37 protein-coding genes and 2 tRNA genes (1 of these 39 running past the window's edge) are annotated in these 54454 nt (G+C 58.8%); 1 reads left to right on the top strand and 38 read right to left on the bottom strand.

Annotated elements, in window-relative coordinates; translation table 11 throughout:
- Nucleotides 1-51 precede the first annotated feature (51 nt).
- From ACTNDJ_RS03810 to ACTNDJ_RS03750, 13 genes are all read right to left on the bottom strand, one after another.
- A complete protein-coding gene (locus ACTNDJ_RS03810) occupies nt 52-195 on the bottom strand; it encodes a hypothetical protein (protein WP_441048789.1) in 144 nt (47 codons plus the stop codon).
- Between the two features lie 254 nt (nt 196-449).
- Nucleotides 450-14453, bottom strand: a complete 14004-nt coding sequence (locus ACTNDJ_RS03805; RefSeq protein WP_441083361.1) for a SpaA isopeptide-forming pilin-related protein — start codon at nt 14451-14453, stop codon at nt 450-452.
- A gap of 245 nt (nt 14454-14698) precedes the next feature.
- Nucleotides 14699-16294, bottom strand: a complete 1596-nt coding sequence (locus tag ACTNDJ_RS03800; RefSeq protein WP_441083360.1) for a sensor domain-containing diguanylate cyclase — start codon at nt 16292-16294, stop codon at nt 14699-14701.
- Nucleotides 16295-16325: 31 nt separating this feature from the next.
- A complete protein-coding gene (locus tag ACTNDJ_RS03795) occupies nt 16326-16934 on the bottom strand; it encodes a TetR/AcrR family transcriptional regulator (protein WP_441083359.1) in 609 nt (202 codons plus the stop codon).
- A 136-nt stretch (nt 16935-17070) separates the two neighbouring features.
- Nucleotides 17071-18363 carry a lysylphosphatidylglycerol synthase transmembrane domain-containing protein gene (locus tag ACTNDJ_RS03790; RefSeq protein ID WP_441083358.1) on the bottom strand — a complete coding sequence of 431 codons (1293 nt, stop codon included), beginning with the start codon at nt 18361-18363 and terminating at the stop codon, nt 17071-17073.
- 151 nt (nt 18364-18514) lie between these two features.
- Nucleotides 18515-18591: transfer RNA gene (locus ACTNDJ_RS03785), tRNA-Glu, on the bottom strand.
- A gap of 22 nt (nt 18592-18613) precedes the next feature.
- Nucleotides 18614-18690 (bottom strand) — tRNA-Glu (locus ACTNDJ_RS03780).
- A 226-nt stretch (nt 18691-18916) separates the two neighbouring features.
- Complete coding sequence (locus ACTNDJ_RS03775; RefSeq protein WP_441083357.1) at nt 18917-20311, bottom strand: CCA tRNA nucleotidyltransferase; 1395 nt, start codon at nt 20309-20311, stop codon at nt 18917-18919.
- Between the two features lie 192 nt (nt 20312-20503).
- Complete coding sequence (locus ACTNDJ_RS03770; protein WP_441083356.1) at nt 20504-21436, bottom strand: 1-phosphofructokinase family hexose kinase; 933 nt, start codon at nt 21434-21436, stop codon at nt 20504-20506.
- A 227-nt stretch (nt 21437-21663) separates the two neighbouring features.
- Nucleotides 21664-22596, bottom strand: a complete 933-nt coding sequence (locus ACTNDJ_RS03765; RefSeq protein WP_154515554.1) for a 1-phosphofructokinase family hexose kinase — start codon at nt 22594-22596, stop codon at nt 21664-21666.
- A 74-nt stretch (nt 22597-22670) separates the two neighbouring features.
- Entirely contained in the window at nt 22671-24374 is a 1704-nt protein-coding gene (gene ptsP / locus ACTNDJ_RS03760) for a phosphoenolpyruvate--protein phosphotransferase (protein WP_427793764.1), read from the bottom strand.
- A 133-nt stretch (nt 24375-24507) separates the two neighbouring features.
- Nucleotides 24508-24771, bottom strand: a complete 264-nt coding sequence (locus ACTNDJ_RS03755; RefSeq protein ID WP_022094575.1) for an HPr family phosphocarrier protein — start codon at nt 24769-24771, stop codon at nt 24508-24510.
- A 529-nt stretch (nt 24772-25300) separates the two neighbouring features.
- A complete protein-coding gene (locus ACTNDJ_RS03750) occupies nt 25301-27310 on the bottom strand; it encodes a fructose-specific PTS transporter subunit EIIC (RefSeq protein WP_441083355.1) in 2010 nt (669 codons plus the stop codon).
- A gap of 271 nt (nt 27311-27581) precedes the next feature.
- Between ACTNDJ_RS03750 and ACTNDJ_RS03745 the strand changes: the two genes are divergently transcribed.
- Nucleotides 27582-28439, top strand: a complete 858-nt coding sequence (locus ACTNDJ_RS03745) for a MurR/RpiR family transcriptional regulator (RefSeq protein WP_427795869.1) — start codon at nt 27582-27584, stop codon at nt 28437-28439.
- Nucleotides 28440-28659: 220 nt separating this feature from the next.
- On the opposite strand, the gene ACTNDJ_RS03740 is transcribed toward ACTNDJ_RS03745, so the two are convergent.
- From ACTNDJ_RS03740 to ileS, 25 genes are all read right to left on the bottom strand, one after another.
- Entirely contained in the window at nt 28660-30288 is a 1629-nt protein-coding gene (locus tag ACTNDJ_RS03740) for a DNA repair protein RecN (RefSeq protein ID WP_441083354.1), read from the bottom strand.
- Nucleotides 30278-31138 carry an NAD(+)/NADH kinase gene (locus ACTNDJ_RS03735; RefSeq protein ID WP_441083353.1) on the bottom strand — a complete coding sequence of 287 codons (861 nt, stop codon included), beginning with the start codon at nt 31136-31138 and terminating at the stop codon, nt 30278-30280. The genes ACTNDJ_RS03740 and ACTNDJ_RS03735 overlap by 11 nt, the downstream gene beginning before the upstream one ends.
- Nucleotides 31135-31938, bottom strand: coding sequence for a TlyA family RNA methyltransferase (locus tag ACTNDJ_RS03730; RefSeq protein WP_441083363.1), 804 nt, complete (start codon nt 31936-31938; stop codon nt 31135-31137). The genes ACTNDJ_RS03735 and ACTNDJ_RS03730 overlap by 4 nt, the downstream gene beginning before the upstream one ends.
- Nucleotides 31939-31946: 8 nt before the next feature.
- The gene (locus ACTNDJ_RS03725) at nt 31947-32213 is read right to left on the bottom strand and encodes an exodeoxyribonuclease VII small subunit (protein WP_154515533.1); all 267 of its coding nucleotides are present in this window, start codon (nt 32211-32213) and stop codon (nt 31947-31949) included.
- A gap of 2 nt (nt 32214-32215) precedes the next feature.
- Entirely contained in the window at nt 32216-32800 is a 585-nt protein-coding gene (gene nusB / locus ACTNDJ_RS03720) for a transcription antitermination factor NusB (protein WP_441083352.1), read from the bottom strand.
- 3 nt (nt 32801-32803) lie between these two features.
- On the bottom strand, nt 32804-33166 hold the full coding sequence (locus ACTNDJ_RS03715) for an Asp23/Gls24 family envelope stress response protein (protein WP_154515527.1): 363 nt from the start codon (nt 33164-33166) through the stop codon (nt 32804-32806).
- A 24-nt stretch (nt 33167-33190) separates the two neighbouring features.
- The gene (gene efp / locus ACTNDJ_RS03710) at nt 33191-33754 is read right to left on the bottom strand and encodes an elongation factor P (RefSeq protein WP_154515524.1); all 564 of its coding nucleotides are present in this window, start codon (nt 33752-33754) and stop codon (nt 33191-33193) included.
- Nucleotides 33755-33913: 159 nt separating this feature from the next.
- Nucleotides 33914-35044, bottom strand: a complete 1131-nt coding sequence (locus tag ACTNDJ_RS03705) for a M24 family metallopeptidase (RefSeq protein WP_441083351.1) — start codon at nt 35042-35044, stop codon at nt 33914-33916.
- Between the two features lie 132 nt (nt 35045-35176).
- Nucleotides 35177-36286: a hypothetical protein gene (locus tag ACTNDJ_RS03700; RefSeq protein WP_441083350.1), complete on the bottom strand. Its 1110-nt coding sequence runs from the start codon at nt 36284-36286 to the stop codon at nt 35177-35179.
- On the bottom strand, nt 36283-36816 hold the full coding sequence (locus tag ACTNDJ_RS03695; RefSeq protein ID WP_154515515.1) for a shikimate kinase: 534 nt from the start codon (nt 36814-36816) through the stop codon (nt 36283-36285). The genes ACTNDJ_RS03700 and ACTNDJ_RS03695 overlap by 4 nt, the downstream gene beginning before the upstream one ends.
- Before the next feature lie 8 nt (nt 36817-36824).
- Nucleotides 36825-37322 carry a YqeG family HAD IIIA-type phosphatase gene (locus ACTNDJ_RS03690; protein ID WP_117646451.1) on the bottom strand — a complete coding sequence of 166 codons (498 nt, stop codon included), beginning with the start codon at nt 37320-37322 and terminating at the stop codon, nt 36825-36827.
- 2 nt (nt 37323-37324) lie between these two features.
- The gene (gene mltG, locus ACTNDJ_RS03685; RefSeq protein ID WP_441083349.1) at nt 37325-38758 is read right to left on the bottom strand and encodes an endolytic transglycosylase MltG; all 1434 of its coding nucleotides are present in this window, start codon (nt 38756-38758) and stop codon (nt 37325-37327) included.
- Nucleotides 38751-39179: a Holliday junction resolvase RuvX gene (gene ruvX, locus ACTNDJ_RS03680; protein WP_035138185.1), complete on the bottom strand. Its 429-nt coding sequence runs from the start codon at nt 39177-39179 to the stop codon at nt 38751-38753. The genes mltG and ruvX overlap by 8 nt, the downstream gene beginning before the upstream one ends.
- A gap of 17 nt (nt 39180-39196) precedes the next feature.
- The gene (alaS, locus tag ACTNDJ_RS03675; RefSeq protein WP_441083348.1) at nt 39197-41854 is read right to left on the bottom strand and encodes an alanine--tRNA ligase; all 2658 of its coding nucleotides are present in this window, start codon (nt 41852-41854) and stop codon (nt 39197-39199) included.
- Between the two features lie 148 nt (nt 41855-42002).
- Nucleotides 42003-43412: an AI-2E family transporter gene (locus ACTNDJ_RS03670; protein WP_441083347.1), complete on the bottom strand. Its 1410-nt coding sequence runs from the start codon at nt 43410-43412 to the stop codon at nt 42003-42005.
- Nucleotides 43409-44200: an RNA polymerase sigma factor SigF gene (locus ACTNDJ_RS03665; protein ID WP_427717298.1), complete on the bottom strand. Its 792-nt coding sequence runs from the start codon at nt 44198-44200 to the stop codon at nt 43409-43411. Before ACTNDJ_RS03665 ends, ACTNDJ_RS03670 begins: the two co-directional genes overlap by 4 nt.
- Nucleotide 44201: 1 nt before the next feature.
- Nucleotides 44202-44579: an ATP-binding protein gene (locus ACTNDJ_RS03660; protein WP_154515503.1), complete on the bottom strand. Its 378-nt coding sequence runs from the start codon at nt 44577-44579 to the stop codon at nt 44202-44204.
- The gene (locus tag ACTNDJ_RS03655) at nt 44572-45162 is read right to left on the bottom strand and encodes a hypothetical protein (protein WP_441083346.1); all 591 of its coding nucleotides are present in this window, start codon (nt 45160-45162) and stop codon (nt 44572-44574) included. The genes ACTNDJ_RS03660 and ACTNDJ_RS03655 overlap by 8 nt, the downstream gene beginning before the upstream one ends.
- 100 nt (nt 45163-45262) lie before the next feature.
- Nucleotides 45263-46612, bottom strand: coding sequence for a replication-associated recombination protein A (locus ACTNDJ_RS03650; RefSeq protein WP_441041124.1), 1350 nt, complete (start codon nt 46610-46612; stop codon nt 45263-45265).
- 60 nt (nt 46613-46672) lie between these two features.
- On the bottom strand, nt 46673-47920 hold the full coding sequence (locus ACTNDJ_RS03645) for a deoxyguanosinetriphosphate triphosphohydrolase family protein (protein ID WP_441083345.1): 1248 nt from the start codon (nt 47918-47920) through the stop codon (nt 46673-46675).
- Nucleotides 47921-47951: 31 nt separating this feature from the next.
- Entirely contained in the window at nt 47952-48374 is a 423-nt protein-coding gene (locus tag ACTNDJ_RS03640; protein WP_441041128.1) for a prepilin peptidase, read from the bottom strand.
- Between the two features lie 78 nt (nt 48375-48452).
- Nucleotides 48453-49748, bottom strand: a complete 1296-nt coding sequence (locus ACTNDJ_RS03635) for a glycosyltransferase family 2 protein (RefSeq protein WP_154515488.1) — start codon at nt 49746-49748, stop codon at nt 48453-48455.
- A gap of 82 nt (nt 49749-49830) precedes the next feature.
- Nucleotides 49831-50844: an RluA family pseudouridine synthase gene (locus tag ACTNDJ_RS03630; protein WP_441016312.1), complete on the bottom strand. Its 1014-nt coding sequence runs from the start codon at nt 50842-50844 to the stop codon at nt 49831-49833.
- On the bottom strand, nt 50844-51425 hold the full coding sequence (gene lspA, locus ACTNDJ_RS03625; RefSeq protein WP_427717279.1) for a signal peptidase II: 582 nt from the start codon (nt 51423-51425) through the stop codon (nt 50844-50846). The genes ACTNDJ_RS03630 and lspA overlap by 1 nt, the downstream gene beginning before the upstream one ends.
- Before the next feature lie 430 nt (nt 51426-51855).
- Nucleotides 51856-54454: the 3' portion of an isoleucine--tRNA ligase gene (ileS, locus tag ACTNDJ_RS03620; protein ID WP_441083362.1), read on the bottom strand. It continues 179 nt past the right edge of the window; only the last 2599 of its 2778 coding nucleotides appear in the window; the start codon falls outside the window, past its right edge; its stop codon occupies nt 51856-51858.

Here is a 54454-nt window from a genome sequence, read left to right as displayed (position 1 = left end):
TTGTGGTGATTTCAGATTCTAGGACGAAGGCCGTTCTTCGTTAAACGAGCGCTAGGGTGTCACCCTTACACCAACATTTTCGACGCGATCGACCTGCTCGGCGAGTCTGCGAAGCAGCTCCTGCATATCGATGGCGCCGTCGTCGAAACGGGGCATAGCGAGCATGTCCGGCGTCGGGTCTGATAAGATTTCCATAGCGGTCTTCGTCCTTTCCTAGAACCTGTTGTTGTGGTGATTTCAGATTCTAGGACGAAGGCCGTTCTTCGTTAAACGAGCGCTAGGGTGTCACCCTTACACCAACATTTTCGACGCGATCGGCGGCACCATCATGGGCGAGAGCGATACGAGCGGCGAAGAGCAGCTGCTAACGCGGGATGACGCATCAGACAAGAAAGGCGGGGCATACGGTGATGAACCGTATGCCCCGCCTTGGCGTAATTAATTACCGCCTAGCTGCGTCGACGCGTGCGACGCAAGCCAATGGCAAGCGCCATGAGACCAAGCGTTGCGAGTGCGTCAGAGACAGCAAACAGACTGTCGCCCGTGCCGGGCATGCCGTCCTTGGAACGCGAGACCGTATGGGCCTTATCGGTCACAGCAAGCTCAAGGGAGCCCGTGCCGCCCATGGACCATACGTCGCGGTTGTAGTCGTTCACAGCGGACCAAGATCCGTCTGCGGCAACCGAGAAGGAGAACGATGCGCTCGCGGCGGTACCGTCGCCGATCATGTAACCGGCAGGCGCCGAAGTCTCCGTCACGGTATAGGTCTCCCCGGCCACGAGCTGGGCCGAGCCAAGCGAGGCGATGCCATCGTCGCCGCTGGTAAGTTCAACGACAGATGAGCCGTCGGCAAACCGGCCTTCAACAGTAAAGACCGCACCGGGCAGCGCATCGCCGGACCCATTACGCTTGAGGAGCTTTAGGGCAAAAGCCGTATTGGTCACTGTGCCGCAGTCGAGCGGTAACTCGATGGAACCGGCCACATTATCTGCCGTAACGGTCAGTTCGTTTGTAGCGACTTCCTCGCGATCGAGGTAATAGCCAGCCGCGGGGGCGACTTCGACAAAGCGATAGGTGCCCCACGCGAGACCCGTCACCACGATGGAGCCATCCGTATCGGTTGCGCGGCCATCGCCCACATCGACCCAGTCCGAACCGCTCTTGAGCTGCAGCTTAAACGTTGCGCCGGCAATGGGCTGTCCGCCCTCGTCGACTTTGCGCATCGACACGCTACCCAGCAGCGGCTCGTTGGTAACGACGGGAGCCGAGCCGTCTGCCGTGACGAGCACGTTGCCGACCCCATTGGCAGCATCGAGCACATCGAACGAGCTCACGAGCGAGCTGCCCGGCGCAACCGGCGCATAGCCGGTTGCAGAAACCGTCTCGATAAGCCGATAGCCGCCCTTCTTGAGGCCCGTCACCTTAAGGCAGCCGTCCGCATTTGAGGAATGCGCCGCCACTTGCGTGCCCGTCGCGTCGAGCACATATGAACAGCCGGTCTTAAGCCCGGAGATCGTCACGGAGTCAGTCTTGCCAAGCGGCGTGTAGACGAGCTCGAAGCCCGCACCGTTGACCGGCGATCCGGTCGCGGCATCGCGTTTCTCAATGGCGAGCCCCGCGTTGAACTCGTCGTTCTCGACCTTGACGGCCTTCGTCGTTCCCCTAACGCTGCCATCCAGCGTGAACTCGGTCACCGCGCCGGCCGCGCCCGGCTTCTTGGTGAGCGCGGACTCGCCCGTCTCCACCAGGTAGTATTTGCCCGCGGGCAGGCCGTCAGACTGCCTGACAAAGTAGCCGGCGAGCACGCCAAAGGCGTTCTCGCGGTTCATCCACGGAACGGAGCCATCGGCAGACCACTTGCCGTTGGCGTCAGTCCTAATGTCGGCGATCTTGATGCCGCCGCCGTTGGCAGCGGAGGAATAGTACGCACCGCGATAAAGCTCAAAGCTCATGCCCGCAACCGGCAGCTCGGAGGAACCGTGCCTGTAGACCTTCTCCAGCGAGAAGGCGGAGCGGTAGAGCGGATCGGCCACCGTGATCTTGGCGGCGGAGGCGTCGAGCTCGACGCCCTCGCGCGCGCCCCCGAGCGTCACGACGCCCTCGGCATCGATCTTGACCGTAAAGTCCGCCACGGCGACATGGCCCGCGGGCACCACGGACTCGTGGACCCGGTACGTGCCGGCGGGAAGGCCCACGAGCCAGCCCGCGTCAGCGCCGGAGCCGGACTCGCCATAGCCAGACGCAACGGTCGTGGAGACCACGCCTTCATCGGACCGCGTCCACGTGGCCACCACATCGGAGCCGCTCGAGAGCTCGAAGGCAACACCGTTGAGGGCGGAGCCCGCAACGGCGCCCGTGCCCGAGCCGCCCTCCACCTTATCGAACGTCAGGCGGTTGCGCACGTTGTTGGCGACGATCGCACGACCGTCAGCCACGTCCCAGCCCTCGGGGGCCCGCGAGAGCGCCGCGCCGCGCTCATCGACCACAACAAGGCGCTCGCCGCGCTCGTCGAAGCGCACGTAGAGCGGAGCGTTCAGGCGCCCGTAGCCAGCCGGTGCGGCAGTCTCCTCGACACGGTAGACCTCGCCGTTGATGAGGCCGCGCAGCTCGACGGCGCCGTCCACGGGGCTGACGGTCTTTGAGCCGTCGGCGCTATCGGAGAAGCGCCCAGCGACGGTAAAGGTGGCACCCGTCACAAAATCGCGCGTGGCGGCATCCGCCTTGGAGAGCGAGATGCTGTTGGCCCGATCCTTCATGGCGAGCGATAGCCTGCCCGTGCCGGAGAGCGACCAGATGCCGTGCTTGTAATCGCCAACGGCGGTAAAGGAACCGTCGGAGCCCACCCTGAAGGAGACGGAGGCGCTCGCAGCGGATCCGTCGCCGATCTTGTAGCCCTCGGGCGCCGCGGTCTCCGTCACGGTATAGGTCTCCCCGGCCACGAGCAGGCCATCGGGCAGCGAAGCCGTGCCGTCGGCGGCGGTCACGAGATCGTGCGCGGCCGAGCCGTCGGAGAATGCGCCAGCCACCGTAAAGTGCGCGCCCAAGAGGCGCTCGCCGTCGTCGTTTAACTTGACGAGCCCGAAGCCGAGCCTCTTGTTGGTCACCGTGCCGCAATCGAGGGGCGAAACGATGGAGCCCGCCACGTTATCGGCCCCGACGGTAACGCTCTTGGTGGTGACGCTGCCGCTCATGTAGAAGCCTGCGGCAGGCGCGACCTCGGCAAAGCGATAGGTACCCCAAGCGAGACCCGTCACGGTGATGCGCCCGTCAGCGTCGGTCGTATAGAGGCCGCCCGCAACATCCGTCCAGTCGCCGCCGACAAGTCGCTGCAACTTGAACTGCGCGGACTCGATACCGCTGCCGTCGACATCGACCTTGCGCATCGACACGCTGCCGAGCAACGGCGCGTTGTCGACAACCGGGTCGGAGATAACGTTGGCGAGAGCGTCAGAGCCACCAAGGACCTCAAACTCGCGCACCACCGTGCCATCGGCCCCAAGGGAGCCATAGCCAATCGCAGGCGCGGTCTCGACAAGCTGATAATGGCCCTTCTTGAGGCCCGTCACCCTGAGCGCGCCCGGCGTGGCGGGAACGGGGGCCAGGCAGCCCGTGCCCGCGGCGTTAAGCGCGTACGAATAGCCGGACTTGAGCCCGCCGATAGCCACAGCATCAGTGGAGCCCAGGGGCGTGTAGCGCAGCTCGAACACGGCGCCGTTAACGGGAGCCCGCGTGAGAGCGTCCTGCTTATGGATCTCGAGTTGAGCGTTGAACTCGCCGTTCGTAACCTTGACGGCCTTCACCGCGCCCCTGTCGTTGTCGCCGAGCGTGAACTCGGTCACCGCCCCGGCCCCATCGGGCTTCTTGGTGAGCACGGACTCGCCCGTCTCGACCAGGTAGTACTCGCCCGCGGGCAGGCCGTCGGACTGCCTGACAAAGTAGCCGGCGAGCACGCCAAAGGCGTTCTCGCGGTTCATCCACGGAACGGAGCCATCGGCAGACCACTTGCCGTTGGCGTCCGTCCTAATGTCGGCGATCTTGATGCCGCCGCCGTTGGCAGCGGAGGAATAGTACGCACCGCGATAAAGCTCAAAGCTCATACCCGCAACCGGCAGCTCGGAGGAACCGTGCCTGTAGACCTTCTCCAGCGAGAAGGCGGAGCGGTAGAGCGGGTCGGCCACCGTGACGGTCACACCGTGATCGTCAAGCGAGACGCCCTCGGGAGCGTCCACCAAAGAGACCTTGCCCTCGTCATCGATCTTGACCTTAAAGTCGCTAACGGCAAGGTGCCCAGCAGGCACACGGGACTCGCGCACCGTATAGACACCGGCGGGCAAGCCAAAGATTACACCAGCATCGGCATCGCTGCCGGCCTCGCAATAACCGCTCTTAACGGAAACGCTCACGTTTCCGTTCTCATCACGAGACCAGCTTGCAACAACGCTAGAACCCTTCAACAGCTCAAGCGTAACGCCGTTAAGCGAATTCGAGACACCGGTACCGTTACCCGCGGCGTCAACCTTGTTAAAGCTCAAACGCGTCTTGCTGTCGAGCGCGGCAATCGCCTCGTTTTCGGCGATTTCCCAGCCGCTCGGAACACTCTCGAGCGCGTTGCCTTGGGCGTCCACCACGGAAAGCTTGCTACCGGCAGCATCAAACTTGACGTACAGGCTGGAGCTCAGGCGCCCGTAGCCAGCCGGTGCGACAGACTCTTCGATACGGTAGATCTCGCCGCCAATGAGGCCACTCAGCGTAACCGCACCGCTGGTGGGCTGCACCGTCTTGGCATCCTCACCCGTATCGGAGAACTTACCATACACGGTAAACGTCGCACCCGAAACAAACACGCGCGAGCTCGCGTCGGCCTTGGAGAGCGAGACGACATTGGCCGTGTCCTTCATGGTGAGCTCAAGCGTGCCCCTGCCCGCCGCAGACCACACGGTGTCGGTATAGGTGCCGTCAGCCGCAAAGGTGCCGTCAGCCTTGACGGTAAAGCGGTAGGACGCGCTTGCGGCGGAGCCGTCGCCGATCTTGTAGCCCTCGGGCGCCGCAGTCTCCGTCACGGTATAGGTCTTCCCGGCCACGAGCAGGCCATCGGGGAGCGAAGCCGTGCCGTCAGCGGCGGTCACGAGAACGCGCGCGACCGAGCCGTCGGAGAACTCGCCCGTCACCGTAAAGCGCGCGCCCGAGAGACGCTCGCGGGCGGAGTTGACCTTGATGAGCCCAAAGCCGAGCCTCTCGTTGGTCACCGTGCCGCAGTCGAGGGGCGAAATGATGGAGCCCGCCACGTTATCGGCCCCGACGGTAACGCTCTTGGTGGTGACGCTGCCGCTCATGTAGAAGCCTGCGGCAGGCGCGACCTCGGCAAAGCGATAGGTACCCCAAGCGAGACCCGTCACGGTGATGCGCCCGTCAGCGTCGGTCGTATAGAGGCCGTCTGCCACATCGGTCCAGTCACCGCCAGCCAAACGCTGCAGTTTAAATTGAGCGCCCGCGATCGCATTGCCGTCAGTGTCCACCTTATGCATCGTCACGCTGCCCAGCAGCGGCATGTTGGTGACATCGGGGTCGGGGACAACATTTGCAAGCCCGGCCGAGCCCTCGCCCACGACAAACTCTCGCACAACCGTGCCGGCGGCCCCGACAGAAGCATAGCCAACCGCCGGCGAAGTCTCGACAAGCTGATATTGACCCTTCTTGAGGCCCGTCACCCTGAGCGCGCCCGGCGTAGCGGGAACAGGGGCCAGGCAACTCGTGCCCGCGGCACCGAGCGCGTAAGAATAGCCAGACTTGAGCCCGCCAATAGTCACAACATCGGTAGAGCCCAAGGGCGTGTAGCGCAGCTCAAACGTGGCATTGTTAACCGCAGAATGCGTGAGCGCATCCCGCTTATGAATCTCGAGCCCCGCGTTAAACTCACGGTTCTCGACCTTGAAGGCCTTCGTCGTTCCCCTAACGCTGCCATCCAGCGTGAACTCTTTCACCGCGCCGGGCTTCTTGGTAAGCGCGGACTCGCCCGTCTCCACCAGGTAGTAGTCGCCCGCGGGCAGGCCGTCGGACTGCCTGACAAAGTAGCCGGCGAGCACGCCAAAGGCGTCATCGCGGTTGAGCCACTCGACGGAGCCGTCCGCACTCCACTTGCCATCGGCATCCGTCACGATCGCGGCGATCTTCACACCGCCGCCGTCAACGGAGGAGGCATGGTAGGTGCCGCAGTAGAGGTCGAACGTCATGCCCGCGACCGGCAGCTCGGAATCTCCGTGCCTGTAGACCTTCTCCAGCGAGAAGGCGGAGCGGTAGAGCGGGTCGGCCACCGTGATCTTGGCGGCGGAAGCATCAAGCTCGACGCCCTCGGGCGGCTCCTCGAGCGTCACGACGCCCTCGGGCGGCTCCTCGAGCGTCACGACGCCATCGACGCCGATCTTGACCGTAAAGTCCGCCACGGCGACATGGCCCGCGGGCACCACAGCCTCGTGAACCTTATACTCCCCTGCCGGCAAACCCACGATCCAGCCAGCGCTTTTGCCGGCGCCAGCCTTGCCATAACCGTCCTCCACAGTAACGGAGACAGCGCCATTCTCATCGCGCGACCACGTAGCGAGCTTCTTGCCAGTGCTATCCGAGACCTCCAACTCCACGCCGTTGAGCGCATCGCCGGTCGCGACGCCGGTGCCAGAGCCGCCCTCGACCTTGTCAAACGTCAAGCTCGTCGCAGCGTTGGTAAGCGAGCCATTATTATTTTGAGCGTTATACCAACCGGCAACGGACCCGTCGACCTCTTTCACGCTGTAGGAATACACCTTGCCGTTCTGGTTGGTCTGGGGCAAACCCGTAAACTCGTAGGTCCAGGTGCCATCTTCATTCTTGCTCCACGTGGGCGCAGCGTCACGCAGGTCGCCAGTGTCATCGGCAACCCTGACTAGCTCCTCGTTGAGCATGTCCTCGTCCTTTCGATACAATTTGAGCTCAATAGGGCAGGTAGAAGGATCAAGCGTCGAAGCAAGCCCCGAGCCCCAGTCATTCCAAGCCTTAGTACCGGTAACTGTGGTCGTCACCAGCGTGTTCACATAGCGCTGAACCCCTTCTTCTGAGGCCGGCACCAGCTCAAGACGCATCGACCCGTCGCCGCTCGTGGCAAGAACATCACTCGGGGCGGTCGTAGCCAGATAGCTACCCTTAACCAGCTCCACAGCGCGGTATTGGTACTCAACGGCCTCAACGGCCTCAACGGCCTCAGGATTCACAACAACGCCTTGCGCAGGCAACCCATTAAACGAAAAATCTTTATCTGCGACACTGACATTTCGGGTAAGCAGGTTATCGTTAAGAATCCAACCGTTAGAAACTTTAATGAATGGCTTGTCGACAACGGACCCGTACTTGGTAAACCACTTCCACGTATCCCCGCCATCAGAGGAACGCTGCAGAACAAACGTCGTAGCCCAGGAGTCATTTGGAGAAGACGTGCCCGGACGTGTTACCCAAGCGTTGTCGCCATCATCCCAAGTCTTGCGAACCTTTATCGAAGTCGTTGTACCCTTCAACTCGTTGGTAATGTTCGATTTCCAGGTTGAGCTTCCAGATGCATGCTCTTCAGTCTGAGAAGGCAGGTAGATGCGCGCCCCGCTATGCCTTACTGAGTAGTTTCCGTTCTTATCGCAGTCAAGATAGACCTTGACGGTATTGGAGCTGCCTGCCTTCTTGTCATAGATAAGCAGGCTCTCAACCACGCGGTACTCAACCTTAACCCCACCACTCGATGTCTTGACTTCCAAGGGAAGATTCGTCCAAGTAGTGTTTGAGTCATACGTGGTGGGACGTGTATCGTCCTTGGTGAGCTTATCGACCGTATATCGATTGCTGCCCGGAAGCTTATAGGCGATCAGGCCCGTATTGTCATAATTGGTATCTTTCTCGAGATCGACCTCGACAATCCCACACGAGACAAAGAACGAGCCGGCCTCTTGCCATTCATCGCTGGAGCCAAGCTCGCGAGCCTGAAGCGTGTAGTACTGAGCAGGACGCTGTGCCCAAGCGTCACCCTGATCCCAGCTCTTTTTAAACCCAACTTGGCCCATCAACTCATTCTGGATCAACGGGAACTGAACGCCCTCGGAATTAGAACCATCGGTCGAAAGGCACGATCCGCCTTTATTCTTGGCATTGATTTTGTATTGGTATGGCATGTCAGCAGGCGATTCCGAGACCTCATACTTCCAAGCGGTACCGTCGGGCGCCCACTTCTCAAGGTTTTTGATGGTATAGGTCCAGATGTCTCCAGAGGATTTATCCCATTCGATGTAGTTAGCTCTAGAAGGATCGCTGCTTTGCAGCGTGACGCCGCCAGGGTTCTCTTCATCGGGGCCACCGCTCTGGTACCAGCGCTTAAGCGTCAGCTTGATAGATTCCGGACGCGTGCCAAAGATATTATTGCTGTCGACCCACTTCTTCTGGCCTTTTAGGTCAACCGAATCGACCACGTAGGCATTCTTAAACGTCTCGCTCACTGCGGAAGGGTTCTCATCAAGCTCAACGGTGGGACCCATGGAGAGGGTGCCTTTTACGTCCGTGGGAAGAACGACGTCATATTTATTCGCCCACTCATCCGAAGACTTAAAACCAGAAGCATCGGCGGCAAGCTCGCCCTTGCCGCTCGTGGCGGTATAGCCATTGGGCACGACCTCGATGGCAACGTATCGCCACTTGGCACCTGAGGGCGCGTAGATGTCGAGGTTGTCAAACGTGACAGCACCGGACTCGGTGCCATGATTGACGTCCTCGCCCTTGAGCGTCTGCTCAGCCACAAAGGTCAGAGCGCTCTTGGAGTCATCATCCTTGACGTAGTAGCGGTACAGTCTAAACGTCGAGTCGGGATACTTGGTGTCAACGTCGGCACGCCCCGTAAAGACCTTGTACAGCGTGAGCTTGCTCTGTTTAGACTTATAGGTATTCCTGATCGAGAAGGCCGTATATCTAATATCGTAGACCTTGTCAAAGGCCTTCTCGAGTTCGCTTTCGGACGTGAGGTGCCAACCGTCCTTACCAACAATGCCATCGATGACCTCGCGCACACGGTACTCAATGCGACGTCCCTCGGCATCGTAGGCCGCGAGCTTATTATCGCTCGGCAGAGCGTTGCTATTGGAATTGTCCCCGTACTGGCCGATGCTGAACGTCCACTTGTTGCCGTCCTTCTCAAGGCTGTCCGTCCAGGCGACAGCAGTCTTGCCGTCAAGGATCTCCTGACCAGAGTCGGTCTTACCCGTATTAGAGCTGGCGACGGTATAGTCCTTTGCCTGCGTAGCATCCACAGTCAGTGCAAGGCCAGACCAAGGCAAAGCAGCGCCATCGGTCCAGTTGCCGTTAGCTCCGTACGAACCCGCAAGCAGGCGGCGCTGCACGTAGATAGAAATCGCCGGCAGGTCGTCTTTGGAGTAACCGACAGGGACGTTCTCCCACAGCTTCTCACCCGAGACCGTTACCGAGCCGTGGATATGGAAATTAAACGTCGAGTCCTCACGGTAAACGAGCTGCTGGTCGTTGTCTGCAAAGAGGCAATCGGCAAACGACGCAACCTCGTCATCTGCCTTATCCCACGAGCCGGGGTCCTTTGTATAGGAATCCTGCGAAACCGTATCGTCATCATAGTAGTCGAGCGCGCCCTTGGTGTCATCCAGGACATTCATATCCACACGCGCGTAATAGACGTACTGTCCACCGTTGCCGTCGTACTTGGGAAGGTTCTTGAACGTGGCGTATTGGGTAAAGTCACCCTTGGTGTCGTTGCGCAGGCGATCGGCTGGGTCGGACGACACCCACTCAAAGTGGCCGTCGTACTCGGAAGGAGAAACCGACGAGAGCGTGATTACGGGATTTCCTTTGCCATCTATAATGATTTTGCCGTTATCGTCATACGTATAAGCCGCACGATACAGCACCAGCTTAACGTCAGGGCGCTGGTTGAGGACGTCCTTGACGTAGTGGTCGAACCACTTGGTATGGAACGTCACGTCCTTGGTGCCCGTACGCTTGTTTGTAAACGAATAGTTGAGCTGGTCTTCCTGGTGCCAGGGCGAACCGAAGTCTGTGCTCGAAAGTCCGCCGACGGATCGATAGTCACCGGCATTGACGATATTCTCCTCGACCTTCCAATCAACGATGGCGCCGGAAAGATCGTACTTAGGAAGTCCCACGACGGAGAAGAAGGATGAGGCCTTGTACACATCGACCGTAAAGGTAATGGACTTTAAATCCTCTGAAACAATCACATCGGTGTTTTCGGAGGCGTCAGCAGACCCAGTTAGCTGGCTAAAGTTGCCCTCCGAATCTTTTTTCTTTAGAGGCTGGTCTTTTTTACCGGCAACCCTAACGGACAGCTCCCGACTCTTGTCATAGACAAACCTAAACTCGGAGCTCGATGCGGGCGCAGAGATTGTTATCTGAGCTTTGGGGCGCTTGCTCGCAGCAGATCCAGCGTCAGCCCAGGTCTTATCGATAGAGATATCCACCGAACCAACGCGGCGATTCGTGACCTCGAGAGAATTTATATCGCGATTTTCCCCATACGAAACCTCATACGAAAAGCCCTGTGAAAGGTTCTTGGAGATCATGCGAGTAGAGGTATCCGTCTCAGGCCAATTTCTAAGCAGCGAACGATAGGCCGCAATCTCCTCGGAAGAGCCGTATGTAGCCCTGTGAACAGCAGTATCGCGATCGATGACCTCATATTTTAGGTCGTCTGGTGTATCGCTGCTATTAAGCGTAGACAGCTCTCTGATAGAGACGTCATCCTTGGAAAGCCCGCCAACTGGGACATTTAATTCGTCGTACCAAGAATTCTCTTCGTTAAGAGTGACCTTATTAATCAGTTGACCCTCTTCATAGGCCAACTGTCCATCCCTTTGAGAAACGATATCGTGCTTCGCATACAGGCCAATCTCAACAGGCACGCGGGAGGCAGCGTTGCCGCTATCAAGCCATTTCTTGGAGACCGCAAATTTCGAACTGGAGGCCCCACCTTCATTCACGGGCCGGTTATAAAACTTGGTATAGATTTTACGAGACACGGGGTCGATACCGCGAACCGTATGGTCTAGGTTAAAGCCATCCACCGATTCCTCAAGAAAGAGGTAGTCGTACTTAGATCCGTTCTCGTCATATTTGGGTAGACGGACAAACTCAACATGCCAAGGACTCGTCTCCCACCAGCCAAGCTCCCAGGAAGAGCCAGGAATCGTCTGAAGATTGGGCGTGGGATCAACGCGACCGTCCAGCTCAATCGTTGTAAGCAGCGAATCGTTGCGGATTACCTTGACCGTTACCTTTGGAGCAACGCCATTACCACATTGTTTGGCATCCTGTGTCCAAATAGGATTGCCATCGGCATCAAGGGCCTGCCAATACTTATCAACGGTCGCATCAACTGTATCCACGTAGCTGTTGACAAAGCATTTCTCCTTAGCATCATATTTGCCATTAAAGGAAAGGAGATTCTGGTTGCCGTTAGCATCAGTAAACGTGCCAAAAAACTCAAACGGGCCGTCCGGTGTGGTAGGCAAGGCAGAGAACCGGTCAGGATCCTGCGTGTCCAGCACCTCAACCTCTTGCCAGCGGTAAACGTACTCGTTGCCCTGCTCGTCATATCGAGGCAGACCGCTCTTCGAGAAGGACTGCTCAGAATTCTCGGCGCTCCAGCCGTTAAGCGTGACGAGACCGTCAGCGACGTCGTTCCAGGTATAGGTGCCGATAAGCGAGCCATCAGCTCCATACATGGGATCTTCCTTAGAGAACCACTGTCCGTTGTTGTATGTAGCATGCTCTTTAAGGATGCGCTGGAGCTGAAAGCTTACCTCGACGGTACCGAGCTGATCTTGATAGGCGCCGATATCCCAGCGCTTCTTGGCGCTAACGGTTTCGGTCTCAGCACGACGATTGGTGAGCGTACCGCCGTTGTAGACGCCAAAGTTGTCGGAATCGGAGCGCATCCATCCATCAAGCAAATACTCGGTGTTTGCATCGCTTGCACTGAAATAGTTGGGACCGAGATCGCCCGTCGTGTTGCCCTCGTTGTCGACCGTGCCGAACACATGCTCATAACCCGCGAGGTTCGACTCGCGGAGCTGGTAGATATAGGGGTAGCCCTCGGGATCGTACTTGGCAAACTGCGTGAAGCCATCGGTGCCGTACTTATCGAGCAGCATCTTCCCAAGGTCCATCTTAGCGTTGTTGATGGAACCGTCTTCACTGTTGTAGCTCGCGCCCAGCTTATTATTCTGCTCGGCCGTGACCTCGAGCTTTACGAACTCGCCTTTGCGATCACCCGTCATCACGACCACCTGCGCCGCGCTCCGCGCATCGTTGCCGGGCCTTGCGGAATAGCGCCACAGAGTATAGGTGGCCGCAGGGCGCGAAATATCGTTGCCATTGGAATCGGTCGAACCGGGCGCGTAGTCGTCGAGCCAGACCTTGGTAGCCTCAAACCGCGTGGTGCCCGTATGGCGCACCGTCATAGTACCGCCGCTGTAGCACGCGGAGATATCGCTCGCATAGTCGGGAACGGCCTTGTTGTCGTAGGAGACCTCGTAGGCATCGCGATAGCCGGAGGTGCCGGAGTTATCTATTGTCTGCTGGATCAGGCGGTACTTCATCGACACGCCGGATGGATGGTAGGCCGGCATGCGACCGCTTATAACATAGTTGTTGGAAGCATTGTCATTCCAGGTAACACTAAAGAGCTGGTGTTCGATGAGCTGCAGAAGACCGTCCCCGTTGATATTGCTTACATCCTTGTCGTCAGACGCACCCATATGCCGCGCAGCCGTAAGGGTCAGGTACTTACCCCATCTCGAATACCAGCCATTATCGCCGGAAAGGTTGTGATCCACCATATCGTTGCCGATGTGGACATCGACGTTAAAGCTAACGTTTTTGAGCATCATCAGACATTCTTTGGCATAGGGCTCCACATAGTCCGTACGGCCACTCAGCATGGAGGAGTCGGGCACGATGTAGTCGCCAGACTCAGAGCTCTGCGAAGGGTCGGCGTTGGAGTTAGGATAGAGCGTCGAGCCAGTTTTGACTTCCACGTCCCCATCGCCCGCCGTCACGTGGGAAATTGCATACGTGATGGGCTGTCCTTGCGCCGTGCCGTCGTCCGTTCGCGTCACGACCTTGGCGGGAAGCTTGCCTGCGAGCACCACAGACGCCTCGTATTCGGAGACCGTGGACGCTGCAACGCTTACCAAGTGGCCATCGGTCTTGGCGGCATCGAGGATCTCCTGGGTAAATCCGAGCTGCGTGGCCGCCTCATCGGACAGGTTATCTCCGTCCTTGGTGAGCGCCACATAGGTCTTACCGCCATCAAGAGAATAGAACACACGGTATTCGTTTCGATTCTGGAGAGCCTCCGCGGACGGGCGGTTGACGTTGTTGTTATCGGCCCAAAACGTGGTGAACGTGATCTTGCTGCCGTAAGAATCCACAGGGGTCACCGCAGAAACCGGATCCTGGAAGGTGCCCGCCACAGTGACGGCAACCGTTGAGGAAGCATCGGCCCTATCAATCCCAAGAAGCCCCTCAACATGGGAGCGCGCGGGAATAGTGAGCTCGCAAGTACGCACGCCCTCGGTCTGCGTCTGTTGTATCGCCCAGTCAAGCGTTGACTCCTCGTCTTTAAGGAGCGCGGAATCGAGCAGTACATCGGCATCGACGGCAAAGGACTCTTTAGCCTCAAAGGAAAGGTCGGCATCGGTCTGCTCGTCATGCGGAGTAGCGAAAGCCACAGTAAGCTTAGATGCAGTGAGCTGTGCATACCCAAGGCGGATGCGCGTGGGATTGCCCTCAGCGTCCAAGCGGTAGAGGGCAATGCGCTTGATGCCATCATGGTCCTGGAGCTTGGCCGAATCGAGGTCGAATGTGAGCCCGGCGGGAAGATCGACGGTAAAGGTGTCGCCTTCAAGCAGCGCCGTGTTGAGAACACACTTGATGTTGAGCGAGGCAGGCAGCTGCACAGGAATTTCCTCGACGGGGCCTGCTCCAGCAAGCTCTCCCAAGCGCTTGTCAAAGGCAAGGCCCTCGGAGGATACCGTGAGCGCGCTGGCATCGTGCGACCAGTCGCACGGGACCACGTCAACGGCATCCTGGTTGTCAGAAGTGTCTTCGTTGGAGGCGGTGGTGTTGTTGGAAGTGTTTGAGTCAGACTTGTCGTCGTTCGAAGCACTCGCGCTAGCCTCACCCGAGCTATCGCTCGACGAGACGCCCGATGCGGCGTCCGAGCCGGTCTTGTCATCCGACTCCCCCGCCGCATCGGTCTCGGCAAACGGCTGGACAATGTCCTGCCACGACTGGGCGTCCTCAAGCGTAAGGGCAACCGCGCTGGCAACGCCGTTACCCAAAAGGGCCTCGACGCACATGATAAAGGTGAGGGCAAAAGCCACAGCACGCTTAATCTGCCTCATCCCAACCTACTTTCGGTAATAGTGTCCTAGAACTCATATTCTATCGAAACAACAACCGGAGAAAAATAGGATTAAAGAAAGGCGGAGCACTACTTGCCCAGGCGAAATGCTCGTCTGGGCATTTTCAGACTGATTAAATGCAACATCCATCTGCTTGAAAGCGACATCACGAACCGTGCTGCCCTGTGCGGTCAAAGTCGTGAAATACCGTCCAGTTTTACGTTTATATGCGCAGCTTTTCCCTCTCACAAGCTGTGCTTTCTCCGATCATTCCCTGTCACGATGTAGTATTGCTTCTTGTTTTCATACATTTGCGCATCTGCGGCTTTCAGAAGCGACTCAAAATCCGTGTCCTTTGTGCCGCTTATCGTCGTACCGAGGGACGCGGTAGCCCCCAGTTGGCTTTTTGCCGTTTCCAGTAGTTTCTGAAACGCCGGATGTGTGATGTTTGGCAGAACCGCAATGAACTCATCTCCGCCAAGCCGATACACATGACGCTTTCCGAACACAGATTTCAGCGTCTGTGCGGTCTGCACAATGGCTTTATCACCGGCGTCATGTCCCTTTTGGTCATTTATTTCCTTTAGGCCATTTAGGTCGCACATGACAACCGCCAGGGGAAAGTACTTCCCCAGCTTTTCTGTGTACGCCCAATCCAGTGCTTTTCTGTTTTTACAATCTGTGAGCTGGTCATATAACGCACTGTGCTCCAGTGCATTCGCATTATCGCGCAGTCTTATCATAAAAGAGACCATAAACTCGATCATATCCATCTCATTCGAGATCTCGTGCAGTTTCTCTTTGGGAGGATTGTCCACACCGTAGAATCCGACCATCTTGCCGTTGATTTTGATTGGCCCTGTCACAAGGGTATTGACACCCTGAGGTTTCAGCCGTTCATAGATGGCTTCGTTTGTTTTTTTGCATTCTTCAATGTCAAGGATGATGGCATTGTTAGATTCTTGATATTGTGCAAACCATGTTTCAATGATGCCTTCATACGGCACATCCTGCAGGTTATCTTTTTCTTTGGGTACGCCCGCTTTGCACCACTCGTAGGTGTTGTCAAACGTTCCGCGGTCATTCTGTTCAAAGATGTACGCTCGATCGGCGGTCACACGCTGTCCGATATACTCCACCAGTTGATTCAGTACTTTGTCCGGAGTTGCTTCTGAAGCGGCATACCGAACCATGTCCGTGAGGAATCTCTCGTAATTCAGGAGTCGTTCCTGCGATTCGCGCTTGCTGACTTCCAACGCTTCCATTTCCTTATGGTACAGGATTATCTGGAGCTTGCTTCGCATCATCGTGGCAGTCAGAAACATGCTCAGCACCCCGTACAAAATAACATTCACGAGGTTTTTGGATAGAATTGGGTTGTGCTGCGCAAAGAATGCAAGTCCGATATAGAGCAGCATACTGCTCAGGATCAGCCCGTTCATGACCGCCGCTCTAGCGGTAAACAGCAGCGGCGCTACCATCATGAACACAATGTAGTTGACCGTGAGCTCCTCCGGCGTAATTACCGTTCCCGTAATAATGCCGAACAGCAGCAGCGCGGCAAAAAAGCTGTATATAACCAGCTCTTTCCCCAAGAAGCTTCTAAGTTGACAACGAGAAATGCAAAAATAGAGCAAAGAAAGGAACGTATAGGCCAGATACACCCATTTATAATTTCCGATACTCAGGGAAACCGCACTCAGCAGCGTTATGACTCCAAAGGCAACAAGCGCCACAACAGAATACAGCCGCATGGCTTTCCAGTTTTCTTCCCATGCATTCTGTTTTACTTTCTCATAATCACAACGACTAAACATAAACAAGGAAACGATATTATTCATACGTATTTTTTCAATCTCTGTTTTATTGCTACTACAAACGGGTCTCTAGGCTCGAAAGGCCGTTCAGGGTCAGGTCGTTGGCGACCGCCGAGACGCGCTCGATGGGAACCGAGCCGTCGGATAATGCCCACGTGCGATAGATACCGATAATACCGGACAGCAGAAACGCCAGGTAGTAATCGAACATCTCGTCCTTAAGACCTTGGGGCAGCAGACCGCGCTCGGCAATCTCATGTTCGAGCGGCGCACGAAGACGAGCCATAAAGTCGTCGAGCGGAATGTTTTCAATCAGCTGGCGATTGAGCACCAAATTGTTGCACAGCGCCTCGTTAACGGTTTTGAAGAAGGTCGCCGCCGCTCCGAGTGCTCGCTCGTTGGTGTTACCGCCCATAGAGGAAAGCGTCTTCTCGACTGAGTCGACAATCATCTCGACCACATCCACGGCAATGGCATCGAGCAAGCCGTCCACCGTGCCAAAGTGCACGTAGAAGGTCTTACGGTCGACATTTGCCTCGCGCGCGATGGCGCTCACCGTAATATCGGCGAGGGGCTTTTCCATCAGCAGTCGCTCGAATGCCGAAAGAATCGCATTGCGACTGCGAACGATGCGGCGGTCAAGGCGCGGTTTAGTGGTGGCCATAGACGTGTCCCCTTCATGTCAACTGCCCACCTATAGCTCCTGTACAAGTGGGAGATAATCAACGTAAGAGGATTATCCTATATCTAGCATCGCGATGACGAGCATCATTAAGAACGCACGACTCACCAACTGGGCTCTAGGGCCGCTTCTTTTTATTGAGCGCCGCAGGGGAAACGCGGATACCGTCGCCAGTCTGACGAACATAGGTCTTCCGTGCCGGTTTAGAGGCCACAGCAGTCTTTTGAGCATGCTGATTGGGGTCCACGGTAACCTGAGAGGTTGGATGTGCCTTAGCGGACGTAGAAGGCTTCTGAGGAGTGCGCCCGAGCTTGCACATCATACGGTCCCAGCGCGCATGGATACTCTCGTTATGAGCGCTCTTAAGGCCCAAAAGAGGGGCGGCCAAAATGGTCGGCGCGATAAAGGTAATCAAACGCCAAAGCAGATAGCCGGCAGTCGCTGCCGTGCCAAAAAAGTGACCCAGGAACAGCGCGAAGCCGCCCTCGGCACCACCGGTGCCGCCAGGCAGCGGGACGGCGGAACTCAACAGCTGTACAAAAGCACTCGCCGCCATGACCGAGAAAAAGTCAACGTCGTACTGACCAAAGGCAAGCATCAAAAAATACGGAACCAGGTAGAAAAACGCCAGCTGCAACATGGTGATGACGACCGTGAGCAGCATGGACGAAAAATGGCCGGCAGAGAGTTTGAATTTCTCGGAGAACGAGTAGATCTCGCCATCGACAAAGGTACGCCAGCCCTCGATCTTAGTAGCGGAAACACCCATGCGCTCGAGCCAATTGATAATACAATGTGCGACGCGCGTGACGGTCTTGGGCATCAACGCCACGGCAAAGATTCCGAGAAGAATGCAGCAGTGGCCGCCAAAACTAAAGACGCAAAGCAGCGTCATGTCGCCATAGCGCTCGGCGAAAAACGGCATGCGGGCGAGCAGCAGAATGGCACCCCATGCCACCAAACCAAACTGGTACACGATAAAGCGGGTGAATTGCGTGGCACCCGCTTCGCCCACATTTTGGCCGGCTTTGGTCAGGCGATAAATCTGGGCAGGCGTGGAGCCCATCATCATGGGCGTCAGGTTGCCAAAGAAGATGCCGCTCGCCTCGACCGAAATGAGGTCGCGGATGCCGACAGGCGAATTGGGATCGAGCCATACGGCAATCGCGTACGCCACGATGCCAAAAAACAAGTATAGGAACATGCAGAAGCACGCGGCAGCGAGCCACGGCGCCTGAACGCTAGCCATGGCGGCCCAGAACTGACCCATCTGACCGGTCACGACCAAATAGACAATATAGCCCACCAGCACAATGCCAATAAAGATGGCACCACGACGTGCGCTCTTGTTGTCATCGCCGCCCGAAACATCGACTTGAGGCTTTGGGGTATGCTGAGAGGACTCCGTCATGAGGCTCCTTCTGACCGTCAATGTATCTGGCCTATTGTACCCGTCTGGGAGATAAGCAAAACGTAAAGCTATGGGGCAAATGGGATTAACAGACAAGCCCGCAGGTAATAAAAAACCCGCCCTTCGGAAAGAAGGTCGGGTATCCAATACTTGGTAGCCCGTACCAGATTCGAACTGGTGATCTCCGCCTTGAGAGGGCGGCGTCCTAAACCGCTAGACGAACGGGCCATAAGCCTCAGCAGAAAAGAAGTGGTAGCCCGTACCAGATTCGAACTGGTGATCTCCGCCTTGAGAGGGCGGCGTCCTAAACCGCTAGACGAACGGGCCACATGACATCTGCACTGCCGTGCTGCGAGGACATATATTACGGGACAAAAAACGCGAGCGCAAGAAGAAATTCCAAATTGGCCAAATTTTGTCGTGAGGTTATGGAACACACAGGTCAACCTGGTAGCTAATTTGGGACGGGGCTTTTTTAGCTACCCCTGCCAGAATCACTATTGTTCGTCCTATTGACAGCGGGGGTAGCTAAAAAAGCCCCGTCCCAAATGAGCTACCCCAGGTTGAGGTGGGCCAGAAGGGCTTCGCGGGTATTGGGAATGTTCTTCTCGATCACGGCGTCGAGGGCAAGGTTGAGAAGCTGTCCAAGCTCAGGCCCCGGTTTGACGCCGGCGCGAATCAGGTCCCCGCCGTTGATGCCAAGCATCTTAAGCGTATAGGGCTCCCCCGCTTCCAACAGTTCGTGGGCGAGCGAACGCATCTCCTCGATTGTCTCGACGTAATAGAAGCACGACGGTGCCTTACCCAGCGTATCGGCACGCTTAAGGTCCATAAGCTCGTCAATCAAACGCGGCGTGTCGACGCCCTCACCCGAAAGCGAGCGCATCATATTGAGCAAACAGGAGCGCTCGGGGCGCAACGGCTTATCGTGAAACCTGATAAGCAGACACACGTCGCGAACCAAATCGTGCGAAAGCGCCAAGCGATCCATAATAGCGCGCGCTTTCTTGGCGCCAAGCTCAGGATGACCGTAAAAGTGGCCGCTACCCGCATGATCGACCGTAAAGCAATCGGGCTTGGAGACATCGTGCAAAAACGCTGCCCACATTAAGCTCGACGAAGGCGCCACGCCGTCACACAGTGCCAGCTCCCCCGCTACCGTCAAAACGCGAGCGATATGCTCGTAGACATTAAAGGCGTGGTAGACGCTGCACTGGTCAAACCCACGAGCCGGCGCAAGCTCGGGCACGGCGGCGCAAACAAGCTCAGGGTAGCGTAGCATCGCGTCTCCCCCGTGACCGGTCGATAGAATCCCCTCGAGCTCAATGCCCACGCGTTCGCGTGCCACGGCATCGAGCAGCGGCGAGCACTCGGCAAGCGCCTGTTTGGTCTTAGGCTCGATCATAAAATCCAGACGGCAGGCAAAACGCACGGCGCGCAGCATGCGAAGCGCATCCTCGTTAAAGCGACGCTTGGGATCTCCGACGGCACGAATCAGCTTACGCTCCAGGTCGCCCTGGCCATCATAACGGTCGACAAGACCGCGCTGGGGATGCCAAGCCATGGCGTTAACGGTAAAGTCACGACGTGCCAGATCGTCCTCAAGCGACGCCGCACGCTCCACACTCTGGGGATGGCGACCATCGGTGTAAAAACCGTCCAGGCGATACGTCGTGACCTCAATACGCTCATCGTCACAAAGGGCGGTAATGCCGCCAAATTTTATGCCCGACTCAACTACCGCAATGCCGGCTGCCTCGAGCGCCGCCTTGGACTCTTGCCACAGGCCGCTACAGCACATGTCAACATCGTGGCTGGGACGTCCCATCAGGGCGTCACGTACCCAACCGCCTACGAACCAGGCCTCGAGACCGGCGTCCTCAAGCGCACGTAGCACGCGCAGGGAGGCATCTGTGGGCTGCGTACCGTTGAGCGAAACATTACACATACCTATGGCCTCCTACGCTTGCAAGCGTTAAACGATGGTTCTCAAGCAGTCTAGCAAGAAACAAGCGTGAGCGCACATGAAATCACATCGTCGATTCGTGCGAACGAGACAGCAGAGCCCATGCGGCCAACAGATAAAAACACCCGCCTCGGAGATCCAAAGCGGGTGTTCGGCAACGATGTGTCTAAACGGTTAGCAGACCTGGCGAACGTCGATGTGCTTCTTATATTCGTCCACCTTGGCAAAATCGCCCAAACCAGGACACTCGACCACGTTGGCACCGGTTGCCATCGAGAGGCGCAGGGCGTCCTCGACGCACTCGGGGGCATCGTGCCACACGGACAGGAAGGCGGCAAGCGAGGAATCACCGGCGCAGACCGTCGAGAGCAGCTTGACCTCAAAGGTACGTTTGGCCAACCAAATGTGCTCGCCGTTGGAGAAGTACGCGCCGTCGCCACCAAGGGTCAGCAGCACATTCTTAGCGCCCTTGGCGTGCAGCTCAGCCATAGCGCCCTTAACGGACTCGTCGTCGCCACCGCTCACCTTAATGCCAAAGATGTCGAGCAGCTCGTCGTCGTTGGGCTTAATGAGCAACGGCTCCATGGCAATGAGATCGGCCAGCTGATGGCTCGAAATATCGAGCACGAACTCGGCACCCTTTGCCTTAACACGGCGAAGAACCTCGGCCAGGAAACCCTCGGAGGTGTTGGGGGGCAGCGAGCCGCTAATGACCAGACAGGTCATGTCGTCGAGCGAGTCGATGAGCTCAAACATCTCCTGCTCGTTGGCAGCATTGATGGCAGCGCCTGCATTGACCATGTTGTACTCGGTATCGGGACCGGCGTTGAGGAAAACGTTGACGCGCGTGATGCCGTCAGTCCACACGGGCTTGACGGGCACACCCAGGGCCTCGGCGCCCTTGACGATATACTCGCCTGAGAAGCCGGCAAAAAAGCCCAGGATCGTGGTGTCGACACCGTAGTGATCGAGGGTGAACGAGACGTTGAGACCCTTGCCATTGGGCGTATAGACCGCGTTGCGCGTGCGGGTGACGGTGTTGGCGGAAAGTCCGTCGCAGGAAATGTTGTAATCAATGGCGGGATTTGCAGTGAGCGTGTAAATCATGAATGTTCCTTTCACAAAGCAACGTGTTAATGAAAGTATATTCCACACCTTGTGAAAAGACCATAGCAACTCGGCGAACGGTGTAGAACGCGTGCAGGTCGCCAGAAAAGCAGCAAGGCGGGGCAAAAAAATCAGGAGTGCTTGCCCTGAAGCTCATTTGCAATTTACAAATAAGCGCCCCGGCTTAAACCGGGGCGCCATATAGCCACGAATATGTAGCGTTTCGCTTACTTGCGATCGAGCTTGCGGACAGCAACGCGCTTACTATACTCATCGACGTGACCGAAGTCGCCGATGCCCACGGACTCGGCAACGTTGGCGCCGGTGGCCATAGCGAGCTTCATGGCCTCCTCGACGTTATCGCGATCCCTGTACCACTTGTGCAGGAACGCAGCGAGCGTGCAGTCGCCGGCGCAGACGGAAGAGACCAGCTTGATGTTGAACTCACGCTTAGCGTACCAGATGTCCTCGCCGTTGGAGAAGTAAGCGTCGCCGCGGCTACCACGGGTGAGCAGCACGTTCTGGACGCCGGCATCGTGAGCCATCTTCATAGCAACGCGGACCTCGTCGTCGGTGTCGACCGGCACGCCAAAGATGGCCTTCATCTCGTGATGGTTCGGCTTGATGAGCAGCGGCTTCTTGTGAGCGAGCTCCTTGAGCTTGTCGGAAGACAGGTCTAGGACGACGTCGGCGCCACGAGCCTGAGCGTGATCCATGACCTGAGCCAGGAAGTCGGGCGTAGCTTTGGGAGGCACGGAGCCGGAGACGATCAGGCACTCAAGATCGCCCGCGGTGTCCAGGATGTTGTAGAGCTCCTTCTGGTGCTCCGGCGTAATCGGGGCGCCGGGGTTAAGGATGCCGTACTCGTGCTGGCCATCGTTGACATAGGTGTTGATACGCGTGATGCCGTCGGTCCAGACCGGGCGGCACAGGCAACCCAGGTTCATGACCTCCTCGACGATGAACTTGCCCGTGAAGCCGGCGAAGAAGCCGAGCGCGACGGTGTCGACGCCCATCTTCTTAAAGGCGAAGGACACGTCGAGGCCCTTGCCGTTAGCCGTGTAGCTGGCCGAGCCGGTGCGGACGTTCTCGTCGGGCTCGAGCGGAGAGCTCGAAACCGTCATGTCGACAGCCGGGTTAGCGGTTAGCGTGTAGAACATTTACAGTACCCCCTGTATATTTGAGGGCCGCGCGGCCAGCCCATTCCAACCACGCGGTTACCTCTGATACCAAATTAGCGAGCGGCAGCCTCAAGCAGCGCCTTGACCTCTTCGGCAGTGGTGCAGGCGAGCGCCTTCTCGGCGAGATCGTCGCACTCGGCCTTGGTCCACTGGCTGATGGTCTTGCGGGCGCGAAGGATAGACGGGGCGCTCATCGAGAACTCCTCGAGGCCCCAGCTGATCAGCAGCGGCTCAAGCAGCGGATCGGCAGCGGCCTCGCCGCACATACCGACCATGATGCCAGCCTTGACGCCGCTCTCGATGATGTTCTTGAGCGAGCGAAGCACGGCAGGATAGTACACCTGGTACAGGTTAGAAATGGTGTCGTTACCACGGTCGGCACACATGGTGTAGCCGATCAGGTCGTTGGTGCCGATCGAGAAGAAGTCGGCGACCTCGGCCAGGCGGTCAGCGATCAGCGATGCGGCAGGCGTCTCGACCATAATGCCGACCTCGATGTTCTCGTTGAACTTGCGGCCCTCTTCGGTCAGCTCGGACTTGCACTCCTCGACGAGCTCCTTAACGGCCAAGACCTCCTCGACGCAAGTGACGAGCGGGATCATGATCTTGACATCACCGAAGGCGCTGGCGCGCAGCAGAGCGCGGAGCTGTACCTTGTACTGGTCGGGGTTGGCCAGGCAGTAACGCACGGCACGGAAGCCCATGAAGGGGTTCTCTTCCTTGACCATGTGCAGGTACGGGATCTCTTTGTCGCCACCCACGTCGAGCGTGCGGATGATGACCGGAGCGCCATTGAGCGCGCTGGCAACCTTGCGATAGGCGTTGAACTGCTCCTCCTCGGAAGGAAGCTCGGCGGAGTCCATGAACAGGAACTCGGAGCGGAACAGGCCAATGGCCTCGGCATCGTGATCGAGCGCGTTAGGCACGTCATCGGGGTTACCGATGTTGCAGGCAATGATCTTCTTGATGCCATCGGCAGTCACGGACGGCTTGCCACGGAAAGCCTCGAGGGCTGCCTTCTCGGCAGCGAAAGCCTCGGCCTTAGCGGTATAGGCGGCGAGCGTCTCCTCGTCGGGATCGGCCTCGACGATACCCTTGCCACCGTCGACGACAACGGTCATGCCGTTGCGCAGCGCGGTGCAGCTGTTGGCAACCGAAAGGACAGCCGGAATCTCGAGGGCGCGGGCGATGATCGCGGAGTGCGACGTGCGGCCACCGGTCTCGGTGACGATACCGGCAACGTGGGCCTTATCGATCGTGGCGGTCATGGACGGCGTAAGGTCGTGCACGACAACGACAGTGTTTTCGGGCAGGACGGAAAGATCGACGACCTCCTTGCCCAAAAGCTCGGCCAGAATACCGGTGCGGATGTCGGCGATGTCTGCCGCGCGCAGGCGGAACATCTCATCGTCCATGGACAGGAACATGTTCTCAAACATGGTCGAGGTGTCCATGAGCGCCTGCTCGGCGCAGGTGCCGCCGTCAATGGCGGCGTTGATGGCGTCGGTCATGCCCGGGTCCTGAGCCAGGACAATGTGTCCGCTCATGATCTCGGCCTCGGCCTCGCCCACCGTCTCCTTCATGTGGTCGGCCTGAGCCTGGGTCTTCTCGCAGAAGACCGAAAGGGCGGTCTGATAGCGCTCCTTCTCTGCTGCCGAATCAGCAACCTCGTGCGGCTCAAACGTCAAGTCGGGTTCGACGGCAACCATGACGGTGCCGATACCGATGCCCTCGGAAGCGTTGACTCCCTGATACATTCCTATTCCTCTCTCCGTGTCATGTGATAAAGCGTTTTGCCATATCCATGACAAAAGAGCGCAGTTCCCTTTAAACAGGTCACTGCGCCCCCAAATATGAACTTAGTTGTTCAACATGCGACCCGTTTGAGTTCTACTCGCCAAGACCGCTCTTGATGAGCTCGATGGCAGCAGCCAGAGCCTCGGCCTCGTCAGCGCCGTCGCACTTGACCTCGACCTCGGTACCGCAGGGGATGCCGGCAGCCATGAGGGCCATCGGGGACTTGCCGTTGACCTCCTTCTCGGGGGTGACGACCGTCACGTCGCAGGCGTACTTGCCCATGGTGGAGGCGAAGAGGCCAGCCGGACGCATGTGAAGACCCTGAGGATTAACGAGGGTAGCCTTCTCAGAAACCATAATTGACTCCTTTTTTGTGTTTAACCCCTATCAGCAATGCGACAGGAGCCATATTCACGACGTGGATTATATTAACTCACATCAAACGGTTTTTCATTATGTTTCGCACGAATTGTTGGACAGATGTTTTTGTCGTCCGCTTGCTCGCCCACAGGGGGCCGGGCGCGGCCAGTGAGATTTCCTGCTCTACAGTCCTGCTCGCACGAAGAGCACATTAAGTGCTCTTCGGCTCGTGCGGAACTCGCGATAAATCTCACTGGCCGCGCCCGGCCCCCTGTGGGCGAGCAAGCTGCGGAAACTCAGTCGGTCCAGAGCAATATCGTGCGAAAGAAATTTTGGCTGAGTTTTTGTTCGCCTGGTTGATCTGGTTGATGGGGCTATCTATGCCCTCTTGTGAACTGAGGAATATGCCGAACTGTCGGCAGGAAGGAAATGTCCCTCAGTACCGGTTTACTTGAAAAAAGGCGGGGACCCCTGATGGAGTCTCCGCCTTATATACAGGGGGCGATGTTATTCGCAAGCTGCGGGATTAGACCAGACGGGCGTTGATTGTCTTAGCGATCTCGGCAGCGTCGGTAGAACCCTTAACGGTGGCACGGAAGCCCTCGTCCATGAGCGCCTCGGCGACCTTGGACAGGATCTTGAGGTGCGTGGTGCCGGCCTGGGCACCGGGGATGAGCAGGGCAATAGCCACGTTGACAGGAGCGCCGTCCATGGTGTCCCAACCGGTCACGCCAGAGTCGTCCTTGACGACGATGACGGCGGCCTCGGTAATGGCATCAGACTTGGCATGCGGAATAGCGAAGCCCTCCATCATGCCCGTGGTGCCCTCGGCCTCGCGGGCCAGGAAGGCGTTCATTACGGCGTCGGCGTCGTCAGCGATACCGGCCTTGACAGCCTGGTTGGAGACAAAGCTCAGGGCCTCGTCACGAGAAGCAAAATCCTCGGCGACAAAAACGTTCTCGACCTTCACGAAGTCGGAAGCCTCAGCCTTGGGGGCCTCGACGGCAGCGGCCTTGGGAGCCTCGACCGGCTCAGCGGCAGCGGCGGGAGCGGCCTTCTGTTTCTTCTCGAAGTCATACTTCTTGAAAGCAACGAACAGGATGCCACCGACCACGGCGCCGATGAGGATCGCGAGGACCCACAGCGGACCGTTCTCGACAACGGGCAGGACCAGGAAACCACCGTGAGGCGCCGGATCGTGGACGTTGAACATAATGGTCAGGATCGAGGCGATGGAGGAACCGAGCATCATGATGGGCATGACGGGCCAGATGTTCTTGGTCATGAACGGAATGGCGCCCTCGGTGATGTGGGTGCAACCAAGGATGAGGTTGACGATACCGGCGTCATGATCCTCCTGGCTGAAGTACTTCTTGCCGACGATGACGGCGAAGGTGGTGATCAGCGGCGGAACGATGCAGGCGGCGGAGACGGCAGCCATGAAGTTGGTGCCGAAGTTATAGGTGTCGGTGCCGACACCGGCAGCCAGGGCCTCGGTGAGCATAGCGGTACCGGTGACGTAAGCAGCCTTGTTGACCGGGCCGCCCATATCAAAGGCGCACATGCAGCCAATGGCAAGACCCAGGACAACAGCGCCAGAGGCAGACAGACCCTTGAGGAAGTCCATCATGGCGGTGTTAATGGCAGCCATGGGGCCGGAGATGCCGAGCATGACCAGACCGACGATGGCGGTCGAGAACAGCGGGTACAGGAAGATAGCCTTGAGGCCGTCCAAGTTCTTGGGCAGCTTGGCAAAAACCTTCTCGAGCAGCAGGATGACATAGCCAGAGAGGAAACCGCCGACGATGCCGCCCAGGAAGCCAAAGCCCACGCCGGCACCGCCGGCATCGATCATGCCGGTCTCGGCATTAACGGGCAGGCCCTGGATGGCGATCATACCGGCGACGAAGCCGGGAACGAGCGCCGGGCGCTTGCCGATGGACTCGGCGATATAGGCGGAAAGCACGGGAACCATGAGGTTCATGGCGATGCCGCCGATGATCTTGAGCATAGCGGCAAAGCTGTTGTAGTCGGCAGCCGTCGAATCGAAGGACGTGATGCCCCACAGGAACGAAACGGCGGTCAGAACACCACCGGCAACGACGAAGACCAGCATGTGGCTGACGCCGTTCATGAGGTGCTTATAGATGATGTGACCGATGGACTCCTTCTCCTCGACCTCATCCTCGACATCGGCAGCAGCCGCAACCGTGTCGTCGCCCTTGGCGGCGAGAGCGCGGTCGATCAGCTTACCGGCAGCCTCGACGGACAGGGCCTTGGAAACACCGACGGAAACCATGGGCTTACCGGCGAAACGCTCCGCCTGGACATCCTTATCGGCTGCGACGACGACGGCCTTAGCACCGGCGATCTCACCCTTCGTGAGTTCGTTCTCGACACCGACCTGGCCATGGGTCTCGACCTTAATGGTCAGACCGCGCTCGGCAGCTGCCTTCTCCAGCGCCTCCTTCGCCATGAAGGTGTGCGCGATGCCGGTCGGGCAACCGGTGGCGGCGATGATGTCAAACTTAGCCATGTGTCCCTCCTTCTTGAGTACTGCGCCCGCGGGCGCTCCCCTACACGCGCTACGGTGCGCGTTTTTCCACTCCTGAAAGATACCAAGCCACCGCTTATATGAGAAGCAATCCAGCCTATTTCTCCGGTGAAAGGTTCTTTCACAACCGTAAACGGTCGATGAAAGTTTACCATCAACTTTTGAAACAGCAAGGTGTATCTTGTAATTGATTTCCCCGTATACTAGAGCGGCACACAACAAGACAGCTTTTAATGCCAACCAGGAGTCATCCATGTCCGATAGCAGCAAGAGCGCACTCTCCCTTATTAGCACGCACAAGGGATACAGCGAGTCCGAGCAGCGCATTGTCGACTATATCCTAGAGCACCAGTCCGAGGCACCGCTCCTAACAGCCGCGCAACTCTCGCGCGCCGCCGCAACCTCCGAGGCCACCGTCTCGCGCTTCTGCCGCAAGCTGGGCTTTGGAAGCTTTCGCAGCTTTCAGTTTTCGCTGGCGCGCGATCTGGAGAGCCAGCGCAGTGAAGGCCTCACAGACGAGGTCTCGCTCGATAATATGGAGCAGAGCCTCAAAAACATCCTCGCCGCAAAGGTCAGTGAACTCAATGCGACCATCGATGGCATTGATCACGATACACTGGCAGCCGTCGTGCACGCGTTTAAGAACGCAGGGGCTATCGAGTTTGCAGCCGTAGGTAATACCAACGCCGTTGCGCTTGACGCGACGTTTAAGTTTTCGCAACTGGGCCTTCGCTGTATGTCAAGCACCATCAGCGAGACATCAATCGGCTTTGCGCTCACGTTGCGCCCCGGCGACGTTATCGTGCTGATCTCGAACTCTGGCAAGTCGCGTCGACTGAATCGCATGGCAAAAGCGGCTCGAGGCTGTGGTGCCACCGTAGTCGTCATCAGCAGCGACAGCAAGTCTCCGCTTGCTCGCCTAGCCGACTACACCTTTAATACCGTGAACCACGAGGCGCTGCTCACCACGGGCGACTTTGCGTTCTCCAAGATCAGCGCCACGATGATCATCGAGGTTATCTACAACTTCCTGCTGCCCGAAATCGAGGACGCCCGAGAGCACATCAGCTACTACGAGGAGCTTATCCAGCCGGATAAGGTCGTGGAATAGAAATTTTGGCGAGCCGACAAACGCCACTCGCCACGAAACCGGCCCATCTACTACGTTTTATCAGTATGGCCCAACCACATACCGAAAATAGAAAAACCGCAGGCGTTCTACCTGCGGTTTTCTTTTTGCAATTCAAGGCGTGGTTGCCGATAGCCTATTAAACGTAGTAGATGGTCCGGTTTCGTGGCGGCCGGGTCGAACATACATGTAACGGCTCGGCCTAAGCACGCGCTTCCTCGAGCATCTGCTTAGCGTGCGCCAAGCTTGCCTCCGATTGATCGCCGCTCAGCATGCGGGCGATCTCTGCGGTACGGGCGTCCCCGGCCACCTCATCCAGATGGGTTTGGGGAACGTCGCCGGGCTCTTTGCTCACCACGTAATGTTTGTCGGCCATGACGGCGACCTGCGCCAAGTGCGTTACGACAATCACCTGATGCGTTGCGGCAAGATCTGCCAGAACGCTCGCAAGGGCGCGTGCAGTAGAGCCGCCAACACCGGCATCGACCTCGTCGAACACCAACGTATCCACGCCGTCCGCGTTACCCAAAACAACCTTGCTCGCCAACATGACACGGCTCAGCTCGCCGCCAGACGCAATGCGGCGCAGGGGGCGCGGCGTCAATCCGGCACCGCTACGATACAAAAGCTCGTAGCTCGAAGGGCCCGCCGGCGTCCACTCGGCGCGCGGAAGATCGCGCGAGTCCCAAACGAGCTCGGCGCCGCCCATCTCCAGGCGCGCCATCTGACGGCCAACCTCGTGACAAAAGCGCGGGGCTGCCGTATTGCGTGCACGCTTAAGTGCCTTGGCGGCGGCGAACAGTTCGCGCTCTGCCGCGCCAAGCGCTTCGCGCGCCTTCTTGATCTGCTCATCACCATCGTCTACCAGCGACAACAGCTCTCGCGAGCTATCGCGCATGGCAAACACGTCGTCCATGGTGGGACCCCACTGACGCAAAAGTCCCTTAAGGTCGGAATACCGCTCGCGCATACGAGCCAGCTCGCGCGGGTCGAAGGCGACCCCATCTCGATAGGCACGCAGCTCGTTGGCACAATCCTCGAGCGAGATGCAGGCATCAGAAAGCGCATCGGCGATATCACCCAACTTGCGATCGACAGTAGCCATGCGCGAAAGCTCCGCGACGGCACTGTTCACGGTATCGAGTGCTCCCCCTTCGGCAGCAAGCGACGCATGGGCATCGTTGGCCGTTGCCACCAACACCTCGGCATGCTCGGAGCGTGGCAGCAGCTCCTCGAGCTCCTCATACTCACCCGGCTTGGGGTCGACCTCGGCGATGCGCTCGAGGGCAAAGCGCGCTTCCTCGACACGACTCCCCTGCGCACGCGAGGCCTCTTCGACGCGACGGACCTCTTTGGCAGCCGCGCGAGATGCCTTAAGGCAAGCACGATAGCGATCGAGCGCCTCGAGCGCCGGGCGCCCCGCCCATGCATCGACCATGGCAACATGATGCGCAGGGTCGAGCAGGCGCTGGTGCTCGTGCTGGCCGCAAAGATCCATCATCACGCCGACGCGCTCGGAAAGCTCACGCACGCTGGCGATGCGGCCGTCAATTTTTACGCGGCTGCGACCCTCGGCAGAAAGGCTGCGCTGAACGGTGAAGCCCTCCGTGTCGTGCGGGCCGTCAAACAGGCGCGCCTCGACGTTGGCAAGCGTCTCGCCCTCGCGCACCGTCGACGAATCCGCGCGCTCGCCCAGAATGAGCTTAAGCGCCGAGAGCAACGCAGTCTTACCGGCGCCGGTTTCTCCGGTCAGAACCGTTAAGCCCGCGCTCGGAACCAACGTCGCCTCGCGAATGAGGGCAATGTTGGAAACCTGCAGCTCATCGATCATGACGCACTCCGTAGAACACGCGGCTCACCGAGTTATAGAAGCTCTCGGGGCCGTAATCCAGCAGCAGAACATCGCCGGGACCGCGACGCACAGCCACGCTCTCGACCGTGCCATCGCAGGCAATAAACTGTCCATCGATGGCGATCGCAGGCACGCTCGGGCGGTCATCGGACATAAAAATCTCGACGACATCGCTTGGCGAGGTCAAAAAGGCGCGAGCCTGAATGGTATGTGGGGCGATGGGCACGCAAACCATGCCCGTGTAATCGGGACTGACGATGGGGCCGCCGGCGGAAAGCGCGTAGCCGGTGGAACCGGTCGCTGTCGAAACGACGACGCCGTCACCGCGCAGGCGGTCGATATGATGGCCAGACACCGTGATGTCGAACTCAACCATATCGGACAGGGGCCCGCGCGTAAGCGCCATATCGTTAAGGGCAAACGTGCGCACGACATCCTTCGTGCCATCTTCGCGCACCGAAACGATATCCGCGGCGAGGGTGGCGCGGCGACTCACATGGAGCTCACCGGAAAGGGCATCGCTCACGACCTGCAAAATATCGCGATCCTCGGGGCTCGCAGCCGTCAAAAAACCCAAATGACCATAGGAAAGGCCCAGAATGGGGATCTCGCGGTAGTTGAGAATGCGGGCGGCACGCAACAGCGTGCCGTCGCCGCCGAGCGTAATGACCAGGTCGGCATCGTCAACATCGGGCGCACGCTGGATCTTGGAACGCTGATCGGCAGCCCATGCGACCTCGTAGCCCTGGCGCGAAAGCCAAAGCTCGAGCATCAAGCCGCTCTCGACCGCCTCTTGCTTGTAGTAATTGGGAACCAGAAAGACCTTCATAGCGTTGCAGCTTTCTCGCTCAAAGCCGTTACCTGTGATTGCAGCTCATCGTCGGCACGCTCGCCAGAGGCAAACCTCGTGCCGTACAGGAAAAATTCGACGTTGCCCTTGGCGCCATGGATGGGCGACACGCACACGTCGAGCGGAAACAGGCCCTTGGCGGCAAAGAGCTCAATCGCCGCCACAAGCGTATCGCGGCGGACGGAGGGATCGGTCACGATACCACCCTCGCCCACCAGCGCAGCCGGCGCCTCAAACTGCGGCTTTACGAGCGTGCAGAACGAACCCGAAGGCTTCAGGCACGCCAACACGGCGTCGATGATATTCGCGATACTCGTAAACGACACATCGCAGACAGCCAAGTCGATAGCGCCGCCGTAGCCAAGCTCGGGCAGTTGTGTCACGTTGGTGCGCTCATGGAGCCTCACCCGCTCGTCTTGGCGCAGCGACCAATCAAACTGAGCGCGACCCACATCGACCGAAACGACCGTTGCGGCGCCACGCTTGAGCAGGCAATCGGTAAAGCCGCCCGTGGAGCAGCCCACATCGAGGCAAGCAAGTCCCATGGGATCGATCCCAAACGCATCGAGCGCGCCCTCGAGCTTGAGCCCGCCGCGCCCCACGTAGGGAATACGGCCCTTCACGTGCAGGGGCAGACCGGGCGCCACCTTAAGGCCCGGCGAGGTCAAACGCTCGCCGCCACTCGAGACCAAGCCGGCCATAAGAGTGCGAAGGGCATCCGCGCGGTCGGCGCAGATGCCCTGTGAAATCAGTTCGTCATCGAGACGCACGCGTTTCATGAATGCCATCAACCATTCGTATCCGGAGACGCGGCCTGGCTATCCTGGGATTCGTTTGCCGCATCCTCATCGTATTCCTGCTCGAGCTTATCGGCCTCACGAGGCGTCAACTCAAACTTGTCGACCATATCGACCGCACGGGAGCCAAGTTCGATCGCCTCGTCAAACAAATCGAGCGAACGCTCCAAGGACGTATCCTTGGAGCGAACGGTAGCGATGATCTGGTCCAAGCGGTCCGAGATCTCGTCGAAGTTGCGGACGGAACCCTCTGGCATGGCTACTCCTCGACGGTACCGTTCTCGGCCTCGGCGACATCGGCACCCTCGTCGAGAACGTCGGCCGCAGCCTGAGCGGCGGCAACCTTGGCGGCAGCCTCGGCGGCCTGGGCCTCCTCGCGGGCGCGGTCCTCGGCCAGCAGCTCCTGATACAGGTCCTCGCCCGGCAGCTCCTCGCTACGCGCGATCTTGCCCAGCACGCCATTGACAAACGACGCGGACTGGTCGGTGCCATAGGCCTTGGCAAGCTCTACAGCCTCGTTGATCACGATGGCGTCCGAGACCTCCTCGTCGGTGAGGAAGCGCATCTCATAGACGGCGATACGCAGCAGATTGCGATCGGCGCCGGGCATGCGCATAAGATCCCAGTTCTTGGCGATGGAGCGCAGGGCGCAGTCGATGCGGTCGATATACTCGTAGGCACCGCGGCACAGCTCCAGAGCGTAGGGGTCGAGGGGACCCTTCGAGATCAGGAAATCGCCCTCGAGGACGCGCTCGAGCGGGCTGTCCGTCGCCTCGGCCTGGAACAGTAGCTGCAGCGCTTGACTGCGGGCAAGCGTACGCCCGCGATAAACCTTAAGGCTCAAAGGTTACTCCTTGGGGAAAACGAGGCCGTCGATGCAAACGTCAACGCGCTCGACCTCGACGCCTACCTGGGCATCGATAGCTGCGACCACGGCGGAGCGAACGGCCTCGGCGAGTTTCTTGAACGGATAGCCAAAGAACACCACGACGCGCACGGTGAGTGCGAGCTTGTCGCCGATGACCTCGGCCTCTACCGGCGGCTCGGAAGCCGGGGCCTTGGACGAAAGCATCATGGAGACAAGGTTGGTGGCAAGGTCCTTGACGCCCACGGAGGCGATGCCCTCGACATCCGTGACGGCGCGCGAGACGATGGCGGTCAGAACATCGGGCGAAATACCGATGCCGTCAATCTTGATTTCCTGGGGCATGAGTCCTCCTAGAAGAGTTGGTTGCTAGACGCGGGAGACGAACTTGCCGTCGCGGGTGTCAACCTTGATGACCTCGCCCTCGTTGAGGTACATCGGGACCTGGATGACAGCACCGGTGTCGATGGTGGCCGGCTTGGTGGAACCCTGAACGGTGTCGCCCTTAAAGCCCGGGTCGGTCTGGACGATGGTGGTCTCGATGAACATCGGCGGGGTCACGCCCATGAGCTCGTCGTCGGCGAAGAGCAACTGGCAGGTGTCGTTCTCGCGCAGCCACTTGGAGTTCTCGCCCACCATGTCCTCGGGAACGGGAACCTGCTCGTAGGACTCGTTGTCCATGAAGATGTAGTCGGCGCCGTCGTTGTAGAGGTACTGGAACTCACGGGTGGTGAGCATGACGCTCTCGAACTTGGTACCGGCGTTGCAGGTGTTCTCGACGACACGACCGCTCTTGATATCGCGGGTCTTGTAGCGCACAAAAGCACCGCCCTTGCCCGGCTTGACGTGCTGGAACTCGACGATGGTGTAGACCTTGTCCTTAATGCGGAGACCGAGGCCGTTCTTGAAGTCGGCGGTAGAAATGGTAGGCATAGCGACCTTTCTTGTTATGGGTAGAACGCACAAGCGTCCAAATTACATACGAGCGAAATTATACACTTGCAGGCGGCGCCTGCGGCGAGCGCATAAAAAGAGAACGCGGGGCGCCCGAATCATTTCGGACGCCCCGCTTCCAAAATCGAACTGAATGGCTTAGCAGTCGATGACGTGCAAGTCGTGCGGGGTCTTGGTGAAGGGCTCATAGCCGTTCTCGGTGACAACACCGTAATCCTCCAAGCGCACGCCGCCCACGCCGGGCAGGTAGACGCCGGGCTCCATGGTGACAACCGAGCCGACCTCGATGATGTTCTTGCTGCGGTTGAAGTTGGGCAGCTCGTGGATGTCGATACCGACACCATGGCCCAGGCCATGGTTGTAGTAATCGCCATAACCGGCATCGCCGATGATCTTCTTGGAAAGCTTGAAGATATCGTTACCCTCGACGCCCGGATGGATAGCGGCGACGCACTCCTCGTGGGTGCGGCGCACGAGCTCGTACAGGTCGAGCTGTTCCTGCGTGGGCTCGCCCATCACGACGGTACGCGTCATATCGGAGCGATAGTCGCAGTAGCCCGCGCCATAATCCATGAGGACGAAATCGCCCTTCTCGATGACACGGTCGCTTGGGACGGCATGCGGGTTGGCGGTGTTGGGACCGCTCGCGACGATGGAGCCAAAGGCCAAGCTGTCGGCACCGTTGGCGAACATAAAGTTCTCGAGCTCGTTGCGGACCTGCTTCTCGGTCATACCGGGCTTAATAAAGCCGAGCATGTGCTGGAAGGCGGCATCGGTGATCGACTGCGCGTGTCGCATGAGCTCGATCTCCTCGGCATCCTTGATGGCGCGCATCTTACGAATGTCGTCATGCATCAGCGGCAGCATGCAGGCGACGGAGCGATCCTCAAGACCACGCTGAATACCCTGGTAAAAGTTAATCTGCATGTCATCCTCGACGGCGCAGACGCGACACTTGTTGGCCGCGATCTTGCCGGCAACCCAACCGGGGATGGTGCCCTCGTCCATGTCGTAGACCCAGGGGCTGCCGGCGGGCGTGTTCTCCTCAAAGCTGTTGAGATAGCGCGAGTCGGTATGGAACAGGCACTGATCGGCCGTAATAAATGCGGCGTGCGGAAACTCGAAGGTGTAATCGAAGACGCCCTTCACACCCGTGAGCCAACGGAGGTTGGCCTCGTCGCGCACGACGATAGCATCGTAGCCGCGCTCGACCATCAGGGAACGGACACGCTCGATACGACCGGCAGGACCGGCAGCAAACTCAGACATTCAGATTCCTTTCTTATTGTTCTCAAAAAGAGCAGGACGGGCTTCAAACGAATAGCCGAACCACAAGCGATTCGCAACCGATTGAAAACCCGTCCCTCAAAATGATACGAAAGACGATGGATGTCAATAAAGTTAAAAAAGTTCCTTGCGAGAAGCCAGATACGCCTGCGCATGGCGTTCGAGAATCTCGTCCTCGACATTTGTCAGGCGAATGGCGCCGAGCGCCGCGGGCAGCGGCAGCATGCTGCGGTTTGAGCGGGCAAACTGCTGCTTGCGGAACTCCTCGATAAACGCGGTGGGCTCCAAGTCGAAGGCAAGCTCTTCGATGCCAAAGTCCTCCAGGCAATCGTCGAGATCAAACACATTGTCGATATCGAAGTCACAGGCATCATGTGCTAGGCGCGCCTCAAAGCGCATACCCTCGGAAAGGAGCTGGTATGCGGGAACGTTAGCCGCGGCCTCGCCCAGGCAGGCGCGAAGGGTGCGCTCCCCTGTCTTACCAAAATCGAGTGCATGGCGAGCACTGGGGTTCGTGGCCATGAGCACATCTTTGCGCGCGGTCTGGGACCACTGCACAGCATTGACGAGCGCGACCTCCTCGCCGGAAAGAATCTCGGGAACAGTCTCGGTAAACTGATTCCAGCGGGACTTGCTGCTCGAAAGCATGGTTCCAACAAGCACCACATAGCCGAGCTTGAGATCCTCGGGGTCCGCCCCGCGAACAAGGTCGAGATCACACACGACCAAGCCCGATTCGGGACGGAACGCGATAGCGGGAAGCGCATTCGACGACGAGGCGACGAGCGGCTTCATGGTCGTCGCGACCGTGAGCATGGCGTCGAACGTTGTCGGCAGCAAGGCGCACTCGGTGCGACCGCACCACTGATTAGCACACCAGCTAACAACCGAGCAGGTTGCGGCATCGCCAACGGCGACAACAAGATCGTCGCAGGTAATGCCGTTGGCAGATAGGGCGCCAAAGATGGCATCGGCATCGGCCAGCGTGGCACCAGCAGGCGAAACCTCGAGTGGGAGCTGCGACACGACAAAACCGGCATCAACCAGCGCATGCTCGACGACCTCGCCAAAAGGCTCTGACGTGGCGTCGTTCCAAACCACCAACGCGCGCTTAGGCTTGCCCACAGCCGAGGCAAACATGCGCGACAGCTCCTCGAACGCGCCCAATCCGACGCGGACATCGACACTGCGGTTTTGAAAATTGATCAGTTGACGGCGAATCATAGCAGCCCACGCTCCAAAAGCATCTCGGCACAAAGGTAGGAAACGTCCTCGAAGGACTTGTTGCGAATATCAAGGGTAATATCGGCGGCTTGGCGATATAGCGGACGGCGATGCTCAAACAGGCGCGCGGCATGCTCGGGCGAACGGAAATCGGGACGCGTGTCGGACCGACGAATCTGGCGAATCGAATCCTCAAAGTCACCTTCGAGATACACACAGATACCCATCTGGTGCATAAGCTCAATATTCACCGGAGTCTCGACGATACCTCCGCCGCAGGAAACCAGCAGGCTGCGCTCGCTTTGGAGCGAACGGAGCGCCGAGGTCTCGAGCTCACGAAAACGTTCCTCCCCCTCGGTCTCAAAAATCTCGGTCACCGATTTACCGCAACGACGCACGACAAGGCGGTCGGTATCGATAAAGCGACGTTTGAACATAGTGCCCACGTTGCGCGCAAGCGTCGATTTGCCCGCGCCCAAAAAGCCGATAAAGAAGATATGGTCGCAGCCGTGTTTGGTGTGCTGGGACATAGCGAGACCTATTCCTCGCAGGGAAGGTCGCGCAGGGCCCGGCGCTCAAAGATACGGAAGATCTGCGTATACCACAGGTCCTGAGTGGCCTGCGGCTTTACCAGGATGGTATCGACGCCGGCGAAATTGCCGCTCCACACGTCCGTGTAGAGCTGATCACCGATCAGCACCGCCTCGTCGGCCGTGGCGCCGAGGCGCTTAAGACCCGCCTTGAGGGCAAACGGAGCCGGCTTCATGGCGTGGCTAATGGCCTCGAGTCCCAACTCGCGTGCCGAGCTCATGACCTGGTCGCGATGCCAGTTGTTAGACACCATGCACAGCTTAAAGCCTTTGGCGCGGGCGGCGTCGAGCCAAGCGGAAACCGCGGCGGGAACCTGCTCGGTGTCGCGCGGCACCAGGGTGTTATCGCGATCGAGCAGAATGGCGCGTTTGCCGTCGGCCCACAGGGTATCAAGGTCGATGCGGTCGACGGATGCAACATATCGTTTGGGGCTGAAAATCCTCATGTTTAATTCCAAGACTGTTGGTGCTCTTCGTAGGTTTGCGAGAAGTACTCCTCGTCCTGCGTAATGTAGAAATACAGGTCATCGGAGTCGGTCGGCTCAAGCGTGGCCTTGAGTGCCTCGAGCGACGGGGAGCAGATGGGCGTGGGTGGCAGACCCTCGTGCTTATAGGTGTTGTACGGACTATCGCTCTGCAGGTCGTCGGCGGAAACCTCGCCACCGGTGACATACATCATGGTCGCATCGCTGTTAAGATAACGCAGACCGTCGAGCTTGCCGGCAAGGCGGTTGTAGAAGACCGAGGCGACATGTGCGCGCTGCTCGGCGTTGAGACCCTCGCGCTCAACGATGGAAGCGAGATTGATGATGTCGTAATCGGACATCTCCACGCCGTAACGCTCTTTGATCTTGGCCTCGCACCCGGCAAAATCGAGAGACTTGTACTCGGTGTTGAACTGATCGAGCATGGCGCGGATAACGTCATCGGCGCTCGGGTCCTTGCCCAGCGAATAGGTCTTGGGGAACAGAAAACCCTCGAGCGAATCGTTGGCAGCGCCCTTAAGGAAGCTATAGTCGTCCACGTAGTTGGAGGCCTTGGCCTGGTTGAGGAAGTCTTCCTTAGAGATGCTGTCGTAGGCCTGGGCCACACGGTCGGCGACTTGATCGACCGTTAGACCCTCGGGAATAGTAAGCGCATTGGAGCCCGCATTGGGGCCTTCCATGAGCTGCTGAACAACCTTGGTCGCATCCATGAATGTGGTGAACGAATAGGTACCAGGCTTGAGCGACATATCGGCATTGAGCTTTTTGACCGCCGCATAGTAATCCTTGGGATTTTCGACGATATGGTTCTCGGAGAGGATCGAGGCGATGGTGTCGCCCGAAGCACCGTCGGGAATGGTCACCGTAACCTGCTGACCAGCCGTAACCTTCGTATCCTCACCGGCAAAGAAGCCCTTGACGGCCGGCACGACAAAGAAAGCGATCACAGCAAGCGCGAGCACCGCCACCACAACGCCGATAATCATGGGAACCGGAGAACTCTTCTTTTGAGCACCGCGTCGAGCACGCGTGTCGTAGCTCGAGCGGGTCGCCGGAGCAACGCCATGCAAACCGCGAGCATGATGCGAATGAGATTGGGTGGCCTGCGTTCGCCGGACAGGTGCCTGCTGCTTAAAGCGAGTACCGCCTGCAGGCTGGGCCGTACGAGCAGTGGGCTGCTGAGCCGCGCGAGAAGCCGGATGCTGAACCGAACGAGCAGAAGGCTGCTGACCCGTCCTTTGAGCAGGTTGGGCCGAACGAGCGAAGGACTGCACCGGGCGCGCGCCAGGCTGAGCTGCGCGCTGCGTCGGCTGTGCCGGACGCTGGCCAGGCTGGGCAGGGCGCGACGCGGGCTGACGTGTACGATTCGGCTGGCGCGGATCGGAAGCGCTAGGCATGCGAAACCTCCTCGTTTTTACGATCGAGCCACGTCTGCAAAAACAGGCTGGCGGCAATCATGTCAATCTTGCCCCTCATCTGCTTTTCGTTGAGGCCCTGCTCGCGCAAGATACGCTTTGCCTCTTGCGAGGACAGACGCTCATCCTCAAACTCGAGCGGAAGATCGAGCTCGTCGGCGATCTTTTGTGCCACGGCGGCAACGCGCTCGGCTTGAGGGCCGGGCTCGCCGGCCATGGTCAAGGGACGTCCGCTTACCAGGATGTCGGGCTCATAGTCCTCGACCAGGTAACGGAACGTCTTGGCCATACCGGTGACCTCGGCGGCCGGGAGTACCTTGACAGGCATCGCCATCTTGCCATCACGGCTCGAGACGGCAATGCCAATCCTGGTCTCCCCTATGTCCAGCGCGAGCGCGACCACAGCGACTACTTCGGTTCTTAGGCGCCCAGCGCGGTCTTAGCGGCCGCGAGGGCATCGGCGATACCGGCGGCGTTCTTGCCACCGGCCTGGGCCATGTTGGGACGGCCGCCACCGCGACCATCGACCAGGCCCGCGATCTGCTTGATCACGTTGCCGGCGTGGAAACCGGCCTTGACGGCGTCATCGGAGCCGGCGGCGAGCAGCGCCGGGGTGCCCTTCTCGGTCACGCTGGCGACGACGCAGGCAACAGGGCCAGCGACCTTCTGGTGCACAGTATCCCAGACGTTGCGCAAATCGGCGGCCTCGAGACCCTGAAGTTCAGCGACGACGAGCTTGTAGCCGTCGAGCTCGACAGCGCCGTCGATGGCACTGGAAATGGCGTCGGAGGAGCCACCAGTGAGCGCCTTCTTGAGCTTGCCGGCGGTCTCGCGCAGCTCGGCCTGCAGGTTCTCCACACGAGCGGGAACCTCGTCGACACGGCACTTGAGCGCAGCGGCAGCGGCGTCGACGAGTGCCAGGCGGTCGGCCATGTAATCGAGAGCGCCCTTAGAGGTCACGGCCTCGATACGGCGGACGTTGGAGCCCGTAGAGGACTCGGAAATGATCTTGAACAGGCCGATCTCGGCAGTGTTGGCGGCATGGGTGCCACCGCAAAGCTCACGGGAGAACGGCTGGTCCTCGGCGCCCACGGAGACAACGCGGACAACGTCGCCGTACTTCTCGCCAAAGAGGGCGACAGCGCCGGCGGCCTTGGCCTCGTCGATGCCCATGACGCGGGTAACGACCGGCTTGGAAGCGAAGATCTGCTGGTTGACCAGGTCCTCGACAGCCTTGAGCTGCTCGGAAGACAGGGCCTCAAAGTGCGTGAAGTCAAAGCGCAGGTGCTCGGGCGTCACCAGCGAGCCGGCCTGGGAGACATGCTCGCCCAGGACCTGCTTAAGGGCGGCGTCGAGCAGGTGCGTGGCGGTGTGGTTGCGGCGCAGGAAGCCACGGCGCTCGGCGTCGAGCGCGGCGGTCACGGTAGCGCCGACGGTCAGCGTGCCCTCGGCAACGTGGGCGACGTGGGCATACAGGCCGTTGTGGTTCTTGGTATCGGAAACCGTCAGCGTAACGCCCTCGGCGGATAGCTTACCGGCGTCGCCCTGCTGGCCACCCATCTCGGCATAGAACGGAGTGCGGTCGAGCACGACCTCGACGTCCTCGCCGGCGGCAGCGGACTCGACGGACTCGCCGTTGCGCACGATGGCAACAACCTTGGCACCCTCGATCACATCGTTGTCATAGCCGTCGAACTCGGTCGCGGCAACTTTGTCGGAAAGCTCGACCCACACGTCGTTGAAGCTGCCCCAGGCGTCGCCCTTGGCATTGGCGCGGGCGCGGGCCTTCTGGTCCTCCATGCAGGCGGTAAAGCCGTCCATGTCGACGTCGTGGCCAGCGGTGCCGGCGATCTCGACGGTCAGGTCGATGGGGAAACCAAAGGTGTCATGCAGCTTAAAGGCAACATCGCCCGGAAGGACAGCGCCGTCGGCGAGCGCGGCCAGGGCCTCGTCCAGGTAAACGCGGCCGTTGTCGAGCGTCGTGGAGAAGCGCTCCTCCTCGGAAGCGACGATACCCTTGACGAGCGCGACGTTCTTGAGCAGCTCGGGATAGGCCTCGCCCATCTGAGCGTTGACCTCGTCGATGAACTTGGTCAGGAAGGCGCCCTCGATACCCAGCAGGCGACCGTGGAACACGGCGCGGCGGAGCAGGCGGCGAAGGACGTACTCGCGGCCCTCGTTACCGGGGAGGATGCCGTCCGAGATCATGAAGTCGACGGCACGGGAGTGATCGGCGATGATACGCAGCGAGCGGCTGGCACCGGAGTAATCGTCGGCGTCATAGGTCTTGCCGCTGATCTCCTCGCCAAGCTTGATGAGGTGCTGCATCAGATCGCCGTCGTAGTTGGCGGTCTTGTGCTGCATGATAGCGGCCATGCGCTCCAGGCCCATGCCCGTATCGAGGTTGCGGTGCGGCAGCTCCGGCATGGAGCCGTCCTCCTGGCGGTCGTACTGGGTAAAGACGAGGTTCCAGAACTCCAGGAAGCGGTCGCAGTCGCAGCCGGGCTTGCAGTCGGGGCTGCCGCAGCCGACCTCCTCGCCCATGTCAAAGTAGATCTCGGAGCACGGACCGCAGGGGCCGGTGGGGCCGGCGGCCCAGAAGTTGTCGTCCTCGCCCAGACGCGAGATGTGATCCTCGGCAACGCCCAGAGAGCGCCACACGTCATGGGTCTCGTCGTCCTCGGTAAAGACGGTGAAGTACAGGCGGTCGAGCGGCAGCTTGAACTCCTTGGTGATGAGCTCAAAGGCCCAAGCGCAGGCCTGCTGCTTGGAGACGCCGCCAAAGGAGAAGTCGCCGAGCATCTCAAAGAAGGACAGGTGACGGCCATCCTCGCCGATGCAGTCGATGTCGTTGGTGCGGACGCACTTCTGGCAGGAGATAGCGCCGATCTCCTTCATGGTCTTCTTGCCCTGGTAATACTCCTTAAACTGGTTCATGCCGGCGTTGGCAAGCAGCAGCGAAGGATCGTCGGGGACGAGGGACGAAGAAGGATAGAGCTTAAGACCGCGCTCCTCAAAGAAGTTGAGGAACTTAGAGCGAATCTCAGCCGTAGTCATTGACGGGTAGTCAGCACTCATAGAGGGAATCTCCTCGGTTTCACATCGAAACAGTTCAAACGTAACGATATTACCATCCCACCGCGCAAGTGCAAAAAAGAGGGTCGCCAAACAGCGACCCTCCAGCGAATTTGCACGTTATTGCCTATGAACTTGAACTTGAAATGGCTTACTGCTCATCATCGTCCATGGAACCGTCGATGCCGGTATTGGTATCGTCGTCCGAGTTGGAATCGTCATCTTTGGCGAAGGGATTCTTGAAAAAGCCCGTAGCATCGGGCTGAAGGCCCGAGAGCTTGATCCAGGGGTTATCGAGCTCGGGTTTGGGCATGGCCTGGGCCTCGGGCGCAGTCTCGTTACCGATGAGCTCGGACTCATAGATGAACGTATCGTCTCCAAGCGCGTCATAGGCGGCAACCGGGTTGCCCTCGGTATCGCGATAGGGCGTGCCCTTAAACACGGCGCCGTCGTATGCCACGAGCTGACGGCCGGTCTCGTTCTCAAAGTAGTAGACGAAAATGCCCTTGAGGGCCGCGCACAGCGGAATGGCGATGACCATGCCGATGGCGCCCATAAGCGCCGAACCGATAACGAGGGCCGTCAGGCTCATGATGGGATGCACCTGGACCGAGCTCTGCATGACCTTAGGCGAAATGACGTTGTCAGTGACATTTTGCGCCACCATGGTCACGACCAAAGTCCACAAAGCCAGCATCGGGCTGAACATAAAGCCGAGCACCGTGGCGATCGCCGCGCTCACCCAGGGACCGACAACAGGAACCAAGTGCATAATGCCCGTAAAGATGGCCATGAGTGCCGCGTAGGGATGGCCAATGAGCGTAAAGCCGATAAAGGCGAGGATGCCACCGCAGATGGACGTCACGACCATGCCACGCATATAACCGCCGACCGAGCGCGAAAGAATCGCAACCATAAAGCGGTACGAGGTCTCCTTTTCCTGCCCGATGATGGTGCAGACCTCGTGGTGCATACGGGGATAGTCGCAGGCCAGCCAATAGGCAAGCACCAGACCGAGGAAGATGACGAACAGCTGCGAGGCCGTATTGGTAATGAACGGGAATACACCGCGACCAAGCTCGGCGGCAATCTGAGATACATACTTGGACGCCACGGTAACCAGCGAAGAAAGATTATCGTCCAGATACTCTTTGAGCGGCGTGTTGTTGAGCGTCTTGGCATGCGAGACCATCTCGTTGAGATCACCGCCAGCAACACGAAGCTGCTCAGGCAGGCGGCTCAAGACTTCCATGATCTGGCCAAAGAGAATCGGCGACAAGATGCAAACGACACCGACGAGCACAGCAACGACCACGATCAGCGCGATAAGCGAACCAATGCCACGGTTGACGCCGTGATGCTCGAGCCAGTTAGTGATCGGCGACATCACAAAAGCGATGATGGAACCGACAGCTAGAAACTCGATAACCGGCGCCAAGATACCCATAAGGTTAAAGATGACGGCGGCGATGACAATGCAGCCGACGACGGCCCAAATGCGAAGCGTCAGAATACGGGTATCGCGCAGCGCGCGATCGATTTGTTGGGGGTGTTCACTCATGAACGAACCATCACTCCGTCGGGGTCGATCTTGTCCTGAACCTTCTTAAGGGTACGGCGCAGCAGGCGCGAGACCTGCACCTGCGAGATGCCCAGCTTCTTGGCGATCTCGATCTGGGTCATGCCCTTTACGAAACGCAGCTCGATAACCTCGCGCTCGCGCGGCGAGAAATCGCGGATGGCCTCCTCAATCACCAGGCGGTCATCGGTAAAGTCGAGCTCGTTGTCGTCGTCGGCGTAACGGTCGAGAATTGAAGGCGCGTCGTCAGAATCGGACGCACCGGGGGCCTCGATGGGCACCGAGGTATAGGCCGAGGACGATTCCATGGCCTCCAGCACCTCGTCTACGGTCACGTCTAGGTACTCAGCGATTTCCTCAACCTTAGGCGAGCGCTGCAGCTCGTTAGTGAGCTTGTCGGTGGCCTGGTTAACCTTGGCAGAGAGCTCCTGTAGGCGACGCGGAACGCGCACACTCCAACCCTTGTCGCGGAAGTGACGCTTGATCTCACCCAAGATGGTGGGCGTGGCAAACGTGGTGAACTCAAGTCCGCGCTCGGGGTCAAAGCGGTCGATAGCCTTGAGCAAACCCAGATAGCCGACCTGCATGAGGTCGTCAAGCGGCTCGCCGCGATTCTTAAATTTGTTGGCAAGAAACCTTACCAGGTTCATATGGGACATGACGAGCTGCTCGCGGGCGTCCGGATCACCGGTCTCTTTGTAGCGACGAAACAGCTCGCGGGTTTTCTCCTTGTCCCAAGCGGTCTTACCGCTCCGGGAACGTTCGGTCATATTAGATATCCGCCTTGAGATCGAGGGAAAGCGTCAGAGGCGCCGCAGTCTTTTCGTAGGAATCGCACACGCTTGCCAGAATGAGCTCGGCATATACGGCGGCCTGGTCATCCTCATCGACAGTCGCCTGGTCGCCAAAGGTGAAGGTCATGCCCACGTGAGACTCATCGACATCGAATTTGATCGAGATAACGTCAGAATCAACGGCCGTGCAGCCAAAGATGAAGGCCTCCTCGGCAGCCATACGAATGTCCTCGATGCGATCGACGGACATGGAACACAGCGCGCCGACATTAGCCGCCGTCATGCGTACCAGGCGTGCCAGACGCGGATCCCCGGCAACAGTCAGCGTGATAGAGCAAGTTGCTTCACTACTCATCGCAGGACTCCTCGGAGGTCTCGGCGGGCGTGTAGGTGTAATACCGGGCTGCTTTAGCAGCAGGCTTCTGTGCATCATCGTCACCAGCAGCGGCATCGTCCCCGGCTTCGCCAATCAGGACACGCTCGGTCGGCTGCTCGGCTTCGGCGGCAGCGGAAAGATTGCGCTCGGCCTCGACCGCGGGAGCCTTCACCTTGTTAAAGAGTTTCTGAACGGCACCGGCCGCAGAGTCGGTCACGCTCGACACGGCATTGCTGGCCTCGGCCATGCTGCCCGTAACCTCGGAAATGTCGCGAACCACGGCTTCGACCTCTACGAGATTGGAGGTAAGGGCGTCGACGGCGGTCTTACTCGACTTGAGGAGCGGCTCAACCTGCGCCAGCGCGGGGGTGAGCTCATCGACGGCGCCATCGAGCTTTGCTACCACGGGCTGAGCCTCGGCAATGGTGTTGTTAAGGTCGCTCACCGTCTTGTCGAGCGAATCAACGACAGTGCGGGTCTTTCGCAGCGTGAGCGCGAGCTCGATGACAGCCCACACGCCGGCAACGGCGAGCAGCAGCAGGGCGATTTGGATGGGACTCATACAAGCCTCCCGAAGGAATCGAAATACAGACGCTGTTCATGGTACCCCAAAGGGGACCGAACATGCCAAGAGCAGCAACGTGAGACAAAATTACCAGCAGCTACTTCGGTGCATTCCCGCTACGGTCGCGCTCGCTTTGCTCTACACGCCACTCTTCCCAGCCGCGGCCGGCAGGCTGCCAAAACGCACCGCGCTCAAGCCCCTCGGGCAAATAGCGTTGATCGACCCAGCCTTCGGGATAATCATGCGGATACTTATACACACCGTATTCGTCGCTGCCCGGGCGATGACGATCGCGTAGATAGCTCGGCACCTCGCGCAGCCCACTTGAATGAATATCGGCCAACGCCGCATCAATCGAGGCCTCACACGCGTTGGATTTTGGCGCCAAGCACACATAGAGTGCAGCCTGAGCCAGGTTAATGCGGCACTCGGGATAACCGATGACCTCGGCAGACTTAAACGCGGCATGCGCCACCAATAGCGCCTGCGGGTCGGCGTTGCCAACATCCTCAGAAGCCTGAATCATAATACGGCGAGCGATAAACTTAGGATCCTCCCCCGCATCGATCATGCGCGCGAGCCAATAGATCGTGGCATCGGGGTCGCTGCCGCGCATAGACTTAATAAACGCGCTGATGATGTCATAGTGCATGTCGCCGTTTTTGTCATACGAAAAACCACGGCGCGGATTGGCAATCTTTACGTCATCCACGGTAATGGAATAACGCTCCCCCGCCGCCGGCGCTGGCGTTCCCTCGGTATCGGGACGCGTGACGGCAATCTCGCTCGCAAGCTCGAGCGTCGTGAGTGCCGAGCGAGCGTCACCCGCAGCCAGCGCGCAGATGGTCTTAACCGTATCCTCATCGGCCGAGAACTTGCCGTTCAAACCCTGCGGCGCCTCGAGCGCACGCTCGATAAGCGTGGCGATATCCTCGTCCTTTAAATGTTCAAGTTCCACCACGCGACCGCGCGAGAGCAACGCCGAGTTGACCTCGAAGTACGGATTCTCCGTCGTGGCGCCAATCATAATGACGGTACGGTTCTCAACCGCATGCAGCAGGGCATCCTGCTGCGACTTGGAGAAGCGGTGAATCTCGTCGATGAAAAGAATGGTGCGACGGTCGTACGTATTCAGGCGCGTCTTGGCCTCGTCAATCACGCGGCGCAGGTCCTTCACAGTGCCCGTCACGGCGCTGACCTCGACAAACTCGCTCTTGGTATGGTTGGCGATAATGTGGGCCAGTGTCGTCTTGCCCGTACCGGCCGGCCCATACAAAATCACACTCGACAGCACGTCATGCTCAATCGCGGCACGCAACCACGAGCCCTTACCGACGGCCTTTTGCTGGCCCACGTACTCGTCGAGCGAATTGGGCCGCATGCGCACCGCAAGCGGCGCATTCTGAAAGGAACGCTCACGCGTCGAAGCAGAAAAAAGGTCGTCCATAGCCATCCCGTGCATCAATCAAAAACGTTTTCCATGAACAGTATACCGAATATATACGAACTACCGTTCGTTAATATAGGTACGGTGCGGAAACATCAATCCCGGGAACAGCTTGCTCGTGAGCTCGCAGAAATAACCGTCCGTCATGCTCGCAATGTAATCCACGACCGTCTGGTCCTTATCGTCCTGCCATGCATAGGTGCGATCGTAGTAGGAAAGCTGCTGCTCAATGCGAGAAATGTGGTGCTTAAAGATATACGAGGACTCGTCGCCTTCGTTTATATCCCGCAGGCAACGGTCATAGAGCTTTTCGAAGGCCTCGCGCAGCTCCGCTTCGGAGTCGCCTTCTATGCCGCCCTTGCTATAGATCTTCTCGTAGTTCTCGCGCTTGGCCCGGCGGATCTCCTCAAACAGGTCCTCGCTCATCTCGATGCGCGGCTTGCCATAGCTGTGCTCGACGATATCGATAGAGGCATGCGTAAGGATCCAGCTGTTGTATGCACCGCCCAGGTCATCGTCAAAGGCGTCGGGTGACAGCAGGCCCGCCGCAATGGCGTCTTGGCGATCGCGCCCAACGTAGGCAAGGATATCCGAGATGCGAACCACGCAGCCCTCGAGCGTCATGGGGCGCAGGTGCTCAATTGCGCTATAACCCGTGGCAATGCATTCCTCGACGGTTCGGTCGAACTGGTTAAAGGAACCCATGTCCGAAAGCTCAAAAACACGCTGTTCGTACTCGCCGTTGTGGCACAGTACGCCATCGAGCGTCTGGAGCGACACGTTGCGGCCGTACAGCGCGTCGAGCACGCGGACCGACTGCACATTATGGAAAAAATAACGCCCCGTGCGCTCGTGATAGATATCGTTGAGGAAACGTTCGCCGGCATGGCCAAAGGGTGTGTGGCCCAAGTCGTGGCCCAAGCCAATCGCCTCGATCAGATCGCAGTTGAGCCCCAGAGCACGCCCGATATCGCGAGCGATGCGCGAGACAAGCTGCACGTGCAGGCCGCGGCGCGACAGATCGTCGTTGCTGCGAAAACTGAAGACCTGCGTTTTGCCTGCATAACGTGTGTATGCTGGCAGATGCAGAATCTTTTCGATATCGCGCATAAAGGCCGGACGCATAAGCGTGCCCTCGTCTGCGGCCCGATCGACACGGCGGATGGCCTGGTCGTCACCGCATCGATAGGGATTAACGACACCCGAGGCGCGGTCGGCGGCAATGCGCTCGACCAGCTCGGGCGACAACGCCGCGGGAATGCGATCCAGGCGCGCCTTGATGGCGGCTGTCTGTTGATTGATTGCCATGGCATGCTCCTTAAAAAGGGCGCGCAAACGGTTACAGCGTACTACCCACGAACTCGATTATGGCAAATATTGGCACCAAAAACGGCAGCAAAGGCAGCGAGCGCGATTTTACGATGAGACAGGCGGCGGCAAGGGTCAGGAGCGCAACCGCAAACGCGACGACGCCGCCCAGGGGATCGAAGGTGCAAAGGGCAAAGAGCGCCTTGGCATCCCCCATGCCAATGCCGGGGGCATGGCGAAGGCGACGCCAGAGTGACTCAGTAAGCACAAGGGCAAGGTAGACGATGACCGCAAGACCGGCGTGGTCAAGCGCCATGTTAACGCCCTTGTCGAGCCAGACGCCTGCAAACGCCGCCACCGCACACGCGCCGGCAAGCTCATTGGGAAACCGCCGCTCGCGGGCATCAATCGCCGCGCCGGCAAAGATGCAAATCCAAAACGGGATATAGAACATCGAAACCCCTCAACTGAGCGCTCAAACGTAAAAACCACCGCAAAGGTTCTATCCCCTTTGTGGTGGTTTTGATGGTGGTTATTTGGCGCCCTGCATGACCTCGTCGAGGGTAACGCTTACGGCGTGCTGCGTCGGCACCCAGTCAACCTTCAAGAACAGCGCTGCCACCGTAATGGGGATATAGCTGAACATAAAGATCGGGAAGGTAAACAGGTTGGTTACCAGACGCCACTTTTGCGCGCAGTGAATATGCTTGTATTCAAAGATAGTCGTGAGCAGCGCCAGGATAAAGAAAGTCTGATACATCATAGCGAAGGTCATAATGAGCGAAGCGGCACACGCCTGCATCTCGACTTCGGTAGCCAAGAAACCGTGCGAAAGGCCGCCCACGATGAGGAACGTCGCATTAGCGAGCATCGAGATCAGAGAGAGCAGCATGCCCGGTGCGATCGTCATAAACATGTCGTAGGCGGCAAAGCGATGATAGCGGAAGGTCGATTTTACCAGGTGCTTACCGTACGTAAAGAACACCTGGTAGAAGCCCTTGGTCCAACGCATACGCTGTTTCCAGGATGCCTTAAACGTCACGGGCTGTTCGTCAAAGAACTCCGCCGGCGCATAGCCAATGCGAATGCCGTGAATGGCACAGAACGTGGTGAACTGAATATCCTCGGTCAGCGTATGGAACTGCCAGCCGTGCATACCCTCGATAACGCTGGCGGAGATGAGGTAGCCCGAACCCGAAACGGCGCAAGACGTCTTACAGATGTTGCGCGCGTTGTTGAGAAAGCGCGCCTCACGCAGATACCACGTGGCATTAGCTGCCGAGATCCACGAGCTGCCAAAGTTCTTGGAATTGCGATAGCTCGTAACAACATGAAAGCCCTGGTCAAAAGCATCGTTCATCTTGGACACGTAATCGCGGGCGATAACGTTATCGGCATCGAAGATAAAGTAGCCTTCAAACGTATCGGGATACTCGTTAAGGATGCGGTCGAAGCCATAGTCCATGACCCAGCTCTTGCCTTTACGGGCCAAGTCATTGCGCTCATAGACGACGGCGCCCGCCTCGCGCGCGAGCTGCGCCGTGTTGTCGGTGCAGGCATCGGCGACCACGAAGACCTCGATAAGCTCGGACGGATAATCTTGGTCCTTAATGGAGCGCACGAGGTTGGCGATCACGGCCTCCTCGTTATGCGCCGCGATAAAGAAGGCATAACGATGGAGCTTCTTGGCCTTGGGAGGCGCGACCTCACCACGAAGAGCGCCGATGACAAAGAAGACCACCTGGTACAGAAAACAGACCGTAAGCAGCGTGACGACAATCTGGTTGAAGATCACGATAGGTGTGTTGGTTTGTAAAAAGGCGAGCATGCAGGCTCCCAGGAACGCGTGACGTAAACAACCGTATATCTTACCGCAGGCTTACGGAGTTCAAGAAACCACCTAATACTGGCTAGGCCTCGAGCAGACCGAGCTGAGGGACGATTTCGTTGCCAGCGGCAGTGCGACCAAGCGAACGCGGGGCCAGATCATCCAGAACCGCCGCAAGATCCCATGGCAGCTCGTCACGGCACTCGATGTGCTCCCCCGTCACGGGATGATCGAACGCCACACGCCAGGAATGCAGGAACTGCCTGGTCAAACCCTGATCGGCACGAGCATCGCACTTACCATAGAGTGGATCGCCCACGCAGGCGTGGTTGATATGGCGCATGTGCACGCGAATCTGATGCGTGCGGCCGGTAAACAGGTGACACTCGACAAGCGTGTAGCCGTCGTCGAAGCGCGTGGAATCAAAGCGCTCAAGGACCTTAAAGGTCGTGATGGCCTGGCGCGCAAAGGGGTCATCGGAAACCGCCATCTTCACGCGGTCGCGCGTGGAGCGAGCGATACCAGTATTGATAGTGCCCTCGTCCATGGCAATGTGCCCATGAACGAGCGTAATGTAGCGACGGTCGAGCGTGCGCGTGCGGATGAGATTTTGAAGCGCACGCTGGGTGTCGTCGTCTTTAGCCGCGAGCATAAGGCCCGAGGTATCGCGATCCAGACGATGCACGATGCCGGGGCGGTCCTCGCCCTGCACGGTGCCAAGATGGTCGATGCCGCAGTGATAGACCAGAGCATTCGCAAGGGTGCCGCTCTCATGACCATGCGCAGGATGGCACACTAGGCCGCGCTGCTTGGAGAGCACCATGAGATAGTCGTCCTCGTAGCGAATGTCGAGCGGGATGGCCTCGGGGATCACGTCGGTCGGGTCATGCGGCTCGGGCAGGTCGACCGAGATGCGGTCACCGGAGCGTACGGCATACTTTTTAGATAGGCAGGTCTCGCCGTTGACGGCAACGGCGCCTCCCTCGATCAGATGCGCGCAGGCAGAGCGCGTGGGACAGCCATCGTTGGCGCCCAGATAGGCGTCGAGACGTTGACCGGCGCAATCGTCGGCAACGAGAATATGGATGTCGGCCATTAGCGCTCATTCCTTTCGCGAATCTTGCGGGCACGCTCCCCACGCTGCTTAGCTTTACGTTTGGCGCGGGCCTCGTCACGGGCGTTGAGCTCGGCGGTCGCATCGACCTCGCGAGCGGCGGGACTCAAGAACATGTATCCGATGAGCGCCAGCACGACACCGGCGGTAATGCCGATATCGGCCACGTTAAAGACGGGGAAATCAATGAAGGTAGTGGCAATAAAATCAGTCACAAAGCCCATGGCCAGGCGATCGATCGCGTTGCCGATGGCGCCGCCCGCAACCATGGCCATACCCACGACCTCTAGGCGAGCGAGCTGAGGAGCACGGAGCAAGTACACGGCAATGGCGGCAATGGCCGCAAGCGCCAGCACGGCAAACGCTATGCCATGGCCCTCGCCCATGCTAAAGGCAGCTCCGATATTGCGGACAAACACAAAATCGATCACGCCGGGGATAACAGTCATATGCAGGGTGTCGCCCACGGCACGAACCGCAAGCTTGGTCAGCTGGTCAACAAGCAACACAAAGAGCGCCACCCCACCAGCAACACCCAACCGCCAACGCAAAGGCGGCGTCATATCCGCACCACGACCCAAAGAAATCCCCTACCCTCAAAACAATCGAATTCCATATAACGCAAATAACCATCTTATATTGCCATACGCAGAACGCACGACATATCCACCAATGCGACAAAGGGGCTGTCCCCTTGTCCCTTCACCGGGTAGTCTTTTTGGCAGTCTTTTTGGGACGGGGCTTTTTTAGCTACCCAGTCCAGCGCTTTCGAAGATTAAGTCCTTATTTGAGGTAGGGCAGCTAAAAAAGCCCCGTCCCAAAAAGACTAACAGCGGATTGGGTCATATGAGCGAAAACCCGCCAGAGCGAGCAAGGTGCCTTGAAGCAAGGCGGCATAGACCTTCTGGTCATGCCGCCGAAGCTGAAAGGCAGATTGCCGCCCTGGCGGGTTTGCAGCGTCAACCTGTTACGCGGTTTGGTAAAACCGCGTAACTACAAGGCATTCGCGCAGCGCTTGCAGATATGCGCGTGACCGTTGTACTCGCCGACGGTGGTGCGATAGTTCCAGCAACGGTCGCAGCACTCGCCCTCGGCGGCCTCAATAGCGACGGAAAGCTCCTCGCCCTGGGTCAGCTCAACATCGGAGACGATGTAGAACTCGGCCAGATCGACGGCCTTGTCGCCGGTCAGCAGCGCATACATCTCGGCGGGAACGACCGCCTTGACGCGGACCTGCTGGCTCTTGGTGAAGGTGCCGGCGGAGCGGGCATCCTCAAGGGCCTTGGTCACAGCGCTACGGAGCTCGAGCGAGGCCTCAAGCACGCCCTCGAACTCATTGGCCTCGTCGACCGTGATGGGCGACTTGTACCAATCGAGCAGCGCGGCGTACTTCTGGTGATCGACGCAGCCGGCGGGCGCATAGGCCATGGCCTCGTCGACCGTGTAGGACAGGATCGGCTGCAGGTCGCGCATGAGCATCGAGAAGAGCTCGGCCAGCACGGTCTGGGCGCTGCGGCGCTCGAGCGAGCCGGGCTTGTCGCAGTACAGACGGTCCTTCAGGGCGTCGAGGTACACGTTGGAAAGCTCGGTAACCACAAAGTCGTAGAGCGCACGGTAGGCGCGCGGGAACTCGTAGCTGGCGTAGGCGTCGTCGACCTCGGCCTGGACCTGGGTCAGACGGGCAACCATGAGCTTGTCGAGCGGCAGCAGGTCGGCAAAGGCGACGCCGTCGGTCTCGGGCTCAAACTGACCCTCGAGCTCGGAGAGCAGGAAGCGCAGCGTGTTGCGGAAACGACGGTAGGCATCGGACGTACGAGCAAGGATCTCGTGGTCGATGGAGACGTCGGAGCTGGTATCGACCGAGGCGACCCACAGGCGGATGATATCGGCGCCCATCTCGTCGCAGACCTTGTTGGGGTCGATGACGTTGCCGAGCGACTTGGACATCTTGCGGCCCTGGCCATCGAGCGTGAAGCCCTGCGAGACGACCGCCTTGTACGGGGCGTGGCCGTTGGCACCCACCGAGGTGAGCAACGAGCTCTGGAACCAGCCGCGGTGCTGGTCGGAGCCCTCGAGGTACACATCCGCCGGGTACTCAAGCTCGGGGCGATACTCGCAGACGGCCTTCCAGGAGACGCCGGAATCCCACCACACGTCGAGGATGTCCTTATCGGCCTTGAGGTGATGGCCGCCGCACTTGGGGCAGACGCAGGCCTCGCCCAGGTAGCTCTCGGGAGCGTCGGTGAACCAGGCGTCGGAGCCCTTCTCGTGGAAGAGCTTGATGACGGCGTCGAGCGAGGCGTCGTTCATGACCTTCTCGCCGCAGTCGGCGCAGGTGTAGCTGGGGATAGGCACGCCCCAGTTGCGCTGACGGCTGATGCACCAGTCGGGACGCTGCTCGACCATGGCACCGATGCGGTTGGCCGCGTGGGCCGGATACCACTTGACGTTCTCGCGGATCTCTTTTCCAGCCTGCTCGCGCAAACCGGTCTTGTCCATCGAGACAAACCACTGGTCGGTAGCACGGAAGAGCACCGGGTGCTTGCAGCGCCAGCAGTGCGGATAGCTGTGCGTGATCTTCTTCTCGAGGACCAGGGTGCCGCGCTCGCGCAGGAACTCGATGATGTGCGGATTGGCCTCGTCGGTATCCATACCGCTGAAGGGGCCACCGGTACCAAACTCCTCGCCGGTGTAGAACTTACCGTCGTCATCAACCGGCATGCAGATATCGGTGATGCCCTCCTTGAGGCAGGCGAAGTAGTCGTCGACGCCGTGGCCGGGCGAGTTGTGGACGATACCGGTACCGTCATCGACGCCGACGTAATCGGCCAGCAGTGCCACGCCCTCGACACCGTCAAAGATCGGCTGCTTGTAGTGGATGTGGTGGAAGGTCTCAGCGGGAACCACATAGGGCTTACCGTCGACCATGACCGGGGTGTACTCCCAGCCAAACTCCTCACAGCACTTGGGAGCCAGGTCCTCGAGCATAACCTCGGCACGGCCATCGTGCTCAACGGCAACATAGGCGGCGCCGGGCTTAAGGGAAACGGCCTGGTCGGAGGGGATGGTCCACGGCGTGGTCGTCCAGATGATGAAGTCAACCGGGCCGTCGAAGTTCTCGAGACCGGCAGGCTTAGTGGTCATCTCAAAGCGCACGAAGATGGACGGGCTCGTCTCGTCGGAGTACTCGATCTCGGCCTCGGCCAGCGCGGTGTGGCAGTGCTTGCACCAGTGGACGGGCTTATGACCGCGATAGATCATGCCCTTATCGAACATGGCCTTGAAGACCTCGATGTCGGCGGCGTCATGCTGGTGATAGAGCGTCAGATACGGGTTGTCCCAGTCGCCAAGCACGCCCAGGCGACGGAAGCCGGCCTTCTGCAGCTCGATGTTCTCGACAGCGAACTTATTGCAAAGCTCGCGGATCTTAGCCGTGGAGGTCTGGTTGAACTTCTCGGTGCCGAGCTTCTCCTCGACCTTGTGCTCAATCGGCTGACCGTGGCAGTCCCAACCGGGGACATAGGGAACCTCATAGCCCTGCATCATCCAGTAACGGTTGATCATGTCCTTAGAGATCTTGTTCATGGCGTGG

This window comes from Collinsella sp. HCP3S3_D1 (assembly GCF_052064015.1).
Lineage (GTDB): Bacteria > Actinomycetota > Coriobacteriia > Coriobacteriales > Coriobacteriaceae > Collinsella.
The sequence above is the reverse complement of the archived record's forward strand: the minus strand, read 5'-3'. Positions and strand labels throughout refer to the sequence as shown.

What these genes read in the sequence shown, in the direction of transcription:
- ptsP (WP_427793764.1), bottom strand. Translation starts at nt 24,374, where the DNA reads ATGTATCAGGGAGTCAACGCTTCCGAGGGCATCGGTATCGGCACCGTC.
- ACTNDJ_RS03660 (WP_154515503.1), bottom strand. Translation starts at nt 44,579, where the DNA reads ATGAGTAGTGAAGCAACTTGCTCTATCACGCTGACTGTTGCCGGGGAT.
- mltG (WP_441083349.1), bottom strand. Translation starts at nt 38,758, where the DNA reads ATGCCTAGCGCTTCCGATCCGCGCCAGCCGAATCGTACACGTCAGCCC.
- ACTNDJ_RS03630 (WP_441016312.1), bottom strand. Translation starts at nt 50,844, where the DNA reads ATGGCCGACATCCATATTCTCGTTGCCGACGATTGCGCCGGTCAACGT.
- ACTNDJ_RS03640 (WP_441041128.1), bottom strand. Translation starts at nt 48,374, where the DNA reads ATGTTCTATATCCCGTTTTGGATTTGCATCTTTGCCGGCGCGGCGATT.
- ACTNDJ_RS03805 (WP_441083361.1), bottom strand. Translation starts at nt 14,453, where the DNA reads ATGAGGCAGATTAAGCGTGCTGTGGCTTTTGCCCTCACCTTTATCATG.
- ACTNDJ_RS03770 (WP_441083356.1), bottom strand. Translation starts at nt 21,436, where the DNA reads ATGATTTACACGCTCACTGCAAATCCCGCCATTGATTACAACATTTCC.
- ACTNDJ_RS03670 (WP_441083347.1), bottom strand. Translation starts at nt 43,412, where the DNA reads ATGAGTGAACACCCCCAACAAATCGATCGCGCGCTGCGCGATACCCGT.
- ACTNDJ_RS03715 (WP_154515527.1), bottom strand. Translation starts at nt 33,166, where the DNA reads ATGCCCCAGGAAATCAAGATTGACGGCATCGGTATTTCGCCCGATGTT.
- ACTNDJ_RS03635 (WP_154515488.1), bottom strand. Translation starts at nt 49,748, where the DNA reads ATGCTCGCCTTTTTACAAACCAACACACCTATCGTGATCTTCAACCAG.
- ACTNDJ_RS03775 (WP_441083357.1), bottom strand. Translation starts at nt 20,311, where the DNA reads ATGTGTAATGTTTCGCTCAACGGTACGCAGCCCACAGATGCCTCCCTG.
- ACTNDJ_RS03730 (WP_441083363.1), bottom strand. Translation starts at nt 31,938, where the DNA reads ATGAAACGCGTGCGTCTCGATGACGAACTGATTTCACAGGGCATCTGC.
- ACTNDJ_RS03705 (WP_441083351.1), bottom strand. Translation starts at nt 35,044, where the DNA reads ATGTCTGAGTTTGCTGCCGGTCCTGCCGGTCGTATCGAGCGTGTCCGT.
- lspA (WP_427717279.1), bottom strand. Translation starts at nt 51,425, where the DNA reads ATGACGCCGCCTTTGCGTTGGCGGTTGGGTGTTGCTGGTGGGGTGGCG.
- ACTNDJ_RS03655 (WP_441083346.1), bottom strand. Translation starts at nt 45,162, where the DNA reads ATGAGTCCCATCCAAATCGCCCTGCTGCTGCTCGCCGTTGCCGGCGTG.
- efp (WP_154515524.1), bottom strand. Translation starts at nt 33,754, where the DNA reads ATGCCTACCATTTCTACCGCCGACTTCAAGAACGGCCTCGGTCTCCGC.
- alaS (WP_441083348.1), bottom strand. Translation starts at nt 41,854, where the DNA reads ATGAGTGCTGACTACCCGTCAATGACTACGGCTGAGATTCGCTCTAAG.
- ACTNDJ_RS03690 (WP_117646451.1), bottom strand. Translation starts at nt 37,322, where the DNA reads ATGAGGATTTTCAGCCCCAAACGATATGTTGCATCCGTCGACCGCATC.
- ACTNDJ_RS03725 (WP_154515533.1), bottom strand. Translation starts at nt 32,213, where the DNA reads ATGCCAGAGGGTTCCGTCCGCAACTTCGACGAGATCTCGGACCGCTTG.
- ACTNDJ_RS03695 (WP_154515515.1), bottom strand. Translation starts at nt 36,816, where the DNA reads ATGTCCCAGCACACCAAACACGGCTGCGACCATATCTTCTTTATCGGC.
- ACTNDJ_RS03735 (WP_441083353.1), bottom strand. Translation starts at nt 31,138, where the DNA reads ATGAAGGTCTTTCTGGTTCCCAATTACTACAAGCAAGAGGCGGTCGAG.
- ACTNDJ_RS03650 (WP_441041124.1), bottom strand. Translation starts at nt 46,612, where the DNA reads ATGGACGACCTTTTTTCTGCTTCGACGCGTGAGCGTTCCTTTCAGAAT.
- ACTNDJ_RS03795 (WP_441083359.1), bottom strand. Translation starts at nt 16,934, where the DNA reads ATGGCCACCACTAAACCGCGCCTTGACCGCCGCATCGTTCGCAGTCGC.
- ACTNDJ_RS03790 (WP_441083358.1), bottom strand. Translation starts at nt 18,363, where the DNA reads ATGACGGAGTCCTCTCAGCATACCCCAAAGCCTCAAGTCGATGTTTCG.
- ACTNDJ_RS03740 (WP_441083354.1), bottom strand. Translation starts at nt 30,288, where the DNA reads ATGATCGATGAGCTGCAGGTTTCCAACATTGCCCTCATTCGCGAGGCG.
- ACTNDJ_RS03700 (WP_441083350.1), bottom strand. Translation starts at nt 36,286, where the DNA reads ATGATTCGCCGTCAACTGATCAATTTTCAAAACCGCAGTGTCGATGTC.
- ACTNDJ_RS03745 (WP_427795869.1), top strand. Translation starts at nt 27,582, where the DNA reads ATGTCCGATAGCAGCAAGAGCGCACTCTCCCTTATTAGCACGCACAAG.
- ACTNDJ_RS03750 (WP_441083355.1), bottom strand. Translation starts at nt 27,310, where the DNA reads ATGGCTAAGTTTGACATCATCGCCGCCACCGGTTGCCCGACCGGCATC.
- ACTNDJ_RS03800 (WP_441083360.1), bottom strand. Translation starts at nt 16,294, where the DNA reads ATGAATAATATCGTTTCCTTGTTTATGTTTAGTCGTTGTGATTATGAG.
- ACTNDJ_RS03665 (WP_427717298.1), bottom strand. Translation starts at nt 44,200, where the DNA reads ATGACCGAACGTTCCCGGAGCGGTAAGACCGCTTGGGACAAGGAGAAA.
- ACTNDJ_RS03755 (WP_022094575.1), bottom strand. Translation starts at nt 24,771, where the DNA reads ATGGTTTCTGAGAAGGCTACCCTCGTTAATCCTCAGGGTCTTCACATG.
- ACTNDJ_RS03765 (WP_154515554.1), bottom strand. Translation starts at nt 22,596, where the DNA reads ATGTTCTACACGCTAACCGCTAACCCGGCTGTCGACATGACGGTTTCG.
- ACTNDJ_RS03810 (WP_441048789.1), bottom strand. Translation starts at nt 195, where the DNA reads ATGGAAATCTTATCAGACCCGACGCCGGACATGCTCGCTATGCCCCGT.
- ACTNDJ_RS03645 (WP_441083345.1), bottom strand. Translation starts at nt 47,920, where the DNA reads ATGGCAATCAATCAACAGACAGCCGCCATCAAGGCGCGCCTGGATCGC.